The sequence below is a fragment of the Mycobacterium intermedium genome (genome assembly GCF_002086275.1).
Taxonomy (GTDB): Bacteria; Actinomycetota; Actinomycetes; order Mycobacteriales; family Mycobacteriaceae; genus Mycobacterium; species Mycobacterium intermedium.
Window position 1 is genome coordinate 1 of the sequence record NZ_MVHT01000054.1, and the last position, 45,018, is coordinate 45,018.

General features: G+C 64.5%; 47 protein-coding genes and 1 pseudogene. 22 read left to right on the forward strand and 26 right to left on the reverse strand.

Annotated elements, in window-relative coordinates; all coding sequences use genetic code 11:
- The 7 genes from BST27_RS18460 to BST27_RS18495 all read right to left on the reverse strand — a co-directional run.
- Positions 1-1,067, reverse strand: a 1,067-nt coding sequence (locus tag BST27_RS18460; RefSeq protein WP_139805229.1) for an MCE family protein, incomplete at its 3' end; no start/stop codon positions are given.
- Complete coding sequence (locus tag BST27_RS18465) at positions 1,064-2,092, reverse strand: virulence factor Mce family protein (protein WP_069419339.1); 1,029 nt, start codon at positions 2,090-2,092, stop codon at positions 1,064-1,066. The genes BST27_RS18465 and BST27_RS18460, both read right to left, overlap by 4 nt.
- Positions 2,089-3,441, reverse strand: coding sequence for an MCE family protein (locus BST27_RS18470; RefSeq protein ID WP_069419338.1), 1,353 nt, complete (start codon positions 3,439-3,441; stop codon positions 2,089-2,091). The genes BST27_RS18465 and BST27_RS18470 overlap by 4 nt, the downstream gene beginning before the upstream one ends.
- Positions 3,442-3,444: 3 nt before the next feature.
- Positions 3,445-4,260, reverse strand: a complete 816-nt coding sequence (locus tag BST27_RS18475; RefSeq protein ID WP_069419337.1) for an ABC transporter permease — start codon at positions 4,258-4,260, stop codon at positions 3,445-3,447.
- 21 nt (positions 4,261-4,281) lie between these two features.
- Entirely contained in the window at positions 4,282-5,055 is a 774-nt protein-coding gene (locus tag BST27_RS18480; RefSeq protein ID WP_069419336.1) for an MlaE family ABC transporter permease, read from the reverse strand.
- Between the two features lie 250 nt (positions 5,056-5,305).
- The gene (locus BST27_RS18490) at positions 5,306-5,716 is read right to left on the reverse strand and encodes a nuclear transport factor 2 family protein (RefSeq protein ID WP_079219573.1); all 411 of its coding nucleotides are present in this window, start codon (positions 5,714-5,716) and stop codon (positions 5,306-5,308) included.
- Positions 5,713-6,969 (reverse strand): cytochrome P450, encoded by a 1,257-nt coding sequence (locus BST27_RS18495; protein ID WP_069419335.1) that lies wholly within the window; start codon positions 6,967-6,969, stop codon positions 5,713-5,715. Before BST27_RS18495 ends, BST27_RS18490 begins: the two co-directional genes overlap by 4 nt.
- Positions 6,970-7,091: 122 nt before the next feature.
- On the opposite strand from BST27_RS18495, the gene BST27_RS18500 reads away from it, so the two are divergent.
- The 13 genes from BST27_RS18500 to BST27_RS18560 all read left to right on the forward strand — a co-directional run bounded on the left by BST27_RS18500 (position 7,092) and on the right by BST27_RS18560 (position 17,976).
- On the forward strand, positions 7,092-8,264 hold the full coding sequence (locus BST27_RS18500) for a LuxR C-terminal-related transcriptional regulator (RefSeq protein ID WP_232007281.1): 1,173 nt from the start codon (positions 7,092-7,094) through the stop codon (positions 8,262-8,264).
- Between the two features lie 212 nt (positions 8,265-8,476).
- Entirely contained in the window at positions 8,477-8,869 is a 393-nt protein-coding gene (locus BST27_RS18505) for a limonene-1,2-epoxide hydrolase family protein (RefSeq protein WP_069419333.1), read from the forward strand.
- 21 nt (positions 8,870-8,890) lie between these two features.
- Positions 8,891-10,096 (forward strand): TetR/AcrR family transcriptional regulator, encoded by a 1,206-nt coding sequence (locus tag BST27_RS18510; RefSeq protein WP_069419391.1) that lies wholly within the window; start codon positions 8,891-8,893, stop codon positions 10,094-10,096.
- Positions 10,097-10,365: 269 nt separating this feature from the next.
- Positions 10,366-11,778 carry a recombinase family protein gene (locus BST27_RS18515; RefSeq protein ID WP_069419332.1) on the forward strand — a complete coding sequence of 471 codons (1,413 nt, stop codon included), beginning with the start codon at positions 10,366-10,368 and terminating at the stop codon, positions 11,776-11,778.
- Positions 11,775-12,257 (forward strand): hypothetical protein, encoded by a 483-nt coding sequence (locus tag BST27_RS18520; RefSeq protein ID WP_069419331.1) that lies wholly within the window; start codon positions 11,775-11,777, stop codon positions 12,255-12,257. The genes BST27_RS18515 and BST27_RS18520 overlap by 4 nt, the downstream gene beginning before the upstream one ends.
- Before the next feature lie 662 nt (positions 12,258-12,919).
- The gene (locus BST27_RS18530; RefSeq protein WP_069419329.1) at positions 12,920-14,344 is read left to right on the forward strand and encodes a DUF3631 domain-containing protein; all 1,425 of its coding nucleotides are present in this window, start codon (positions 12,920-12,922) and stop codon (positions 14,342-14,344) included.
- Positions 14,341-14,592: a hypothetical protein gene (locus tag BST27_RS31460; RefSeq protein ID WP_139805230.1), complete on the forward strand. Its 252-nt coding sequence runs from the start codon at positions 14,341-14,343 to the stop codon at positions 14,590-14,592. The genes BST27_RS18530 and BST27_RS31460 overlap by 4 nt, the downstream gene beginning before the upstream one ends.
- Positions 14,537-14,812, forward strand: a complete 276-nt coding sequence (locus tag BST27_RS18535) for a hypothetical protein (RefSeq protein ID WP_069419328.1) — start codon at positions 14,537-14,539, stop codon at positions 14,810-14,812. The genes BST27_RS31460 and BST27_RS18535 overlap by 56 nt, the downstream gene beginning before the upstream one ends.
- Positions 14,809-15,096, forward strand: a complete 288-nt coding sequence (locus BST27_RS18540; RefSeq protein ID WP_069419327.1) for a hypothetical protein — start codon at positions 14,809-14,811, stop codon at positions 15,094-15,096. Before BST27_RS18535 ends, BST27_RS18540 begins: the two co-directional genes overlap by 4 nt.
- Positions 15,097-15,414: 318 nt before the next feature.
- Positions 15,415-16,827, forward strand: coding sequence for a phage major capsid protein (locus BST27_RS18545; RefSeq protein WP_069419326.1), 1,413 nt, complete (start codon positions 15,415-15,417; stop codon positions 16,825-16,827).
- 223 nt (positions 16,828-17,050) lie between these two features.
- Positions 17,051-17,437 (forward strand): P27 family phage terminase small subunit, encoded by a 387-nt coding sequence (locus tag BST27_RS18550; RefSeq protein WP_069419390.1) that lies wholly within the window; start codon positions 17,051-17,053, stop codon positions 17,435-17,437.
- Between the two features lie 5 nt (positions 17,438-17,442).
- Positions 17,443-17,658, forward strand: a complete 216-nt coding sequence (locus BST27_RS18555) for a hypothetical protein (protein WP_139805231.1) — start codon at positions 17,443-17,445, stop codon at positions 17,656-17,658.
- Positions 17,659-17,742: 84 nt separating this feature from the next.
- Positions 17,743-17,976 carry a hypothetical protein gene (locus BST27_RS18560; RefSeq protein WP_069419324.1) on the forward strand — a complete coding sequence of 78 codons (234 nt, stop codon included), beginning with the start codon at positions 17,743-17,745 and terminating at the stop codon, positions 17,974-17,976.
- Between the two features lie 317 nt (positions 17,977-18,293).
- Here the strand turns inward: BST27_RS18560 and BST27_RS34835 are convergent.
- From BST27_RS34835 to BST27_RS18615, 11 genes and pseudogenes are all read right to left on the reverse strand, one after another.
- Positions 18,294-18,557 (reverse strand): annotated as a pseudogene (locus BST27_RS34835) (hypothetical protein); the annotation flags it as partial.
- A 13-nt stretch (positions 18,558-18,570) separates the two neighbouring features.
- A complete protein-coding gene (locus tag BST27_RS18570) occupies positions 18,571-18,804 on the reverse strand; it encodes a hypothetical protein (protein ID WP_069419322.1) in 234 nt (77 codons plus the stop codon).
- A 104-nt stretch (positions 18,805-18,908) separates the two neighbouring features.
- Positions 18,909-19,109: a hypothetical protein gene (locus BST27_RS18575; protein WP_069419321.1), complete on the reverse strand. Its 201-nt coding sequence runs from the start codon at positions 19,107-19,109 to the stop codon at positions 18,909-18,911.
- The gene (locus BST27_RS18580) at positions 19,106-19,579 is read right to left on the reverse strand and encodes a hypothetical protein (RefSeq protein ID WP_069419320.1); all 474 of its coding nucleotides are present in this window, start codon (positions 19,577-19,579) and stop codon (positions 19,106-19,108) included. Before BST27_RS18580 ends, BST27_RS18575 begins: the two co-directional genes overlap by 4 nt.
- Before the next feature lie 24 nt (positions 19,580-19,603).
- Entirely contained in the window at positions 19,604-20,929 is a 1,326-nt protein-coding gene (locus BST27_RS18585) for an HNH endonuclease signature motif containing protein (protein ID WP_079219570.1), read from the reverse strand.
- A 43-nt stretch (positions 20,930-20,972) separates the two neighbouring features.
- Complete coding sequence (locus BST27_RS18590; RefSeq protein WP_069419319.1) at positions 20,973-21,752, reverse strand: SDR family oxidoreductase; 780 nt, start codon at positions 21,750-21,752, stop codon at positions 20,973-20,975.
- The gene (locus BST27_RS18595) at positions 21,749-22,816 is read right to left on the reverse strand and encodes a 3,4-dihydroxy-2-butanone-4-phosphate synthase (protein WP_069419318.1); all 1,068 of its coding nucleotides are present in this window, start codon (positions 22,814-22,816) and stop codon (positions 21,749-21,751) included. The genes BST27_RS18590 and BST27_RS18595 overlap by 4 nt, the downstream gene beginning before the upstream one ends.
- Positions 22,813-23,331: a flavin reductase family protein gene (locus BST27_RS18600; RefSeq protein WP_069419317.1), complete on the reverse strand. Its 519-nt coding sequence runs from the start codon at positions 23,329-23,331 to the stop codon at positions 22,813-22,815. The genes BST27_RS18595 and BST27_RS18600 overlap by 4 nt, the downstream gene beginning before the upstream one ends.
- Positions 23,328-24,398 (reverse strand): alpha/beta fold hydrolase, encoded by a 1,071-nt coding sequence (locus tag BST27_RS18605; RefSeq protein WP_069419316.1) that lies wholly within the window; start codon positions 24,396-24,398, stop codon positions 23,328-23,330. Before BST27_RS18605 ends, BST27_RS18600 begins: the two co-directional genes overlap by 4 nt.
- Positions 24,399-24,410: 12 nt before the next feature.
- Entirely contained in the window at positions 24,411-26,915 is a 2,505-nt protein-coding gene (locus tag BST27_RS18610) for an FAD-binding oxidoreductase (RefSeq protein WP_069419315.1), read from the reverse strand.
- A 10-nt stretch (positions 26,916-26,925) separates the two neighbouring features.
- A complete protein-coding gene (locus BST27_RS18615; protein ID WP_069419314.1) occupies positions 26,926-28,035 on the reverse strand; it encodes an LLM class flavin-dependent oxidoreductase in 1,110 nt (369 codons plus the stop codon).
- 215 nt (positions 28,036-28,250) lie between these two features.
- On the opposite strand from BST27_RS18615, the gene BST27_RS18625 reads away from it, so the two are divergent.
- From BST27_RS18625 to BST27_RS18635, 3 genes are read left to right on the forward strand one after another with little or no spacing between them, the layout of a single operon-like run.
- Entirely contained in the window at positions 28,251-29,213 is a 963-nt protein-coding gene (locus BST27_RS18625) for an enoyl-CoA hydratase (RefSeq protein WP_069419313.1), read from the forward strand.
- Positions 29,214-29,227: 14 nt separating this feature from the next.
- Positions 29,228-30,445 carry an acyl-CoA dehydrogenase gene (locus BST27_RS18630; RefSeq protein ID WP_069419389.1) on the forward strand — a complete coding sequence of 406 codons (1,218 nt, stop codon included), beginning with the start codon at positions 29,228-29,230 and terminating at the stop codon, positions 30,443-30,445.
- A 1-nt stretch (position 30,446) separates the two neighbouring features.
- A complete protein-coding gene (locus BST27_RS18635) occupies positions 30,447-31,499 on the forward strand; it encodes an acyl-CoA dehydrogenase family protein (protein WP_069419312.1) in 1,053 nt (350 codons plus the stop codon).
- A 21-nt stretch (positions 31,500-31,520) separates the two neighbouring features.
- Here BST27_RS18635 and tpx read toward each other — a convergent pair whose 3' ends face one another.
- Entirely contained in the window at positions 31,521-32,018 is a 498-nt protein-coding gene (tpx, locus tag BST27_RS18640; RefSeq protein WP_069419311.1) for a thiol peroxidase, read from the reverse strand.
- A gap of 118 nt (positions 32,019-32,136) precedes the next feature.
- Here tpx and BST27_RS18645 point away from each other — a divergent pair, with 118 nt between their 5' ends.
- Entirely contained in the window at positions 32,137-33,096 is a 960-nt protein-coding gene (locus tag BST27_RS18645) for a GlxA family transcriptional regulator (protein WP_069419310.1), read from the forward strand.
- 17 nt (positions 33,097-33,113) lie between these two features.
- Positions 33,114-33,851, forward strand: a complete 738-nt coding sequence (locus tag BST27_RS18650; RefSeq protein WP_069419388.1) for a DJ-1/PfpI family protein — start codon at positions 33,114-33,116, stop codon at positions 33,849-33,851.
- Here BST27_RS18650 and BST27_RS18655 read toward each other — a convergent pair whose 3' ends face one another.
- Positions 33,852-34,328, reverse strand: a complete 477-nt coding sequence (locus BST27_RS18655) for a nuclear transport factor 2 family protein (protein WP_069419309.1) — start codon at positions 34,326-34,328, stop codon at positions 33,852-33,854.
- 19 nt (positions 34,329-34,347) lie between these two features.
- On the opposite strand from BST27_RS18655, the gene BST27_RS18660 reads away from it, so the two are divergent.
- Both BST27_RS18660 and BST27_RS18665 read left to right on the forward strand, forming a co-directional pair.
- Complete coding sequence (locus BST27_RS18660; RefSeq protein WP_069419308.1) at positions 34,348-35,115, forward strand: SDR family oxidoreductase; 768 nt, start codon at positions 34,348-34,350, stop codon at positions 35,113-35,115.
- Positions 35,096-35,530, forward strand: coding sequence for a hypothetical protein (locus BST27_RS18665; RefSeq protein ID WP_139805232.1), 435 nt, complete (start codon positions 35,096-35,098; stop codon positions 35,528-35,530). The genes BST27_RS18660 and BST27_RS18665 overlap by 20 nt, the downstream gene beginning before the upstream one ends.
- Here the strand turns inward: BST27_RS18665 and BST27_RS18670 are convergent.
- Together BST27_RS18670 and BST27_RS18675 are read right to left on the reverse strand one after the other, a co-directional pair.
- Positions 35,524-36,288 (reverse strand): YqjF family protein, encoded by a 765-nt coding sequence (locus BST27_RS18670; RefSeq protein WP_232007277.1) that lies wholly within the window; start codon positions 36,286-36,288, stop codon positions 35,524-35,526. The genes BST27_RS18665 and BST27_RS18670 overlap by 7 nt on opposite strands.
- 202 nt (positions 36,289-36,490) lie before the next feature.
- Positions 36,491-38,317, reverse strand: a complete 1,827-nt coding sequence (locus BST27_RS18675; protein WP_069419306.1) for a fatty acyl-AMP ligase — start codon at positions 38,315-38,317, stop codon at positions 36,491-36,493.
- A gap of 85 nt (positions 38,318-38,402) precedes the next feature.
- On the opposite strand from BST27_RS18675, the gene BST27_RS18680 reads away from it, so the two are divergent.
- Complete coding sequence (locus tag BST27_RS18680; RefSeq protein ID WP_069419386.1) at positions 38,403-38,777, forward strand: hypothetical protein; 375 nt, start codon at positions 38,403-38,405, stop codon at positions 38,775-38,777.
- A gap of 18 nt (positions 38,778-38,795) precedes the next feature.
- Here BST27_RS18680 and lipL read toward each other — a convergent pair whose 3' ends face one another.
- From lipL to BST27_RS18700, 4 genes are read right to left on the reverse strand one after another with little or no spacing between them, the layout of a single operon-like run.
- Positions 38,796-40,067, reverse strand: coding sequence for an esterase/beta-lactamase LipL (gene lipL / locus BST27_RS18685; RefSeq protein ID WP_069419305.1), 1,272 nt, complete (start codon positions 40,065-40,067; stop codon positions 38,796-38,798).
- A 53-nt stretch (positions 40,068-40,120) separates the two neighbouring features.
- Positions 40,121-41,194, reverse strand: a complete 1,074-nt coding sequence (locus BST27_RS18690) for a serine hydrolase domain-containing protein (protein WP_069419385.1) — start codon at positions 41,192-41,194, stop codon at positions 40,121-40,123.
- A 60-nt stretch (positions 41,195-41,254) separates the two neighbouring features.
- Positions 41,255-42,877, reverse strand: coding sequence for a GMC oxidoreductase (locus tag BST27_RS18695; RefSeq protein WP_069419304.1), 1,623 nt, complete (start codon positions 42,875-42,877; stop codon positions 41,255-41,257).
- Positions 42,874-44,031, reverse strand: a complete 1,158-nt coding sequence (locus tag BST27_RS18700; protein WP_232007276.1) for an alkane 1-monooxygenase — start codon at positions 44,029-44,031, stop codon at positions 42,874-42,876. The genes BST27_RS18695 and BST27_RS18700 overlap by 4 nt, the downstream gene beginning before the upstream one ends.
- 401 nt (positions 44,032-44,432) lie before the next feature.
- On the opposite strand from BST27_RS18700, the gene BST27_RS18705 reads away from it, so the two are divergent.
- The coding region (locus BST27_RS18705) for a PE family protein (RefSeq protein WP_139805233.1) at positions 44,433-45,018 on the forward strand (586 nt) is incomplete at its 3' end.

The window sequence follows — 45,018 nt, forward strand, 5'->3', positions numbered from 1 at the left end:
GGCGCGCTGGTCAACACCGCGGCCGCCAACTTGCGCGGGCAAGGTGCCACCATCCGCGACACCGTCATCAAGCTGTCCAAGCCCAGGTCGGAGAAGGCGGCGCTGATGAACGGCTGTACGAACTGACCCGGCAGCAGGTTCACCACGTATGCCTTGAAGAAGGGGCCGGACGACAGCGATTCGCCCAATGACATGACGTATCCGTTGAGCAGCGGGATGGCTTGCTGGATACGCTCTTTGCGGCTTTCGACGATGGCCAGCACACTGTTGAGCTTGTCCAGCGTGGGCCGCAGCTGCTCTCGGTTCTCGGCGACGAAACCCTGCAACTGACGTGAGGCTGCCGAGATGTTATTCCAGATCTGATCCAATGCGGCACTCTGCGTTCGCAATTGCGCCAACAGTGCGTTGGTGTCGCGCACCAGGCTGATGATCTCGTCGGTGCGCTTGGACAACACCCCTGTCGCTTTGGCCGCATTGTCGAGCAGGTGCCGCAGTTGGCTGTCGCGGTCGTCGAGGGTCTGCGCGAGCCGGGCGACGCCTTTCATCGCATTCTGGAAATTCGCCGGCGTATCGGCAAAGGTCTGCGCCAGCGTCCCCAGCGATTCCGACAGCCGGTCGGTGTTCAATCCGCTGATCGTGGTGGCCAAATCACCCAGCGCGTCGGGTAGTTGATACGGCGACGTGGTTCGCTCGAGCGGTATGGGTCCTACCAGCTCGCCCTCTCCCCTGGGCAGGACGTCGAGAAACTTGCTGCCCAACAGGCCCTTGGTCTTGATCGCCACCTCGGTGCGATCGCCCAACCGAATGTCCTTGGCAACGTTGAACCTAACCAGCACCCCGGGCCCGTCGAGTTCGATGCTGGACACCTTTCCGACCGGGTAACCCGAAACCTCGACGGTGTTGTCGGTCCGCAGGCCTCCGGCGTCGGCGAAGTAGGCGGAGACCGTCTTGCCTCGATGCAGGAACGGCAGTTTCTGGTATTGCAACGCGCCTAGCACCGCGGCTCCAACCAGCACGATGCCGACGGCGCCGACGACCAGTCGGTTGCGTTCGGCGAACGATTTCATTTGGGCGCACACCGCCCCGTGGCCTGCCCGGCCACCTTGATATACACCGGCTGGCCCCCCTTGCCGTTGACCTTGAGCACGACATCGCACAGATAGAAGGCGAAGAAGTCGCCGTACATGCCCTGGCGGTAGAGGGCTTGGTACTTATCCGGCAGCGTGTTGAGCAGGTTGTCCAGGTACTCGTGATCGGCAACGGCGATGTCTGCGACCCGGTCGGTCTGTTGAACCACCGTCGACAACGGCGCTCGGGCCTGCGACAGCAGGTCGGCGATGGATCCGGTGGCGGCATTGGTGTATGCCACCGCGTTGGAGATGTCGGCCTTGCGCTCGGCGAGCCCGTGCACGAGTTGCGCCAGGTTGGCCACCGCCTTGTCCAGCCGGTCGCTTTGGCTGCCAAGCGAACCCAGCACGACGTTGAGGTTGTCGACCACCTGTCCGATCAGCTGATCCCGATCGGCCAAGGTGTGGGTCACGGCGGCGGCCTGTTGCAGAAACGACGCGATCGTCGGTCCCTGGCCCTGAAACGCCTGCAGCAGTTGCTCGCTCAGTGCGTTGACCTGATCGGGGTCGAGCGCACGAAACAGCGGTTTGAAGCCGCCGATCAACGCGTCCAGGTCCAACGCCGGCTTGGTGCGCGCCAACGGAATCGTCTGGCCGGGCTTCAGTATGGTGAGGCCGCCCGCGCCTTCTTCCAGCGCCAGGTAGCGGTCACCGAAGAGGTTGTCATACCGGATCACCGCCTGGGTCCCCTGGGTGAGAACCACCGAGTCGTCAGCGGTGAACTCCACCCGGACCGTCGCGTCCCGGTTGATGGTGATCTTCTTGACCTTGCCCACCTCGACGCCGGCGATCCGAACCAGCTTGCCCTCCCTGAGATTGGACACGTTGGTGAATTCGGCGTAGTAGGTGTTGCCTTCGCCGAACCGGACCTCACCGAACACGGCGACCAACATGAAAGCCGTTAGCACGCATACCGTCAGGAAGATGCCGAGGCGCAAGATCACGCCTCGCAGGTTCTCCCTCATGGGTGCTCTCCTATTTGTGCGTCGGGTTCCGCCGGGGTTACCCCGGGCCACAGCGGGATTCCGCCCGGGCCGTAGAGCGGCGCGCCGTACGGCGGACCGCCGGGGTTGGGGCCGATCGCCGGCCCGGGGAGGCACTGACGGATGCTGGGCGGCTGAGGTATGGCCCGGGTCACCGGGAAGTAGTCGGCCCAGCAGGGATGGCCCAGACCCGGGTTCGGCCGAATGTCGAGTCCGGTCCCCCAGCCGGTGTTGGTGACGAGCTGGCGGACCGGAAAGTTCTTGCTGGCATCGGGAAGTGAGCCGCAGCTCGGCTTGCCGCCGGGACCGCCCTTGGCCGCGACGATCGGCAGGTTGTCGGGAAAGACGTAGGGGTCGTTGCCCAACAACAACGCGACATCGAGTTGCAGGGTCCGCCCGTCGGCACCACCCCACGCCGAATAGCCGCCGTTGTCGAGATACCACTTGGCGCCCTGCAGGAAGCAGGTGTATTCGGGAGAGTACTTGTGCAGCAGGTTTGTGGTCGGCTCCAGGATGTTGACAGCCGCGACGAGGTTGTCCCGGCTTTGCGCAAGCAGGGTGGTTCCGGAGCTGGCCAGTCCGATCACGTTGAGGAGCAGGGAATCTAGCTGATCCGCATGCTTCACGACGGTGGTGCTGGTCGTGCTGGTGGCGTTGAGAATCGTCAGGATGTCTTCGGCGGCGGCATCATAGGTGTCGCCGAACGTTTTCAAGGATCGCCAGTTGTGCCGCATGGTGTCGGTGCGGGCGTTGAGGGCCTGCAATACCTGATTGAGGTCGGTGGTGGCCTCGCCGATCCGTTCACCCTGGCCGCGGACGGCGTCGGCCAGGGCGGTCAGCACCGCATTGAGCTTGAGCGGGTCGATCTTGCTCAGTAGATCGACGACGTTTTCAAAGACGGTGTTGATCTCGGTGCTGACGTTCTTGGAGTGCAGGACTGTTCCAGCGGAAAGCCTTGCGGTGCTGGGGTTCTGCGGCATTACCAGATCGACGAACTTCGCGCCGAAGGCGGTGGTGGCGCTGATTCGTGCCTCGACGTTGGCCGGGATGTAGGGGATCTGATCGGGGTCGATCTCCAACTGCAAACGGGCACTGTTCTTACCGTTGCCTATCTGGCCGACCCGGCCGACCTGCACCCCGCGCATCATCACCTTGGCGCCGGGGTCCATGACCAGGCCGGAACGGTCCGCGGTCAGCGTCACCGGCACGAAAGAACGCAGGGTGCCGTTGAACGACACCGCCGTTACCAGCACAACCACGCCGATCACGCCGAACAGGATCAGTGTCCACCACGCGTCGTGCAGACGGTGCCTTCCTGGTCCGCGTCTCATGTCTCAGCTCGCCAGGTGGAAGTTCGGGGACTGGCCGTAGATCGCCAGCGTCATGATGACGATCGCGATCGATGCGACGACCATCGAGGCCCGCACCGCCCGGCCGACGGCCTCGCCGACACCGGCCGGACCACCGTGCGCGGTGTACCCGTAGTAGGTACACACCAGCATGATCATCAGCGCGACGATGACGACTTCCAGTGACGACCAGAGCACATCGGACGGCCGTAGGAATGTGTTGAAGTAGTGGTCGTAAACGCCGGATCCCTGGCCGTAGATGGCGGTGGTTCCGATGCGTGCCGCCAGATACGCCGTCATGAGTCCGACGCAGAACAGCGGCACGGCAACGACGATTCCGGCCAGCACTCGAGTGCTCGCCAGATAACTGACGCTGCGGATGCCGATCACCTCGAGGGCGTCGATTTCTTCGTTGATCCGCATCGCGCCAAGTTGGGCGGTGGCGCCCGCGCCGACGGTCGCCGCCAGCGCGACCATCACCGTGCCCGGCTGAATTTCGCGGGTGTTGAAGAATGCGGAGGCAAAGCCGGTGAGAGCCTCCACTCCGACGGACGCGAATTGGTTGTAGCCCTGCACCGCAACGATTGCGCCGGTGGTCATGGCCAAGAATCCGACGATGACGACCGTTCCCCCGATGACTGCCAGAACCCCGGTGCCCAAACCCATTTGCGCGATCACCCGCAGCAACTCGGTGCGGTAATTCATCACCGCGTCCGGTATGCCGGTCAGGGTGGTGACGTAGAAGCGCATCTGGGCGCCGAGCCGGTTCCATTCGCCGGTAACGGATTTCGTGATCGTCATGACTTCACCTCACGACCCCGCTCACTGCACCATGAACGGCATGCCGACGGCGGTCACGATGATGTTGATCACGAACAACACGATGAAGGCGAACACCACGGTTTCGTTGACGGCCCTGCCGACGCCGGCCGGACCACCACCGACCGACATGCCCTTGTAGCAGGCGATCAGCCCGGCCATCAGGCCGAACAACGTCGCCTTGATCATCGAGATGAAGACGTCGATGGTGTGGGTGAGCGTGGTAAGACCGGTCACCCACGCGCCCGCCGAGACGTGCATGAGGAAGACGGAGCAGAAGAACGCGCCGATCAGTCCGGTCGCCGTGACAATCGAACTCAGGGCCAGTGACACCGTCGTCGCCGCCAGCACCCGGGGAACCGCCAGCGCCTGAATTGGGTTGATACCCATGACCCGTAGTGCGTCCAACTCCTCGCGGATGGTCCGGGCGCCCAGGTCGGCACACATGGCGGTGGCGCCCGCCCCGGCGACCACTAGGACCGTGACGATGGGGGCGCTCTGGTCCACGGTGAAGATGGCGCAGCCCGTGCCGGAGAAGTCCGCGGCGCCGATATCGGTGAGTAGGACATTGAACAGGAACCCGGAAATCACCGCCCACGGGATCGTCATCAAGATGCCGGGCAGCGTCGACACCCGCGCCACAAACCAGCACTGAATCAGGTACTCGCGCCACGCGAAGGGTCGCTTGAACATGCACGCGAAGGTGTCCAGCGACATTGCGAAGAAGTCGCCTATCGCGCGGACGGGCTTGGCGGCTTGATCGACCACCATCACCATGACGTCGTAGACCTCACACGGTCCCCCCGTACTGGTTGATGCGGGCGAGTGACACCCGAGAGGGTACGCGGCGCAAGCCCAACATGTCCATAGACAATACGCCATTTCTTCAGGAACTGATCAGTAAATATCCAAGCTAATGACTGCTTATCGCCAATGATGTATCTTGCTAGTACTGCGGTAGAGCGCGTGCCTTAGCGTGGTGCACCCTGCGTCGGGAGTCATCACGCACAGGCCGGCTGCTTGTGGTTCATCGGGTGAACGCTGCCAAGGCCAGTGCGGAATTCGCGAAGTCGCGGAAGTACAGCCAACGCCCGTCGCGCAGCGAAATGATGTGCGCGAACTCGGATTCCCACTCGTGTCCGGTGGCCAGTCGCCGGAACCTCTGGCGGCCCCAGGTGGCCAGGTCGTCACCCTGCGCGATGAACTTCCATGGCTCCATTTCGAGCACCTCGACCGTCTGCCCGACCGTCGCGAGAAATGTCAACGCCTGCTCGACGCCACGGTAGTCACCGGCATAGGGGATCTGCTCCGTCCCGTAATAGGTGATCCGCACCTCTGGGTCGAGGTGTTTCAACACGGTGTCCACGTCACCGGCCGGCACGGCGGCGTAGATCGCTCTTGTCGCTTCGATATTGCGCGACACCACCGAACTGGTCATGAGAAGTGCAGGGGCAGACGGACATACGCGTGGGTTAGCAGGCTCGCGGTCTGCTTGGTACCGGGGTCGTCAGTCAGCGTGACCGTCTGGTACCGGTCCAGCACCGCGTTGAGCACCGCCATCACCTCGAGGCGGGCCAGCGATGCGCCCAGGCAGAAATGCAGGCCGTGCCCCAACGAGAGCTGCTGGCGAATGTTGGGCCGGTCGATGTCGAGGCGGCCAGGGTTGGAAAACACCGCGGGATCGCGGTTGGCGGCTCCGAAGAACAGCGCTACCCACTCCCCCTGGCGGATCAACTTTCCGTCGATTTCGACGTCGCGGGTGGCGATGCGGAACAGCCGTTGTGGCGGCCCGTCGAGCCGAAGTGTCTCTTCGACAAAGATATTCAGCAGTGTTCGGTCGGCGCGGATCCGGCGCTGGACTTCCGGTTCCCGGGCCAGCGCGTGTAGCAGGTTGCCGATCAAGAACGTCGTGGTTTCGCTTCCGGCGACCACCAACGTCACACAGAATCGGACGATTTCCTCGGGAGTGAGCCGCTGACCGTCGACCTCGGCGCGCAACAGGGCTGAGATGAGATCCTCGGCGTCGTCGACCTCTTCGCTGGTCCCGTCGCCGGCGGTGCGCTCGGCCAGTCGTGCGGTGTGTTCGCCGAGGCGCACGGCGAAAGCCGTCACCATTTCCTCGTTGCTGGCCATGCGCTCTTCGGGCGTCAGTGCAGAGGAGAGCATGAACGCGTTGGCCCACCGGCGGAATCGCACATGGTCGCCGTCCGGCAATCCGAGCAGCCGGACCATGGCCCGGGTGGGGATCTCGGCGGCGAAGTCCATGACTTCGATGTCGCCGTCACCGAGGTCGTCGAGCAGCCGAGGGACGAGGTCGTTGAGCCAGCCCTCGAGGCGCTTGACCCGGCGCGGGGAGAACGCCTGGCTCACCAGTTTCCGTTCCACCTCGTGGGTGGGCGGATCGGTGTTGACCAGCATCAGGCTTGGTGCCGAAGAGGCCTCCTGTAGGGGGTCGCGCGACGAGAAGGTGGTGCTGTCCTTGGCCGCCGCCAGCACTTGGTCGTAGCGGAACAGCGCCCAGGCGGTGACGGGTTCGTCTGCGCCCGGCACCGTTCCGGGCGGCCAATCCCGGTATCCCGCAACGGGAGAGAGCTGTCGAAGTTCGTCGTACAACGGATACGGATTGGCGATGCCGTGGGGGGTGGTCAAGAGTTCGATCGCAGAGGCCGCGGGGAACGTTGTGGATGGCATGTCGATCAGCCTCTTCCTGCAGCGCCGACAAAGCGATCCCCCGTTGGGGGGGACTCCTCCCCCCGTACGAGGGCAATTTCGCTTTTTGGTCGCGCCGCGGCTCTTGTGGGAGGACAGTAAGCATCGTGATCAATTCCGTTTCGCTGGGCACGTTGGCAGAGGGAGATCACCCAGGGTGGGCATCGAGCCCGGCCCGGGAAACGGAGGCGGCACGCCGCTACCGTGCGGCGTTCTCTGACTGCGGGGTGGATCCCACCGACGATCCGTTGGCCGTCGTGGCGGAAGCCATCGATGCCAAGGCCACCGTCGTGCGCGGCGCGCTGGAGGCACAGGGCAACGAGCATGCGCTGCTAGCGCTCGACTCGCTGCTGGACTTGTGCTCGCTGGAACGGGAGCTGATCGAGGACGACGCCAAGCGACGCACCTCGGCGCTGCTGGCCGTGCAGGAAGGCTTGAGCAAGCTGCGCGCCGTTGACGATGTCGCCACGATCGTCGACCGCGCGCCGCGCGAGATGGTTGAATCGTGCGGCTTCGACCGCGCCGTGCTCTTCCGCGTGCATGAGGGCCGGATGGTCATGGAGTCGGCGTATTTCGGCGACGATGTTGAGGGCGCGGAGAAGATGGTGGCGTTCGCGCAGTCGGTTGCTCCGTTGTTGGACCACATGCTGATCGAGACGCAGATGATCCGGCGGCACGCGCCCGCGATCGTGCGCGACGCGCGCAATGATCCGCGGGTCAACCGGCCCATTGTGGACTTCTCGCTGACGCATTCGTATGTGGCGGCGCCGATCATGCCGACCGGCAAGGTGATTGGGTTTCTGCACGCGGACCGGCTGTATTCGGGGCGCATGGTCGACGAAATCGATCGCGACACCGTGTGGGCGTTCGCCGAAGGTTTCGGCTATGCCTACGAACGCACGGTGCTGCTGGAGCGGATGCGCCGTCAGCATGCGGAGGTGCTTCGGGCACTAGCGTCGGCGGACGAAGCGGCCCGCGCCCTACAGGATGCGGATCTTGATCTGCGCAAAATCGAGCCGGTCGAACGGAGTCCCGCGGCACGCTCGTTGGCCGAGGTGCAGACGCGGGTGATGACGATGCTGACGCGGCGCGAGGTCGAGGTGCTGCGGCTGATGGCGGCCGGCCGGACGAATCAGCAAATCGCCGACGAGCTGGTCATTTCCGCGGGCACGGTGAAATCTCATGTCAAGAGGGTTTTGCGCAAGCTGAACGCGACGAACCGTGCCGAGGCTGCGTCGGCGTATGTGCGGTTGGCGAGTGTGCCTGAAACTAGTTGAGGGCCGGGGGTTTTCTCCCGGCCGGGAGGGACGATCTCTGCCACTGTTGCGTCGTGTACAGCGGGGTCACATCGAAGACCGGGCCGAGCATATGTCCATGAACGCTACCGATTACTTGTGGTTGTAAAGTTTGACAAATAGCACGTAATGGTGCATTTATGCTGATTGATGTATCTTGAGACTCCGAAGATAGTTCAGGAGGGGTCTTTCGCATGACCGATACCAAGGAAGCCAGCGAGAAGGTCGTCCGCGATTTCCTCGGGTCGTGGGAGGGGCGCAGTCTGGAAGCCATCTGCAGTGGTTTCGCCGACGACGCGGTCTACCACAACGTGCCGGTAGAGCCGATCAACGGCATCGCGGGCATTCGTGCGGTCTTCCAGGGTTTCCTGGATGCGTTCTCCGACGCCAAGCTCGACATCGTCAGGTTGGCGGCCGAACCGGGGTTGGTGCTCGCCGAGCGCATCGACTACTTCACCATGAACGACGGCCGCAAGGTCGAGCTGCCCGTGACCGGCGTCTTCGAAGTCGAAAACGGCAAGATAACCCGCTTCAGCGACTACTTCGACCTCGCCGACTTCGAGAGTCAAAGCGGACTCAAGCTGTAGGGTTCGAGCTCGATGGAGACCATGGAAACCACCGTTCAATCCGTCCGTCGCCGGCCCAAGGATCGCAAGCAGCAGATTCTCGAGCAGGCTGTGAGGTTGTTCATCGAACGCGGCTTTCACTCGGTCAAGTTGGAGGACATCGCCGAGGCGGCAGGGGTCACCGCACGTGCGTTGTACCGGCACTACGACAACAAGCAGGCGTTGCTCGCCGAGTCGATCCGGACCGGCCAGGAGCAGTATCAGAGTGCGCGTCGCCTCGACGAGGGCCAGGCGGAACCGGCGCCTCGACCATTGAGTCTTGATCTGCCGGACCACATTACGGCGGCCATAGCATCGCGTTCCCTGACGGTGTTGTGGCAGCGCGAGGCCCGTTACCTCAACGAAGCGGACCGTGCGGAAGTCCGGCGGCGTATCAACACCATCGTCGCGGGGATGCGCGCCAACGTCTTGTTGGAAGTGCCTGGTCTGACTCCCCCACAGTCGGAACTGCGGGCGTGGGCGGTGGCCAGCACGCTGACCGGCCTGGGTAGGCACAACCTGACCCTTCCGGCCGAGGAACTCAAAGATGTGCTGTACCAAGCGTGTATGGCCGCCGCGAAGACGCCACCGGTCGCCGAATTGAGCCCGCTCGAAGCGACGCCGGACGACGAAGCCGTGCTCTATTCCCGCTACGAAACTCTGCTGGCCGCGGGCGCACGATTGTTCCGCGCGCAGGGCTACCCGGCTGTCAGTACCAGCGAGATCGGCAAGGGGGCCGGCATAGCGGGTCCCGGCCTCTATCGGTCGTTCCCCTCCAAACAGGCGATCCTCGATGCGCTCATCCGTCGCCTCGATGAGTGGCGAAGCCTCGAGTGCATCCGCGCGGTGCGATCTAATCCCGATGCTGCGCAACGGCTTCAGCAATTGGTACAAGGGCATGTACGGCTGAGCCTGGACGCGCCCGATCTTGTCGCGGTGTCCATTACCGAACTGCCGCATGCTTCGAACGAGGTGCGCGACGCATACCTGCGGAATCAGGCGGATCGGGACACCGTGTGGATCGAGCTGATCGCCGAATTGGTTCCAGAAACCACTGTGGCACAAGGGCGGCTGCTTGTTTCGGCGGCCATCAGCTTTATCGAAGACGTCTCGCGCACCTGGCATCTCACGCGCTTTACCGAAGTCGCGGACGAGATCACCGCGCTCGCACTGGCAATCCTGACCAGCCGGTCCCCAGCCGCTTCTTGATCAAAACGGTGGTGGCTTATTGCGTTCGGCGACGTGGGCGTCGTTGAGGGAGCGCTCGTAGTCGATGCGTGCGGCCCGTTCGACGGCTCGAGTGCGTCGGCGTTGAGGCATCATCACGCCGCGATCGCCGGGATCGCCTGTGGGAATGACTATTTTGGGAAGTTCGGCGGTGGTGGTATTCCAGGACGGGAAGAAGATGCGGCTCCCGGGGTGAGTCGTGTATGTGCGTCCGTTCGGGAAAGTAGGGTTGATGCACTACACTAATCCTCGTGCGCGCAGCCGTCTATACCCGCATATCGTCCGACCCCACGGGCCAGCAACTCGGCGTGACTCGCCAACTTGATGAGTGCAAGGCACTGGCCGAGCGTTTGGGGTGGGATATCCGAGAGACATACAGCGACAACGACATTTCGGCATACAGCGGCAAGCGACGTCCAAGTTTCGAGCGATTGCTAACCGATATGAAGGCCGGGCAGTTCGAAGCGCTGCTGGCCTGGCATCCCGACCGGCTCTACAGGTCAATGCGCGACTTGGAGCGGTTGATCGAGGTTGCCGACGAACGCCGTGTGCGACTGCGTACCGTTGTCGGCGGCGATCTGGACCTGGGCACTAGCGCGGGGCGGATGTTGGGCCGCATCCTGGGCGCGACGGCCCGCCAGGAATCCGAGCACAAGGCCGAGCGGCAGCGCAGCGCCAACGAGCAGCGCGCGGCCGCCGGTGAGTGGGTCAAGTCCGGTCAGCGCCCGTTCGGCTACACCAAGACTGGCGAGCCGCTGGAACCGGAAGCGTCCGCCTACCGACAGGCAGTCGCAGATGTCCTCGCGGGCCGCTCGCTGCGTTCCATCTCAATCGAATGGAACCAACGCGGACTGCTGACCACGCGCGGCTACCAATGGACGAACCTCACGCTGCGCAAGATGCTGACCAACCCGCTGCATGCAGGACTACGTGCCCATCGCGGCAAGGTTGTCGCGCAAGGTAATTGGGAGCCGCTGGTCGACCCCGATACGCACCGCGGGCTACAGGCGTTTCTCTCGGACCCATCTCGGCGGCCTGGCCTGGCCTTCGAGCTTAAGCACATGGGCTCAGGCCGCTACATCTGCGGCAGGTGCGGGGCGAAAATGTACGCATCGTACCCAAAAGGTCGGACCCGGCTGCTCTATGTGTGCCGAGCGAAGTACCACTTGGCCCGCGCTGGCAAACCGCTCGATGAGTACATGGAAACGCTGGTGTTGGGGTACCTATCGGACCCTGAGACGCGGCAACGGCTGACCGTGCAGTTGGAAGGCGAAACCGTGGACGTTGACGGCCTGCACACCCGCCGTGCCGCGCTGCAAGCCCGACTCGATGAATTAGCAGCCATGTTCGCCGCCGGCGACATCGACGGAAGCCAACTAAAGCGCGGCACAGCGGATCTGCGGATGCAATTGGCCGGGGTGGACACGGTCTTAGCCGATTTGGCGCGTAAATCGCCTGCCGCTGACCTGATTACAGCCGGTGACGCCATCCGCGAGCACTGGGATCAGCTGACGCCAGATTTGAAGGGCAAAGTGCTCCAAGAAATTTGCACGGTGACCGTGAAACCGATACCACCTGGTCTGAAGTGGTTCACCGCGCCGGACGGCCCCACGCAAGCCGAATGGGAGCGGTTCGGCTCTTACCTCGACATCGAGTGGAAATGACTACGCACCCCGATATCGTCATCGTCTGCGACCACGGCCGCGAGGGCGACGGCCGCATCGAGCTCGACCGCTGCGACCTAGTCGCACCAATTCTTTGGGCTGACGACGACCAAGGCTGGCTACCGCAGCCCCCGGTGATAGCGAGCTATCTCGACGGCGACGACCGAGTGCGTGGGGCTGTCGGTCAGCCCTACGCACGTGGACAATGGACCCGACTCAAATGGGAGTTCATCTGCCCGAAGTACACGACTGGGGCGATACGTACTTGCACCCGCGAACCGGTGGCCCTTCGACAGGATTCACTACAGACGCTGTGCGAGAGGCTGAGCGACTCTGCATTCGTTGTCGAATTGGCGGAATCTGCTCCGCACACGATAGCCGTGCAAATGGGCATCGCAACACCAGGTTTGAGCGATTCCGCCGTCGTGCTGACGTTGCACCTGTTTTCGCTCCTCGCGCGCAACACGCCGGGCAAATAAGCTAAGCCACCCTAGGCGAACCTGCTACCTTCATTAGCAGCGGGATGGGACTCCCGGTCATTCGCAATGACTGGATTCGAAATTGTCCCTCGCGCAACTCCAAGCAATCCAAGCCAACATCCGTAGCACGCGGTCGTCTATCGGTGCCGATAAGTCCCGCGGCAAAACTGACGACGACCCCACTGTTGCCCGGAAGTACCAAACCCTTGGCGCGCTACAGCTGGAACGCGCTGTGCGCACTGTGCTCGACGGCGCTCACCGGCCGTCTGACGAGCAACTGAGCCGAATCGCCGCGCTGCTGACCGCGGGCGGTGGTAGGTGATGCCACCCAATGAGAGAGGCCGCCCCGGCGGCACCGGGACGGCCAACTCAGCAGCAGATACCAGCATCATAGCCGCCCGAGAAGCTGCGCGGCTGTCTCGACGCGGACGTGCCGAGTTGCCCTGTGGACATCGCGGTGATCCTCACGCGCATTGTTACCGCTGCGATGAACCGGTTACCGACCGCCAGGCCGTTGCCGCTGCTGAAGCCCTCGACACGCTCGACCGGCAGGGACTGCCCGGCTTGGCTAATGCGTCCGTCTGTCGCGGCCTCTGGCGTATCGGTCGCAGGGACTTAGCCATCGCCGTGCACCGGCGCACAACTGGCGAGGGGGTGGCGTAATGGCCGACGACCCCATTGCTCGCGGGCGGGAGTTGGCTGAGTCGGGGAAGTATCGCCCAGCCCAGATAGTCCCCTTCCCCCCGATCCGAAATCTGGCATCTGCTCCTGAGAATCAAACGTCCAACGGAGCCGAGCTGCTCGATGCGATTGAAAAGTGGTTTGGCCGATTCATCAAGGTGACGTTTGACGGTGACCTTGCGTTGCTCGCGCTCTGGACGGTGCATACGCATCTTGCGCGCGAGTTGTACACCACGCCAAGGCTGCAACTGGACTCCACACTGCCTGAGTCGGGAAAAACCACAGTGCTGGACCACTTCTCACGGTTGTGTTACCAGCCGGTGCAGGTTGCGAACCTATCGTCGCCGGCCCTGCTGCCTCGGCTGTTGGAAAAGGGCGTGCGGACGCTATTGCTGGATGAGGTGGACCGCTCATTGCGTCCCGACGGACCGAACGTTCCTGAACTCATTGGAATCATCAATTCCGGGTACCGAGTCGGGGCCACGCGTCCGGTACTCGTACCTGTGAAGGGTGGCGGGTGGAAAGCCGAGGAAATGTCCACCCACGGGCCCGTCGCCATAGCAGGCAACGCGCCGAACCTGCCCGACGATACGCGCTCCCGTTGCATACGCATCCTGTTGATGCCCGACACCGACGGCACGATCGAGGATTCGGACTGGGAGCTCATCGAGGACGACGCCCACCAGTTAAGGGATGCCATAACGCAATTCGCCGACCAGGTTCGCGACCAGGCGAAGGGCCTCGTTGTAGAGCTACCAGCCAAGTGCATCGGCCGCACGAAAGAAAAGTGGCGCCCACTGAAAAGGGTTGCCGTCCTGGCGGGCGGGCGCTGGCCCGGCGTTGCCGACGAGTTGATCGCCCGCGCTTTGGCCGAACAGGACGCCGAGCGGGAAGCGGGTTTGCGGAACCTTCCCCCAGGAATGGTGATTCTGACTGACCTCCATTCCATTTGGCCCGACCACGACGACTTGGTGCCAACCCGCGACCTCGTCGGCAGGCTGATCGCGCACAACCCCGATTACTGGGGGGAGCGCAGCAGCTACGGCAAGGCGCTCACTGAAAGACGGTTCGCAAGCCTTGTGTCCCAAGCGTCCAAGGTGACCTCACAGCGGCCCGGCGGGCGCGGCCCGAGGGGATTCCTACGTTCGCAATTCCAGCCGGTGTGGCGTCGGCTCCGCATTGGTGATACCCCTCCCGGTGAATCCGGTGCATCCGGCGAAACCGGCGAAAGCGGTGCAGATTCATCCCCTTCCGGTAACCGGATGCACCGGGATAACCGGATGCACCGGGTTGAACCGGATACCCCATATCCGGCATGCCGGTACTGCGGCGCAGAGCTAATCCTCGACGACTCCATCAACTCCGGCGCATGCATGGAGTGTCAGCATTCCGGAGGCGGCCAATGACCGCCGCCGAGTTACAGGCCGCATGGCAAGAGCTAGGTGTCGACCTGGCCGACTCCGAGGCCGCGGAGCTGGCCGACCGCATCACCCGCCAGCACATCGCCCCGCTCTACACGGAATGCCTACACATCGCTTCGCTTGTCGCCGCCCGGCGCAAGGCCGAGCAGCAGAACCACCACCAAAAGGAGAACACTGATGACCGACCCCATCGTCGTCCGCGTCCGTCAGGTCGACGGCGACCTGTCGCTTGACTCTCAGGCCCTTGCCCTCGCGTTCGGTGTTGACGTCGCCGCCGTATCGGCATTACCCGTCGTCGACGGCGCATCGCGGATTCCAAGAGAGTGGGCACGACGCGGCAAGCGCCGAGCGAAAGAGGCTGCGGCGCATTTGAACAGTGAGGACTTGCTCGACATCTTGGCCTTCTGGGCACGCCAGGACCATAACGCCGAGTTGCAGGTGGTGTTCGAGTGAGCGCACACACCGACGACTTCGACATGACCCAGTTCCCGCACATCTTCAACGCCGTGCTCGACGTGATGCCGACCCGCGACGCGTGGTTAGCCCGCTTCGCCGAGCAGCCCGGCGGGACAACCGTGCTACCCGGCGACGATGACTGGCTGACGGTTCTGCACCGCGGCGACGTCGTGATGCGGCTACACCTCGACGCCTTCAAGCCCGGCGCGATCTTGAGTGACGCGAAAATCATGATCGGCGGCGAGTGGCAACAGGTGCGACTTGAATGGCGAGACGGCTAGCGCGAATCGCTTCCCGAATGACACCGACGTGATCTACGATGGCGTTCAGAGCACGCCAATCACCAACCGGGGCGCGAAGCGCACGGGCAGGCACAGGGTGTCGGCAAGGTGACCAAGGGGTGCTTGCCGCGCAGCAAGGCACCATATCGACCGGCCGCCAAGCACCCGGCACAATTCAACGAAGCGCAGCACGGCACCCCATGCGCGTAGCCAAGCGCCCTTCGGTTCTCCCCTTTTGTTGGTTGCTGTCCGACGCCCCGTTCTCCGGCGTCGGTTCAGCCCAATTCCCCGAAGACTCTTTCCCCGAAGGACGTTCAAATGAATTTGAGCCATACCCAGGCGCTCGCGGAGCTGCGCGGCATCCATCTGCGGATGGAAGAAATCGGCGCGCAACCCAGCCCGACCCGAGCCGAGACCGCCGAGTTCGACCGGCTGTCCGACCGGTTCGACACCATCACCCGCCACGTGCAGCGACTCGAACGGGCAGGCCGCCTAGCCGCCGGCTGCCTCGACGGCTCGAACGGGCTGCGAATCGAGAGCGGCAGCGCGGGCGACAGCGACGGCCCGGCCACCGGCCGGCAGCGGGACGCCGCGATGCGCATCGTTGAGCGCAGCCAGCGAGACGGGCTGCTGACCGCCGGCGGTGCCGAAGTCGTGGAACGGCTCGTCGGTTCCGGCCCGGCCCCGGCGCGGTCATGGGCCGCGCGCTGGGTCACCGAAACCGGCTCCCAGCACTACCGCGAAGCATTCGCCAAGATGGTGTTGGATCCGCAGCGCGGACACTTGCAATGGACTGCCGCCGAGAGCGAAGCATGGCGACGGGTGACCGCGCTACAGCAAGAGCAGCGGGCGATGAACCTGACCGACTCCACCGGAGGGTTCCTCGTACCGTACGAGTTGGACAGCACCGTGTTGCTCAGTTCGGACGGCAGCAACAACCCGCTGATGGCCATATCCCGTGTGATTCAGACGGTTTCCGATGTCTGGCACGGCGTCACCTCTGAAGGTGTTGTGGCCGAGTGGCTTCCCGAGGCATCGGAGGCCGCCGACGCCAGCCCGACACTGGCACAGCCCGCCATCCCATCACACAAGGCATCGGTGTTCGTCCCGTTCTCCGTTGAACTGGAAGGGGATGCGACCACGCTCATGCAGGAACTGGGCCGACTGTTGCAAGACGGCGCAGACCAGCTCCTGGCCACGGCGTTCACCACCGGAAGCGGAACGGGTCAGCCAACCGGCATCATCTCCGCACTGGTCGACGGTGGGACATCGGTGGTCACCGGTGACGGCTCCGAGGCCTTGGCCGCCAGCGACATCTACAAGTTGCAGAACGCGTTGCCGCCGCGCTTCCAGCCCCGCGCATCGTGGAACGCGAACCTGGCCATCCTGAACACAATTCGGCAATTCGAGTCCGGGAATGGCGCAAGATTGCACCCCGAGCTGAGCCTGAACCCGCCGATGCTGCTGGGCCGCAACGTCTACGAGAACAGCAACATGGACGGCACCATCAACGCCGCAGCCACCGAGGACAACTACCTGCTGCTTTACGGTGACTTCTCCCAGTTCGCCATCACGCTGCGCACGGGCTCGTCACTTGAGCTGATACCGCATTTGGTCGGAGCTAACCGCAGGCCGAATGGCGAACGGGGTGCCTGGCTGTGGACCAGGGTAGGTTCAGATGTGTTGATAGACAACGCGTTCAGAGTCTTGCGGGTGTCAACCTCGGCCTGAGTCTTCCTGGTCGTGGTGGCTGTGCGTCCGTTCTCCGCCCGCGGCCACCAACGCCAGGAACCCGCGCGGCGGGCCGAGCCAACGCCCCCGAAGCTCGGCCCCCGCGCGGGACCAACACACCGGGGGGCGGGGTCGGATCGAGCGGGACCGGCCGCCGCCTAGACCGCCGCGGGTGGTCTTTTTTCGCCAACGGATGCGCAAACCATTTTTTGAGGAGGCCCCGATGAGCATCGGCCCCAGGCCCCCGGCGGGGCTACAGATCCGCGGAAAAGCGTTGTGGCGCGACGTGGTGAGCACCTATGTGTTGGACCCGGCCGAGCTCGCGCTTCTGGTCGAGCTGTGCTGCACGGTGGACGAGATTGACCGGCTGACCTGCGCGCTTTCGGCTCAGGAGATGGTTGTGACCGGCTCTACCGGCCAGCCGAAGGCCAACCCGCTGCTGGCCGAGCTACGCGAGCACCGCAAGGTGTCCGAGCGCCTGGCGGCCGCGTTGGCGTTGCCGATACCGGGTGAGTCGGCGGGTCGAAGGCGCTCGCGGCAGGCGAAATCGGCGGCTCAAACACGGTGGAATCGGGCCAAAAGTGGCCCGAAATTGGTCGACAACAGGTGATTTTGATGGCGAGATTGCGCTCTGCTGAGTCTGCGGGTCCGTTCTGGCCGCCGGATCGGTCGTGGCCCGAGCGCCTGCGGGTGTTCCGGCGCGAAGACTGGCCGGCGTCCTGTGACGAGCTGGCGCTGGCGGATTGGGTGTCGGCTCAGGTGGCGTTTCTGCCGACGACGAAAGCGCGACTGGCCGCGATACGGGCGATGACGCCGAGCAAGCCGGGCTAGAACTCAGACGAGCCGGGGATGGGACGCATACGCCGGGCGGTCTCAAAGGGTCGCATTTCAAATCGCACCCTTTCCTCGGCGAACGTGGACGCTACCCGCGCCGAGCTGGACGGCTGCGGCGCTCTGGCCGCCCGTCCGGGCTTGTCGGCGGCCGCGCTGGTCTTGGCGTCGGGGCTGGACAACCCGGCGTATATGGCGCATTGGCCGGCGCTGGGGCATCGGCTGTCAGCGATTCTGGACACGCTGCGCAAGGGGCAGCCCCGGCAGCCGCGGAAACTGGTCGCTGTGCAGGCTATGACGCCGAAGAAACCGGGCTAGTACTTATCGGCCTCGGTCAGCGGAACCGCCTTAACGACGTCTCCGTCCACCGGCGCCTTCCACTCCAAGACACCAACAACGCCACCATCCTTCATCTCGCCCAGAAGCGCGAAGTTTGCTCCTGTCCCGGCCCCTATCAGCTTGTGCACCTCACCGCGCCAGATACATAAATCTGTCCCCTGTTGGTTCCCCCGGAACGCTTCTCTGACGATCATCAGGAACTCCCCGAGGCCTGGGTCGCTTCGGAAGATCGCATCACCTACGTGAATTGATCCAGCGGGGACTCTTTTCTGCCCCGTGCCGGGGCTAAGAGGGCCGTCAGTGACCGGCTCCCGTCTGCCAAATCGCTGATAGGCAGCTTGCCGACTGACGCCAAGAGCCGCCCCGATCGCATCCCAAGTGTCGCCGGCGGCTCTCGCGGCCGCTACCGCGGCTTGAAGTTCGGCTTGTGCTGCGCGGAGCGCATCGTTGGCCGCGATGATCCGCCGGATGTGGGTGGCGTCCCGCGCGTCAGCCGGGTTCGGCTCGATCGAATCAAGCCAATCCTCAACGGTCTGCTCGGTCTTCGCGTCGTGTGCCATGTTCATCACCCCCTCATTGCAAGTATCGGTAGAACTTGGGTCGCAGGTAGTCGGCGTGGATGATTCGCTGCGGCGGATCGCTCGGGATGACCAGCTCAAGCGGCGCTCCGCTGCGACTTGGGCCGACCACCAGTAGCTGAAGCTCGCCGTTGTACTCCAACTCGACATAACGCAAAGCGTTACGCCAGGCGTGGAGCATGTCGGCGTCCGCAATGTCGTGCTTACGAGCGCTGGCCCTTATCTCCACTGATGTAAAGGATATCTTTACGAGAAGGCGGTGTCGAGACCAACGAACTTCGGCCCGCCACCCAGGACGGCAGCGGGCCGATAGTTGCGTAACTTGGTCGGATCCTAAATCGTGCCTTTTCCGACGACGTAGGGCCGGAAACCCGGCCGGGGCTCTGGACCCTGCCGCTGCTCGTATGCGGCGTCGAATAGCGCGATCATCGCGGCGAGAAGATTCGGCGACCAGGTGCGCACCGGGTGCGCTTCAACACGGCTCAGCAGTTGGTTGCGCAGCCCGTCGAGGCTGTGTTCGCTTGCGGCGCTCATCTCTCGGCCCACCCGTCGATCTCGTCGGCGGCCTCGATGATCAGCGCGGCCAACTGCCGTGCCTCAGCGGATCCCATGCCCTCGGCCGAGTCCGTCGTGACGAACCTTTCGATGCGGCCGTCGGAATACTGGGTGCCGTCGATGATTACCCGTACATCGCCCATCGTGCGGACCGTGCCCACAAAGAACCGTGACCAGGTGCCGTCGCCCTCGTCCTGCCAGGGCCGGTGATCGCCGCCGTCCGGCGGTGCCACATCGGCCAGCATCACCGCAGCCGTATTGGAGCCAAGGAACTCTCGCGCCACATGCAGCAGGGTCCGCTGATGTTCCTCGGGCGTCTTCACGCTGCCGTCGACACGCGGGGGCAACTCGGGGTGGCGTTCCCATTCCTCGATGTATGCGACCTGCTGTGGGGTGAGCGCGTCGGCGAGGTCGCGCCAGGTGGTCGCGTTGTCGGGTGTATGGGACATGGCAATACCTCTCGATTAGATGGGTTATATCAACCCTGCCTGCCTATTCGGAGCGGTCCAGATCACCGTGCCATCGGGCCGTTGCATTTCATTCCAGCCCGTCCAAAAGGTCTTTAAAAGGTGGTGTTTTCGGCACCCACACTTCAGGTTCGATGGATGCGTCGGCCCGATCGGCCAGGGGACCGTATGGTCGACATCGCAACGAGCGGCCGGCACATCGCAGCCGGGAAATCGGCACGTCAAATCTCTGACCCGGACAAACTCCGCCAGCTTGGCCGAAGGTCGGTAGTGCGGCTCGGCGACGAAGTCGCCCGCGGGGCGCACTCGGCTCACTTTCGCGCCGCCGCGGATCAACTCGGCCAGCAATGGAGCCGGCACCAAACCGCCGCTGGTGATCAACGCCGGCGGTGAACGCCGTGCCGGCACATCGGGATCCGGATCCGGGGCCAACGCCTCGGCGAGGGTCATCTCCGGGGTGATCGGCCGCGACGGTGGTCCCTCACCCGACATGTGCGGATCCGGTACCGCCTCGAGCGCGGACTCCTCGGCCACGACATGAATGACCACCGCGCCGGCCCGTCGGTCCTCGCCGCCGCTGGCCGGGCACTCAGTGCTACCGCAATCACACGCCAGGTGATCAGCGCCGGCGGCCAGCGCACCCAGCGCATCGGCACGGCGCTGGGCCAGGGTGCGCGAATCGCCATCGCACACACCATTTGCCATGTTGTTCAGCCGTTCATCCAGGGCCGTCGCATCGGCAGCATAGAGCCGTCCCCACAGCGCGGTGGTGTCGGCGTCGTCATCCTGTTCACCGATGCAGAGATCACGGCTGCGGGCGCGAGCGCGGGTGTGTCGCAACGCGCCAGGGTCATGCTTGTCGATCGAGCCGTCGATTGCTTGTTCGAGTTTGGCCACCGACAATGGTCCCCAGGTGGTGGCGTTCTTGGCGATGTCAGCATCGATACGTTTCAAGGCCTCGAGGTCACGGACCAGGAAGGTCCGACAGGCGATGGCATTCATCAACCGCTCGCTGATCTGGCCGGCCAAGAATAGTGCGGCCACTTTGGGCAGTCGTTTCAGGGACAGACTGAGATGCATCTGTCCGGAGGCTCGGCGGTGGGTCAGTGCGAGGGCGGCGGCCACTTCTGCCGCCGCGCAGTCCCATTCGTCGCAAGCCCAATTGGCGTGCTCTTCGCTGGCGGTTCGCCGGCGAGTCAGCTCGGCAACCGCGGACAACCGCCGGGCGGCCGCTGCTGCCTCGGCGCGGGCACAGTCCTCGATCGCTGCGACCAGCGCCGAGTCGTCGAACTGGCCCAACTCGGCAGGGTCAGGCAGCGAGCTATCGAACATATGTGCGATTATGCCACGCCGGTACGACAAGCGCCGAGCGCTCTCACCACAACGCGGCGATGGTTCCCCCGTCGGCAATCTGCGTGCTGCCGTTGATCATTGACGCGTCGTCGGACAACAGGAAAGCCACGATGCCGGCCATCTCCTCGGGTGCGGCCATACGGCCCTGCAGGCGGGTGATCAACTGACGGGCACCGCCCGCACCGAGAGTTTCATCGAACATCGTCATCGCGGTCTGCTGCATGGGTGTGTCGACGAACGCGGGTAGCAGCGCGTTGGAGCGCACGCAATAGGGGCGCAGTTCCGCCGCGGTGACCCGGCTCAGGTGGCTGATTCCAGCCTTGGACATCCCGTATGCGGAGCTGCCCGCAACCCCGATATGGCCGGCCAGTGATGACATGTTGACGATCGCTCCCCCGCCGCGCTCGATCATCCTGGGGGCCGCATGCTTCGTGCACAACCATGCTCCGCGCAGGTTGATCGCGATGATGCGATCGAAGTCTTCGACCGTCGTGTCGGTCAGCGAAGCGAAATGAACCACACCGGCGTTGGCGACGAGCTTGTCCACCCCGCCGAACTCGGCTACGCAGGCTTCCACCATCCCGATCACCTGAGCCTCGTCGCTGACATCGACCCGATGACCGACGGCGCCGGAACCGATCTTCAGCGCGGCCGCATCGGCAGCGGCGCCGTCGACGTCAGCGCAAAGAACGTTGCATCCCTCGGCGACGAGTCGCTCGGCCACGGCGAAGCCGATGCCGGCACCGGCCCCGGTCACGATCGCGGCCTTTCCGGCGAGATCGGAATGCGCGGAACGCGTCATCCTGCCGCCGCCAAGGTCGAAATACCTTGCTCGCGAATGCCGCCGAACATCACCAGACCAAATCCCGGCGCGTCTTCAGACAGCTTGATCGCATACACCCCGAGGTCGCGCAGGATCCACGCCACGGTCTCGGACATCGGGTCGGTGGCGGCATCGCTGGACGTCAACAGGCCGCAGGCGCGCGGTGGACCGGACGGGCGCAGATAGACCACCACGCCGCTGCCCTGGGCCGACATCCTGGCCAATGCGCCGTTGAGCTCGCCGCCGCATCGGCATGCCTTGGAGCCGAACACATCCCCCGTGAGGCACTCCACGTGAACATGCAGCGGCACCGGTACTCCGGCATCGACCGTGCCTACGATCGCGACCAAATGTTCGCCGCCGGCGTGCACATCGCGGAAGCCGATGACCCGTGAGTCACCGGCCCAGGTCGGCAGGATGGCCTCGGCCAACCGAACCACCTGCGGCTCGGTCCGGCGCCGGTATGCCACCAGCTCGGTGATCGAGACCACGGCTAGTCCGTGTTCGACGGCGAACTCGACGAGTTCGGTCCCGCGGGCAATCTGCGCGGGATTACGCCGAGAAACAACCTCAGCGAGTGCAGCGGCCGGCCCCCGTCCGGCCATGCGCGCCAAGTCGATAGCCGCTTCCGCCGGCGACGGGCACCCCAGCACACCCTCGGGGTTGGCGCGCACCGGGAGCACATGCCCCGGCCGGTGAAAGTCCGTAGCGACGGACTCGGACGATGCGAGCGCAGCGATGGTGTGGGCTCGGTCGCGTGCCGAGATCCCGGTGCCGGTGCCGCGGACGTCGACCGAGACGCACTGCGCGGTGTCGTGGTGACTGATGGGGGGAAGGTTCAGCCGCTCGCATTCCGAAACCGGCAGCGCGGCACGGACATAACCCGAGGTGTGACGGACGATGAAGGTCATCAGCCGGGCGGTAGCGGCTTCGGCCGCGCAGACCAGATAACCGTCCCCCTCGGTTCCGTTGCTCAGCACGACGGGTTGACCGGTAGCGACAGCCGTGATCGCCCGGCGAACCCGCACGTCCGTCGTTTTCATCTGGGCTCTCCGGCGTCGGTGAGCCGACGGAATCGGCTGTTGTGGAATACGAGTGGCGGAATGTCCGGACTTGCCTCCAGGGCACAGATCTCGAGCAGTGCTATCAGGTGATCGCCCGCGGGCACCTCGGCGTGCAGCCGGCATTGCAACCAGGCGCTGGCGTCGTGGATGACGACGCCGCCGCCCGACAGTTCCGTCCAGGACACGCCGGCGAACCGGTCGCCACCCTTGCGCGACAAGCTCATGCAGGCATGGTGGTGTCCTTCGGCGAGCACGCTGAGGCCGAGTCGCGGGCTGAGTCGCAATTGCGGCCAGGTCGTCGAACTGTTCTGAATGCAGACGGATACCAACGGCGGGTCAAGCGAGACTGGTATGAACGAACTCGCCGCCATCCCAACCGGCCCGCTGTCGGCGATTGCGCAGATCGCGATCACCCCGGACGGGAAACAACCAAACGCCCTTCGTAACTGGGCCTCATCAAGGTGGCCAAGGCGGTTGTCGACCAACGAAGTCACTTGCGCAGCCCGCCAAGGAATTCGAGCAACACCGCATTGGTTTCCTCGGGCGCCTCCTGCTGAATCCAGTGCCCCACGTCGGCAACCATGTGGGTGCCGCGGTAGTCCGTCATGACCTCGTCCGCGCGCTCGACGGCTTCGGCGCCCCAGGTGGTACCGACGTCGTACTGGCCGCCGATGAACAGCGCCGGCGGAGTGAGCGGCTTGCCTTCCTGGTCGGCCAGATCGTGCCAGTCGTTGTCGATGTTGTGGTAGAAGCTCAACGGACCGCCGAACCCGGAACGCTCGAATTCGTTTGTGTAGAAGTCCAGGTCGTCATCGGTGAACCAGGATGGCATTGTCTCGGGATAGACGAACGCGTCCTTGAGTCGTGCGCCTTCGGCCATGCATAGTGGGCCTGCGCGGATCACGTCGATGGGGTCCATGGCGGTCAGATCGACGCCCGCATCGACCGCAGCCTTGGTCGCCGCCATCATCCCCTCACCCGCGACCGTATACGTCAGACCTAGCAGCCAGCCGCGAACGTCTTCTTCGATCTCGGCGATGATGCCGTCCTGCGCGGAGAAGTAGTCCTGATACCAGACCCGGCCCTCGCCGGCGAGTATCAGGTGGTAGTCGTTGGGCCGGTGCTCGCCGAACGGGCAACCCGGCAAGCCGATTACGCCGCGGCCGGCGAACGGAACGCTGATGCCGACCACGCCGGCGCAACGCTCCGGGTGCAGCCAGGCGAACGTCCACGCCACCGGCGCACCCCAGTCGTGGCCGACAACGAAGGCCTTGTCCGCGCCGTAGGCATCCAGGACGCCAACCACGTCACCCACCAATTCCTTGATCCGGTAGGCGGTTTGGACGCGGTACTTCGATGACCGACCGTAGCCGCGTTGGTCGATGGCCACCACCCGGTAACCGGCCTCGGCCAGCGCGGGAATCTGGTTGCGCCACGAATACCAGGACTCCGGAAAACCGTGTAACAGCACCACCAACGGCGCCTCGGGTCCCGAAGGGCCGTCCTCGACCGCATGGATGCGGGTGCCCCGGCAGTTCAGCATTCGATGAGTCTGTGACATCTTCGGTTTCTCCTAAGCGTCGACAAGTTGATTCGCCGGCGGGACGGGGACGGTGCGATTCTCGTAGTTGCGGGCGATCAATGTCTTCTCACCGGACATCCTGGTGCGCGCCCACTTCCCCAGGACGCGGCTGGCGATGCCGGGTTTCATCAGCGCCAGAGGCGGTTTGACCAGATGGACCACGGCGAGGAACTCGCGATAGGCGTCCAGGTCGTCGTGCACCAATTCCAGTAGCCGGTCCATGTACCAGGTGAGCACCCGGAAGTAGAAGGGCCGTTTCTTGTCGACGTCCTTCATCCAGTCGAAGCGCAGGTTCTGCTCGCGGATGACGAACCAGGCGGTGTCGGCCATCTTCGAGATCGAGCGGTAGTACCGGCGCGGCAGATCCGGGTGCCCGGGACCGTACTTGGCGAGCAACAGCTGCATCTCGCGAACCTCTTTGAGGGCCAGGCTCATTCCCAGGCCTGACACGGGATCGGCACTGGTGTAGGCGTCGCCCACGGCCAGGAGTGCACGCGGCAGGTTGCGCTTCTTCTCATAGTGCAGGCGAAGCATGTTGGGATAGCGGAAGTTGTAGATCGGCGACGCCGGCTCCAGTCCGTCGATGTTCTCCCCGATGACCGGTGACGGCATCAGGTTGGCGAACTCGCGGAACTCCTTTGCCGTTCGGGGGGGCGAATAACAGTTGTAGGCGACCAACGAGGTGGACAGGATGGTGCGCGAACTGTCGGTGTAGTACTGCGCGGCGTAGGTGTCTTCGAAGGGACGGTAGGCGTAGCAGATCACCATCACCTTGTCCTGCCATTGCCGCTCCGGCGGAACCCGGTGTTGCATGGTCGAGTAGAAGCAGTTGATGATGTCCTGTTCGACCTCGGGAGCTCCGACCCCGATGCGTTCTAAGAACTCAGGAACGCGGGTGTTCTTGCCCGAAGCGTCGACGACGAACTCGGCGGGAATCACTTCTGGTTCGCCGCCGCCGCGGTCGACGGCGACGCCGACGACGGTGTTGTTGTTGCGGTCGAAGATCAGGTCGGTGACCTCGGACTCGTAGCGGAAATCGATGCGTTCTTCGTCATCCAACCGACGGCGCACACACCACTCCAGCAATGGCCTTCCCGCGCAGACGATCTCGATATCGCTGGTGCCGGGCTTCTTCCAGCTCCCGCCCAACCGGATCCGGTACTGGGCCGCCATGTCGACCTTGAAGGCGCCCTCGCGCACCATGTCGTCGACGATGCCGGGGAAGAAGCGCTCCAACTCGATCTGCCCCGCGGTGAGCAGGTGATGCAGGTGCCAGCCCTGCGCCGCGCCCGGCCGGCCCTCTCGCCGGCGATGCGGGTCGTCCTTCTCGAGCACGATGACGCGTTCGAACGTTTCACTGCAGACCTTGGCCGCGGCGATGCCCGCGATGCTGCCTCCGATGACCACGGCGGTGCCGCGCCCGCGCCGGCGCACCTCGGCGATTTCGGGTTCGGTGTACTCCTTGTGGACGGGCTTGGTCCGCCGCGTCGCGCCGCTGGCGACGAACTTCTCGTAGTACAGTCCGGCCCGATGGAAGCCGTTGTTTTCCAACCAGGTTCGGGTGGCTTCGACCATGGCGGCGGGTCCGCACAGGTAGACGTCGGCGTCACCGCCGGCAAGCATTCGTTCGTCGAGTAGATCGGTGACCAGACCCGTCCGGCCATCCCAGTCCGGCGCCGGATTTGCGACGATGACGTGGACCTCCAGCTGGGAAATCCGACGTCGCAGTGCCGAGAGTTCGTCGAGCTTGCAGAGGTCTTCGGGAGAGGTCACTCCGTAGAGCAGATAGACGGGTTGGGCGGCGTCGGCATCCAGGCTTTCGGCCATCGCCAAGATCGCAGACAGCCCCGTCCCGCCCGCGACCAGGATGATCGGCCGTACCACGGGACGCAGATAGAAGTTGCCCTTGCTGCATCGCAGCGCGATGTGGTCACCGGGCTTCGCGTGGCTGCGGAGGTAGTTCGACATCACCCCGTCGGGCAGCAGTCGAACAATGAACTCCAACTCGGAGCGTCCGTCGGCGGGGTGCGCGTAGGAGTAGTTGCGCCAAGTGGTGGTGCCGGGAACCTGCAACTGGGCGAACTGGCCGGCCTTGTAGTTCAGGGTGCCCGCCATACCTGAGACATCGATCCGCAGCAGCGCCGTGGTGGGCGACACCAGGTCGACTCCGGTCACCACGCCGTCTCCGGTGACCAACAATGCGGCATTGTCGTCGGCCGGATACTGAAGTTCGATCCGGCAGTCGGTATCGGCGAATGTCTGACAGGTGAGGATTTTTCGCGCCGCGCGCTCCACGTCGGACAGGCCCTCGGTGCGGCCCATCGTGTACTTCCCTGCGGTGCAGGTGGCCACGCAGGTACCGCATATGCCGCTTTGACATTCGTTGACGATGGCGACGCCGTGCTCCTCGGCGGCGTCCAGGACCGTCTGGTCCGGCCGCACCGGCATCGTTTTGTGCGTGCCGTCCGAGTAGCCGACAGTGACTTGACGATCCATTTCGCTGCCCCTAAACGGCCACAGTGACGGGCTTCTTGGCGATACGGGCATTGAGTCTGGGCATGACCTCCTCGGCCAACAACCGCAGTGACTCCTTCCACGGTCCAGGGTTGTCGGAGTAGTCGAACCCGAGGACTAGCAGATGGCCGAAACCGCCGACCTGATCGTAGGTCGCCTCGAGCTTGTCGACCACCGTGTCCACCGAGCCCACCACGAAGGTGTTCTCTGCGAGGTATTCCGCCGTCACGTCCTCGTCGGGCACCGTCGGATTGTGCTTGTAGAACTTCGTCATGCCGAACATCCGGAACGTCGGCAGCACGTATTCACGCATCGCGCGGCCCATCGTTCCGTCGACGGCATAGCGGAATGCCTGTTCGTCGGTCTCGGCTACGAATACCTCACGTACCAACCGCCAGTCGTTGCGATCCGGCGTGCGGCCGCTCCGTTCAGCGCCTTCCAGCACCGCATCCCAGTGCGTGGCAACATATTCGGCGTTGAGGTCCAAACTCATTGGGATATAGCCGCGTTCGCCGGCCAGCTTCAGCGTGTCCGAGCCAGCGCTGAAGCCGGTGACGCCGATGGGTGGGTGGGGCTTCTGGAAGGGCTTGATGTGGCGCTTCATCAGGCCTTCGAACATCGGCGCAATTCCGTTGGCGTTCCAGTACTTCCCGCGATGCTCCCAGGGCTCGTCCTCGGTCCAGATGCGCAGCATGATCTCGAGCGCTTCCCGGGTCATGTCCCGATGCTCGCCGTTCTTGCCGTCCACGTCATAGAGCGCCCAGTCCCCCGGAATGCCACTGGCACCCACGCCGAGCATGAAACGTCCCTGGGCGAGGTGGTCGAAATAGGCCACCCGATGGGCCAATTCGACCGGGTGGTGGTAGGGCAACAAGTGGGCGCCCGGCGCGAGCTTGATGTTTTTCGTGCGGAGCAGCGCCTGCGCCAACAGCAGGTCAGGAGCGCAGATCGGTTCCCAGGGCACGGTGAAGTGCTCGCCCACCCATGCTTCCACGTAACCGAGCTGGTCGGCCAGTTCGATCATGTCCAGGTCCCACTGAGTCGCGTCGTAGAGGGTGCGCTCCGGCGGATGCGCCGGCATGAGGAATATTCCGATCTCCATCGTTCACCCTTCGTGGTTGGGCCCGCGGCGTCTTCGGTAGGTACATGACAGTACTAGCAAGATACTTTACTGCACACAAGACCCTTTTTGCATGGGTTTTTGCGTGAATATTCGTGAACAAGTCGCGTATCGGCTATGGACATGTTGGTCATCTGCCGCGTAATCTCGCACAGGTCACTTGTTCTGCGCGCAGTGAGCACCGACAAGGAGCTGCCATGAACGTCGCCCTGCCGACTCCAAACGGGAGTCCGCTCGATCGCCGGTCGGACGGGGAGCGCTCCTTACCGCACTTCGACTTCATCGAATACGAGACGATCGACGACGGCCGCATCGCGGCGATCACCCTCAACAGACCCAAGCAACGCAACGCCCAGACCCGCGGAATGCTGGTGGAACTTGGCACGGCGTTCGAGCTCGCCGAGGCCGACGACGTGGTCCGCGTCGTCATCCTGCGGGCGGCGGGCCCCGCCTTCTCGGCCGGCCATGACCTCGGGTCCGCCGACGACGTCCGGGAGCGTTCGCCGGGCCCCGGGCAGCACCCCACCTACCAGTGCAACGGGGGGACCTACGGCGGGGTGGAGTCTCGCAACCGCCAGGAGTGGCACTACTACTTCGAGAACACGAAGAGGTGGCGCGAGCTGCGCAAGATCACCATCGCCCAGGTGCACGGGACGGTCCTGTCGGCCGGTCTGATGCTGGCCTGGTGCTGTGATCTGATCGTCGCCAGTGAGGACGCCGTCTTCGCCGACGTCGTCGGAACACGGCTCGGCATGTGCGGGGTCGAGTACTTCGGCCACCCCTGGGAGTTCGGTCCGCGCAAATCCAAGGAACTGCTGCTCACCGGCGACTGCATCGGCGCCGACGAGGCACACGCGCTGGGCATGGTGAGCAAAGTGTTTCCGCTTGGCGAACTATCAACCAGCACAATTGAATTCGCACGTCGCATCGCCAAGGTGCCGACCATGGCCGCCCTGCTGATCAAGGAATCGGTGAATCAGACCGTCGACGCGATGGGCTTCAACACCGCGTTGGACGGTTGCTTCAAGATTCACCAGCTCAACCACGCGCATTGGGGCGAGGTCACCGGCGGGGAGCTGTCGTACGGAACGGTCGAGTACGGACTCGACGACTGGCGCGCCGCCCCGGAGATCCTGCCCGCGCACAAGCATCGGCCCTGACCTGGGTGCTCGGCGTGGATATCAGCTACCCACCCGAAGCGGAGGCATTCCGCGACAGGATCCGCGCGTTTCTGGCCGAGCACCTGCCGCCCGGCTGGTCGGGTCCCGGAGCACTGGCACCAGGCGACCGGGAAGCGTTCGCGGCACAGTGGCGGGAATCCTTGGCCGCGGCCGGTTTGGTCGCCGTGTCGTGGCCGAAGGAATACGGCGGCGGTGGTCTTTCCGCTATCGAGCAGGTGGTACTGGCCGAGGAGTTCGCCCGGGCCGGCGCGCCGGAGCGGGCGGAGAACGACCTGTTGGGTATCGATTTGTTGGGCAACGCCTTGATCGCGCTCGGTACCGAGGAGCAGAAGCGGCATTTCCTGCCGCGCATCCTCAGCGGTGAAGACCGCTGGTGCCAAGGCTTTTCCGAACCCGAGGCGGGTTCGGATCTGGCATCCGTGCGTACCCGGGCCGTCCGGGACGGGGACGAGTGGGTGATCAACGGTCAGAAGATCTGGACATCGGCGGGTGCCACGGCGAACTGGATCTTCCTGCTGGTGCGAACCGATCCGAGCGTGCCGAAGCATCAGGGCCTGTCGTTCCTGTTGGTGCCCATGGACCAGCCCGGAGTGGCGGTGCGGCCGATCGTCAACGCCGCCGGACACTCGCTGTTCTGCGAGGTGTTCCTGACCGATGCGCGGACCAGGGCCGACAACATCGTCGGCAGGGCTGGCGACGGCTGGTCCACCGCGATGACGGTGCTCGGCTTCGAACGTGCCTCACAGCTCACCACCGCGGCCATCGATTTCGGCCGCGACCTGGAGCGGCTGTGCGAACTGGCCCGCGAGCGCGGGTTGACCACCGACCCACTCATTCGAGATCGGTTGGCGTGGTGCTATTCCCGTGTCCAGATCATGCGATATCGGGGCTACCGCGGCCTCACCTTGTCCCTGAACGGACAGCTGCCCGGTGCCGAGGCGGCGATCACCAAGGTCATCTGGAGCGAGTACTTCCGCCGCTATACCGAGCTCGCGGCCGAAATCCTGGGCCTTGAGGCGCTCTGCCCGTCGGGACCGGGAAACGGCGAAGCGCGGCTGGCTCCGGAGGCGGGCACCCCGAACTCCCCCGCGTGCTGGATGGACGAATTGCTCTACGCGCGCGCCGCGACGATCTATGCCGGCAGCTCACAGATACAGCGCAACGTCATCGGCGAACGGCTGCTGGGGTTGCCCAAGGAAGCGAGGAACTGACTTGGACTTCGGTTACAGCACCGAGCAAGAGGCTTTTCGAGCTTCACTGCGCGGATTGCTGCGTAGGGCCGGCGGCCGCGACCGGGAGGTCTGGCAGCGGCTGTGTAACGAGCTCGAGTTGCCCGGACTGCACGTACCACCGGAGTACGGCGGAGTGGGGGCGACCCTTGTCGAAACCGCCGTCGCGTTCGAGGAACTCGGCCGGGTGCTGACGCCAGTTCCGTTCGCGGCCACGATGTTTGCGATTGAAGCGCTCCTGCGCACGGGCGATGAGGACCAGTGCAAGACACTGCTGGCCGGCCTGCTGAGCGGGGAGCAGATTGGCACACTTGCGTGGTGTGGCGGTGACTTCTCGGCAACGACGGTGCGTGCCGAACAGCGCGATGGCCGCACGGTTCTGACCGGCAACTGCAACCCTGTCTTGCACGGCCAGGTTGCCGACGTCTTCGTGGTGCCCGCTGCCACGGAGGGCGCGGTGCGCCTGCATGTGGTGGCGGCCGATGCGGCGGGGGTCACGGTGACGCCGTTGAACTCGTTCGACGCCACCCGCCCCGTCGCCGCGCTGCAGTTGGCGCAAGCTCCGGCCGATGTCTTGGCCGCGGGTTCCGCCGACGACATCGAGCGTGTCCTCGACGTGGCCCGGCTGCTGCTGGCCGCCGAGATGCTCGGCGGAGCGGAAGCGTGTCTGGAAATGGCCGTGAGATATGCCTGCAGCCGAAGGCAATTCGACCGCCCGATCGGTTCGTTTCAGGCGGTCAAACACGCCTGCGCCGACATGCTGATCGAGGTGGACGCGACCCGGGCCACCGTCATGTACGCCACCATGAGCGCCGCGGACGACCGCGAACTCGCGGTCGCCGCGCCGCTGGCGAAGGCTCAGGCGGCGGACACCTTCGCGTTATGCGCAGGCAACGCCATTCAGGTGCACGGTGGTATCGCGTTCACCTGGGAGCACGAGCTGCATCGCTACTTCCGCCGTGCCAAGACTGCCGAGGCGATGTTCGGCAGTACCGCCCAGCACCGCGCCCTGCTGGCCGATCGCGTCGGCCTCTGAGACCTGCTGGCGCTCAGGACGTCAGGCGTTCAGCGCGGCCAGGGCGGCGTCGTAGTCCGGCTCTTGTGCGATCTCCGGCACGAGCTCGGTGTAGGCGACGTTCCCGTCGGCGCCGATCACCACGATCGCCCGCGACAACAGGCCGGCCATCGGTCCGTCGGCGATGGTCACCCCATAGTCCTCGCCGAAGCTGTCCCGGAACGCCGACGCGGTGGTCACGTTTTCAATGCCCTCGGCACCGCAAAAGCGCTTCTGGGCGAACGGCAGATCCTTCGAGACACACACCACGGTGCCGCCACTGGCGGCGGCGCGTTCATTGAAGGTACGCACGCTCGTCGCACACACGGGTGTGTCGACGGACGGGAAGATGTTCAGCAGCAAGGACTTACCCTGAAACTGATCGCTGCTCACCGACCCGAGATCCGCTCCGGTCAGGGTGAAACTCGGGGCCGGAGAGCCGACCTCGGGTAGCTCGCCGACGGTATTGATCGGGTTCCCACGCAGGGTTATCTGTGCCATGGGCACAGTCTGCCAAGACCGCTGAGGCGGCGATGACCCGGGCCATGGCGCCGCTGTGTCCTAATCTGTGGGGTACACGTCATAGACGCCACGATCTGCGGTGGCCATGATGGGACGTATGCCCCGCAAAGTGGTCATCGTCGGCTTCCCTGGCGTGCAGTCACTCGACGTGGTGGGCCCCTATGACGTGTTCACCGGCGCATCGATGCTGACGAACAGCGGATACGACGTGGTGGTGGGCTCCCTGGACGGTCAGCCCATCACGACCCCAACCGGCCTGGCGTTCGTGTCGACGCCGTTGCCCGATCCGAGTGACGTCGCCGACGGCATTGACACCGTCATCGTGCCGGGCGGCGCCGGGGTCGACGCCGCGCGGACCGATGCGGAGCTCCTGGCCTGGATCAAGGCCGTCGCCGACACCGCGCGGCGCGTCGTGACGGTCTGCACGGGTGCCTTCCTGGCGGCGGAGGCGGGCCTGCTGGACGGCTGCCGGGTGACCACACACTGGGCTTTCGCCGATCGGTTGGCTCGTGAGTTTCCGGGGGTCGACGTCAACCCAGACCCGATCTTCATGCGGAGTTCCGAGAAGGTCTGGACCGCCGCGGGCGTTACCTCGGGCATCGATCTCGCGCTGTCATTGATCGAAGACGACCACGGCACCGAAGTCGCGCAAACGGTTGCCCGCTGGCTCGTCCTGTACTTGCGTCGCCCCGGCGGCCAGACGCAGTTCGCCGCGCCGGTGTGGATGCCCCGGGCCAAGCGCCCGTCGATCCGGGAGGTTCAGGAAGCGATCGAGGCGCAACCGGGTGGTTCGCACAGCATCGAGGAACTGGCCCAGCGGGCGGCGATGAGTCCGCGGCACTTCACCCGGGTGTTCACCGAAGAGGTCGGTGAGGCTCCGGGGCAATACGTCGAGCGCATCCGCACCGAGGCCGCGCGTCGGCAGTTGGAGGAAACCGACGACACCGTGGTGGCGATCGCCGCTCGGTGTGGTTTTGGCACCGCAGAAACCATGCGGCGCAATTTCATTCGCCGGATCGGTATCTCGCCGGACCAGTACCGCAAAGCTTTTGCTTGACAACTGAGGAGATGACGATGACCCAGATCGCGTTTGTGGCATACCCCGGATTTACCGCGTTGGACATGATCGGTCCGTATGAGGTGTTGCGGAATCTGCCGCAGACCGAGGTCCGGTTCGTTTGGCATGAGGTCGGGCCGGTCACCGCCGACTCCGGCGTTCTGGTCATCGGTGCCACGCACTCACTGGACGAAACTCCTTCGCCTGACTTGATTGTCGTGCCGGGTGGGCCGGGGACGCCGGTGGCCGCGCGGGATGAGAAGTTGCTGGAATGGTTGCGTCAGGCCCACCAGACCGCCACCTGGACGGCTTCGGTGTGTTCGGGCTCGGTGATTCTGGCCGCCGCCGGTCTGCTGCAGGGCCGGCGCGCGACGTCGCACTGGATCAGCCTTCCCGCGCTGAAGGCGTTCGGCGTCACGCCCGTCGGTGACGAGCGAATTGTGCACCAGGACAACGTCATCACCAGCGCGGGCGTTTCTGCGGGGATCGACCTTGGGTTGTGGTTGGCCGGCCGGCTGGGTGGTGAAGGCCGCGCCAAGGCCATTCAGCTGATGCTCGAGTACGACCCACAGCCACCGTTCGACTGTGGCCACATGTCGAAGGCTTCAGCGACCACCAAAGCGGCGGCGACCGCGTTGCTTTCCAAGGACAATGCGACGCCGGCCGCGCTCAAGGCAGGGACGTTGCTGGCGTGGGAACGGGCGCTGAACGCGGTGCGGTCTCGTCGGCGCAGGCGGGTCTTGGAGCGCGTCTGATCACGCCTTGGGTTCCAGAAACTTCGTCGAGGCCAGTCGGCCGCCGGCTTCCAGCCAGGCGCTGACGACACCCGGCGCGTCGCGGTTGGGGTTGTAGATGTCTTCTTCGCTGGAGAACAGGCCGTCTCCGGCGTAGACCAGCCTGGTCCAGTTCGGGAACCAGAACGGCTCTTGGTGGGGGTCGGTCGGGTGGTCGAGCAAGTTCTTGATCATCATCACGACGGCGTCATTGTCTTCGTCGTAGGCGATCCATTCGGACGGAAATCGCATGTGCGGGAACGGGGCCATCACCGCAACGATCCACTCACGGACCGCCTCGCGCCCGTGGAACACCCCGTAGTGGTGTTCGGTGTAGACGACATCTTCGGTGAACAGATCTGCAAAGGGACTCCAGTCGCCGGAGGCTGAGCACCCCTCGGCGACGGCGGTGTAGTGCCTGACGGCTTGCTCGATCTCTGCCTTGGTGAACTTGCCCATAACGGACACACTAGAACGCGTGAGCGTATTGGAGTTGTTCGACTTGCATGGCAAAACGGCACTGATCACCGGAGCGTCGACCGGGATCGGCAAGCGGGTGGCGCTGGCGTACGCGGAGGCTGGGGCGCAAGTAGCCATTGCGGCAAGGCATTTCGATGTCTTGCAAAAGGTCGCCGAGGAGATCGTCGCGGCCGGCGGCACCGCCCTGCCCATCGCTTGCGACGTGACTCAACCGGAGCAGGTGAGCGGCATGGTGGACAAGGTCGTCGCCGAGTTGGGTGGGATCGACATCGCCGTCGCCAACGCCGGCATCCTCGAACTCGCACCGCTGTTGGACATGTCGCCCGAGGATTTTCAACGCATTCAGGACACCAACGTCACCGGCGTCTTCCTAACCGCCCAAGCGGCGGCCAGGGCGATGGTCGAGCAGGGTCGGGGTGGATCCATCATCACCACGGCCTCCATGTCGGGACACATCATCAACATCTCTCAACCGATGGGCCACTACTGCGCGTCCAAGGCCGCGGTGATTCAGCTGACCAAGGCGTTGGCCGTGGAGATGGCTCCGCACAATATCCGGGTGAACAGCGTCAGCCCGGGCTACATCCTCACCGAGTTGGTCGAGCCGCTGTCGGACCTTCATGCGCTGTGGAAACCCAAGATTCCGCTCGGCCGCATCGGCCGCCCCGAAGAACTCACCGGCCTATACCTCTATTTGGCGAGCGAGGCGTCCAGCTACATGACAGGCTCCGACATTGTGATCGACGGTGGATACACCCTCCCCTGAGCCGGGCGAGGCCCGGTTCGATTGCGCGGTGTGCGGTGGGCCAGCGGGCCGCGTCAAGTTCCTCACTTCGGCCGATGCGGTCTCCGAGGATGGTGCGCCGTCTTTGCAGGCTTTGGCTGAGCTCGATGTGATGTATCGGCCGATGCGGCAGGCCGCGCTCCTGGTGGAGACCTTCTTCGGAGTCGCCACCAATCCCGTCTCCAGCGAACGCATGGAATGGGTGAGCTACGCGATTGCCGACCGGGACGCCGCGGCGCTTTACCGAATGGGCTACGCGTACGCGCCATTTCATTGTCCAGAGTGTGCGGCGTGTTACTGCGGCGAGCATTGGGATTGGCGGGAATTCGACGACGGCCCGTTCAGCGGCGTCGAAGGTCATTGCCCCGACGGGCACTTTCACGTGCTCGCCTACTGAACTACGCTGGGTCGCCCGAACTGGGTGCGGACTCCGGGCGAGAAGAGGGCACGCAGCCGGTCGCCGGCCGGCCGCACCCCGGCCGCCTGGACCAGTTCGTCGTGCAGTTCGACGATTTCGGCGGCCCGCAGCGGCCATTCGTCGTGCACGTTGGGGAGCCACCACGTCCGGCCCGCCCTGCGGGTGTGGGCGCCCCAGCGTGCGGTGAGCCAAACCTCAAGCGGGGTCGGTTCGATCGCGTCGCCGACGGCGACCGTCACCCGATTGTGCAGTCCGCGCTGGGGCCAGCGTCGCACGCTGTGATACGTGATTTTGTTGCCGGAGCGTGTTATTCGCATTTTCGCCCAGGTGTAGGGAACGCCCAGCCCGATCCGGGTTACCGGCACCACCGCCAGGCGAGTGGTCTCCAGCGACCGGAACAGCACCCCATGCCGGCCGGCGTCGTCGATCGAGTACAGCCGCACGTTGGTTTCATGGAATGACCCGAGATACGGAAGCGGCAGTGCCGCACCGAGTTTGGTGGTCATGGTGAACGGCACCAGTCCCACGTAGGTCAGCCCGTCGGCGAAGACGTCGGGACGGGTCCCCGGCGGGTACAAATGCGCGATGCTGTCCGGCGCTACCGGCCAGTGGATGAAGGTCAGGTCGCGCCAGAACTGGTCGAAGGTGACCGGACGAACCAACGGTGGCGGTGTGATCGGGTAACCCGCCAACTCGGGGATCTGGTGGGGTTCGTCAGGAGACGGCGTGGCAGTCACCGGACCATGGTGACAGTCGGCCGCCGAACGTGGGCGCGATGTCCCGAATTTCGACGATTTTGGTGCACAGGCCACACGTTCGGCGGGCTTACGCGCCGACTGTGGACTCGGCGACCGCGCCGAGCGTGTGGCGCATGGCCCGCATCTCGATGTTGTCGGTGCACAGGCCACACGTTCGGCGCGCACGAGACCTGGCCCGCGGCTAATGCACCCCGAGAGTGCCGCTCAGGTATTCCGCGCGGCAGGCCACTCGGGCCAGCTTGCCGCTGGTGGTGCGTGGGATGCCGCCGGCGGGCAGGAAACGGACGTCGGCGACGGGCAGCCCATGCCGACTCGACACTGCCGCGCGGATCGTGTCGACAGCGGGTGCGGGATCGGCGCGGCTGGTACCCGTGGCCCGTTCGGCGATGACCACCAGGCCCTCCGGCACCGCGAACGCCGTCACGTATCCACGTCGAACCATCGGCGATGCCTCCGCGACGGTGGCCTCGATGTCTTGCGGGTAGTGGTTCTTGCCGTCGATGGTGATGAGGTCGGCGATCCGGCCAGTGACATACAGCTCGCCGTCGAGATATACGGCGAGATCGCCGGTCCGCAGCCAGTTCCCGTCGATCTTGGCGCCATTGACGTGGCTGCCCTCGGGCAGCGTCGAGGTCAGTTTTGCGCCAAACGTCAGCTGCGTCTCGTCGGGCCGTCCCCAGTAACCTCTTCCGACGTTGTCGCCCTGCAACCAGGGTTCGCCCACCCGGCCGTCCGGCAACTCGGCACCGGTCTCGGGATCCACGATCACCGCGGAAAGACTGCGGGCTACCTGGCCACATGACACCTGCCCAACGGCATTCGGGTGATCGGCCGCAACCTGCACCGCCTCCCCCGCGCCCAGTCGCTCCCGGTCCAGATAGATGACCGACGTCTCGGCGTCAGGGGCAATGGTGGCGATCATCAGCGTCGCCTCGGCGATTCCGTACGACGGCTTGAATGCGGTGCGCGGCAATCCATACGGAGCGAACGCCTTGTTGAACATGTTGACCGCGTTGATGCTGACCGGTTCGGAGCCGATGATCAGCACCACGTTGTTCAGGTTGATGTCGTCACCGGCGGCAGGCAGTCCACGCTGAGCCGCCCACTCGTAGGCGAAATTCGGAGCCGCGGTGACGACGCGTCCGGTCCGGCATTCGTCGGACAACGCCTGGATCCACCGCTGCGGCCGACGCACAAACGCGGTGGGTGACATCAGCGTGGTGTGGCCGCCGTAGACCGTCGGAAAGCCGATCATCGACAGGCCCATGTCGTGGTAGAGGGGTAACCAACTGACGCCGTGGGTGTTTCGGTTCATCAGGTCGATCGACAGGATCATCTGCGCCAGATTCGTGGCGACCGCTCGGTGGGTGATCTCCACGCCGATAGGGGGTCGCGTTGCCCCGGAGGTGTACTGCAGGTACGCAACGGCGTCGACGTCCAGGTGGACTGGAGTGAACAGGTCTTCGGCCGAATCTGGGATCTCGTCGATGACGAGGACACGCGGCGTCGGCAGGCCGGTGAGAGTACCCAGGAAGTTTTCGATGGCGGCTTTGGCGGATGTAGTGGTGAGTACGGCGGTCGGTCGCGAGTCGCGCAGCGCCGTTTCGAGACGTTCGGCGTGGCCGGGAAGTTCCGGGGCGAACAGCGGCACCGCGACCGTGCCTGCCTTGATCGCGGCGTAGTGGCCGACAACCCAGTCGATGCTCTGCGGCGCCAGGATCGCAACGCGATCTCCCGGGCCGGCGATCTGCTGCACGTGCGCTGTGACGGCGCGCAGGCGGACGCCGAACTGGGCCCAGGTGACGTCGAGAGCACGTGCGTCGCCAGCGCCGGTGTGGTCCAGGAAGCGGTAGGCGACCTCGTTCCCGACGTGCCTGATGTTGCGGTCGATCAGCGAGATCAGCGTGGTCTCCGGGGGCAACACGATGTTGCCGTCGACGTCTAAACAATCCTCGATGCGTAGCAGGCCGTCATACACCACCGACCTCGACTGGGCACCGCCTTCCATAACCGCAGTCTATAAATGACCGGTCCCCCGTCGGCGCAAGCGTGGTGTGGTGCGAGCCACGCTGGCGGTCTACCCAGGAGCAAACGTGAACGCAGGCGAGCATCCGGTTACGACCCGCGAGGCCGCACTGGCCCGGGTGTTCGCCTACCGGCAACGTGGTCGTAGCAGGCCCGTGCCGGTTCGCGCGTTGGTCGTCGTCCTCGGCGGTGCGTTACTGGCCGCGTCCATCCCGCTGATCGTGCTGCTGCCCGAAATAGGCGTCCCAATGGTCCTAGTCGCGTTTCGTCTGCTGGCGGTCGAGGCGGATTGGGCGGCACGTGCGTACGCATGGACCGACTGGCGCTTCAGCCAATTGCTGGCTTGGTTTCATCGCCAAACGCGGGCGGCCCGGTGGGCGATCATGGCGGTGCTGGTGCTGCTCGTGGCCGCGCTGGTGTGGGTGCTGATCTACGAGCTGTAACGAAGTGTGTGGTACGCCCTACGACGCGGGCTCCTGCTGGGCAGGTTCGTAGTAGGAGGAACCCTGATGCGGCACCTCCAGCGGCCCTTCCCGGCGAGCGGTCGCGATTGCGCTGCTCAGCAGCGGAGCGAGCCCGGCGAACGAACCCATGTCCAGCAACATCAGCGTCAGCAGCCGATTGTGCACGTACGCGATCGAGCTGCCGGTGTCCGGATCGGCCCAGCCGAGAGTGCCGCCGAGACCGATGTGACCGTACCCGGGCAGCAGTCCCGGCACCGGTGACGACTGGTAGCCCTGGTGGTAGGTGAACGGGATCCCCAGGTTCAGGTCGGGGGTGAGGTCGGGTTCTCCCTTCAGCTCGCGCACCAGATCCGACGACAGCAGCCGCGTTCCCTCGATGGAGCCGTCGTTGGCGATGGCGCCGTACAGTTTGGCCAGGCCGCGTGCGGTCACGACGCCGTTCACGGCCGGAACCTCGCCGTCGAGGAACGGCATATCCCCCTGCAGCATCGACATGATGCCGGGGAAATACATGGATGCCAACAGGCCGGTGGAAGTCAACCCGATCACTTTTGGTGCCACGAAGTCCAGCAGCGGGGTTGGGATATTCGCTTGCGGCATAAGCGTTTGCGCCGCCGTGGTGGGCGCGTCACCCGGCGGGCGCCCCAAGTGCAGGCCGTCGGTGTCCAGCGGCTGTGCGAGCTCTTCGCGGAACAGCTGCCGCATGCCTTTGCCGGTGACCGCCCGGGCCAACCCCGACAGCAGCCAGCCGTACGTGATGGCGTGGTAGGCGGTCTTCCCGTGCGAACTGTCCAGCGGCAGCTGGGCCAACCGTTCTTCCATCTGAAGGTGGTCCAGCACATTGTTCTTCCGCACTCCCTTGAGGTGCGATAGCCCACTGCGGTGCCGCAACACGTCGCTGATGGTGATCTTGGATTTGCCGCTGGCGCCGAATTCAGGCCAATAGTCGGCGACAGGTGCGTCGTAGGACAGCAACCCCCGATCCACCAGTCGATGGATTACGGTCGCGGCCAGTCCTTTGGTCGCGGAAAAAACCATGGCACCGGTGTCTGCGGTCCAGGGCACCTTGCCGCGTCGGTCCGCATAACCGGTCCAGACGTCGACGACCTGCACGCCGTCGATGTAGACCGACAGCGCGCCACCGCCCAACTTGCGGGTGGGGAACAACGCGACGAGCGCGCGGACCACATTCGCGAAGCGTGAATCGCAGGCACCCTGCGCGCCGGACGGCAGGCCGTTATCGGGAGTGAGGACAGACGCTTTCGCCATACCGTGCATGATTGCAGGCCGGGGTGCGCCCAGCCTAGAAGAACCCGCAATTTCTACATCCAAAGGCGCCCGATCGCCTCGGTCATGGCTTCGGGATCCTGTTTGTCGGCGTTGCAGCTGACGGCCACCGAGGTGCGCCGGTCGCCGCTGACTCGAAAGTCGCTGACGAAGCCGGCCCAGGAGCCGTCGTGCTCGAGCATGCCGTTGGCGAGCACGAAGATCCCCGCGCCATAGCGGTCGCTGCCACCGGGTTCGGTTTCGACCGCGCCCGCGAGCTGCGCGTCGAGCAGCTGCGGTCCGCCCACATTGCCGGTCCGGTAGTTGTCGCCCCAGCGCACCAGCTGCGAGGGGGTGGTTTGGATGCCACCGTCACCGACCTGTTCCCACGCGGAATTGGCCAGCTCATACTCGCGTTCGCTGCCGCCTGTCGTATATGACATGGCCTTGTTGGGAATTCGTCCGACGGGGTCCAGCACCATGCCCAGGCCGAGCGGCTGGAAGATCTGTGCCGCCAAATAGTCCGCCAGCGGCTGGGCGGCAACCCGGTGGACGATCTCGCCGAGCAGCAGGTAGTTGGAGTTCGAGTACTCGTAGCGTGACCCGGGCTTGAAGGCCAGCTCCGGTACGTCTGCCACAGCTTGTAGCGCTTGTGTTTGGGTGGTTGCGTCGCCGAGCTGGAAGCCCTTCTCTTGCAGCAAGCCGGTGTAATCGGGAATGCCGCTGGTTTGGTGCATCAGCTGCCCCACACTGACTCTGGTGGCCCACGGGGGCAGATCGGACACATATTGGGACACCGCGTCGTCCAGCGTCAGCTTCCCCGCCTGAACCATCAGCAGTATCGCGGTGGCAGTGAATTGCTTGGACACCGAGGCGATGTCGAACACCGTGTCGCTGGTGATCTTCTCGCCGGTACCCAGATTTTGGACGCCGCGAACCCCCGTCCACACGACCTTGCCCTCGACACCTACCGCGGCCGAACATCCCGGTTCATCGGCTTTGATCGCGTCGTCGAGAACGGCTTGGCTGCTGCGGGCTTTCTCGGTAGCGGTTGCGGTCGTGGTTGGGGTGGTGGCGACTGTTGATGAGGGGTGGCCGCCACAGGCAACGAGCACCGCCGAGACCGCCATAATGGTGAGCTTGCCCAAGCGCGGCACGGCTGGCAGCGTAGCCGGTCACCCGGCGAAACCTTAGCGGCGTCCTTGCAGAATTGCCTCGATGTTTCGTTCGGCGAGCGCGGTAACGGTCATAAACGGGTTGCAGCCAAGATAGCCGGGGAGCAACGACGCGTCATTTACGTAGAGGTTGTCATAATTATCGACGCGCCCGAAGTTGTCGGTGGCGATACCCCGCACGACGCCCCCCAACGGATGGACCGTGTAGGGCTCGAACACATTTCCGTTGAAGATGTCGCTGCGGTAATCAACGTCGTTGGCGTGGACTATTTTGTCGAAAACCGCTTGCGCTCTTTGGGTTAAGTGGTCGCTATAGGCTTGCGGCCAGTCGATGGTGATCGCGTCGGAGTGGCGATCGTAGGTTATGGTCGCACGGTCGCCAGTCTTGACCATGGCGTAGTAACCCAGCGTGAAAGTCTCCACCGGCAGTGGAATCGAGAACACGCTGGCGTAGATCGGGTTGTCCGGGTCGTCACGGCCGTCGATGTTGATCATGCCGAGCAGAGACTGCTCGGTGCCGGTCGGATCGCTTTCCTTGACCGTGTGGGTGACCATGACGTCGCCGTTGTTGCCGTATCCGTGCCCGATCTCTGCGCTCAGGTTGGGCAGCGTCCCGGTCTCGCGGGCCCGCAGCAGCAGCTTGTTGGTGCCCAGGACTCCCGCGCTGAGGAACAATTGCTTGCACCCGAATTCGTGGCGCGCGATCTCCTTGCCCCACCGGTCGATTTCGCGGGCGGACACGACGTACTCACCGGAGCGCTCGCGCCGGATCTCCGTTACTTCCGTGAGAGCCTGCAGGGTGACTTTTTGGGTGGCCAACGCGGCCGCGATGTAGGTCTGGTCGACGCTGCCGAAGCGGCCGTAGTTGTTTCCGTACTGCTGCTCAAGGTTCAACGCGGAGCGTGGAACCTCGTGCGCTTCTTCCTTTCTCAGGTAATCAAAGGAGTACGCGCTGCCGTTGTAGTCGACGTCATATCCGGCCGCTGCCGCATATTGTCGGCCCACCCGCGCATACTGGAATACCGGTGTTTGCTCGAACCATTCCATGTCGCGGTAGTTGATGCGAAGGGCATTGGCGGCTCGCTGGATGTAGGTGCGTACGAACTCGGACGGGTCGATGTCGGGGAAGGCGGCGCGAAGTTGGGCCGGGGTCGGAATGGCGGCAATGGCGGCGTTGATCATCGACCCGCCGCCGACCGCGATACCGCGGAACACGGTGTGTGCCCCCAGGGCGACCTTGTCGCATATCCCGGCCTGGACCGGCTGGGGCGAGGGCACGCGCTCGGCTACCGCATCGATCGAAACCCCCTCATAGGAAGGGACCAGACTCGGTGGGTGTGGGGTGAACCAGCCCGCACGTGTGTCGGGCGGCAACATCCTCGAGAATCGTTTGTTGTCGTTGTCGGGGGTGTCCCACAGCCTGCCCTTCTCGATGATCAGCGTCTGCACACCGGCCTGACCGAGCCGCAGCGCTGACACCCCTCCGCCGTAGCCACTACCGATCACGATGGCTTGGTAGTGGCGGCGAAGCGCCGCGGGGTTCCGGTTGGATCCGCACCCGACAATGCCCGCGCCGACGGTGCCCGCCGCGGCCGCGAGGCCCGCGCGCAACAGCTGTCTGCGCGAAATGGGTGTCATTGCACCAGCGGCTCCGGCGGATACCGTGCCAACAACTGCTTGCGATGCCGGGGGCAAACCGCCGCCAACCGGACGTCACCGCCGTAGTGCTCGACCACTCGTCGGTCCATCAGACGCCGCCACCAGGGCGGGATCCAGGCGGTCACGATCATGCCGGCGTACCCGGAAGGCAGCAGCGGCGCTTCGTGGGCATGGTGGAGTGCCTGATATCTGCGCAGCGGGTTGGCGTGGTGGTCCGAATGCCGTTGCAGGTGATACAGAAAGACACTCGAGACGATCGTGTCGCTGTTCCAGCTGTGGGCGCGCGACACGGGCTCGTAGCGGACGTCGGACACCCGCTGGCGCCGCAGCCCGTAGTGCTCCAGGTAGTTGACGGTCTCCAGCAGGCAAATTCCGACTGCCGCCTGGCCGATCAGCCACGGCAGCACGACTACGCCAAACCAGCATGCGAGCACAGCAAACAGCGCGACGCTGAGCAGCCAGGCGTTCAGAATGTTATTGCCCAGCGAGTACGGGCGCTGATTCTTGCGCGCCAACCGTCGCGCTTCGAGGGCCCACGCCGACCGGAGGCCACCCACTACCGAGCGTGGGATGAAGCGGTAGACGCTCTCCCCCAAGCGCGCGCTGGCCGGGTCCTCCGGCGTGGCGACCCGGACGTGGTGTCCACGGTTGTGCTCGACGTGGAAATGGCCGTAGCAGGTCTGGGCCAGCGCTATCTTGCTCAGCCTTCGGTGGTTCGCCGTGCTTTTGTGTCCCAGGTCGTGTGCGGCGTTGATGGCACACCCGCCGACTATTCCGACGGTCACCATCAATCCCACCTTGTCGACGATGGTCATGGTGAGCCAACCGCCGCCGGCCCAGAGCCAGCATGCGAACAGCAGAGAGAGATATTGCGCTGGCAGATACAAATAGGTGGCCCACCGGTAGATGGGGTCTTGCTCCAACTGAGCCAGTGCGCTGTCGGGCGGGTTGCTGCTATCCCCTCCGACAGCGTGGTCGAGCAAGGGAACGAACCCGAATGCCAGCACCGTGCCGATCCACCAGAAAGCCTCGTAGCCGATAAACCACACGCACAGCCACGAAAGTCCCACCAGACCGGGAACTACCGCACCCAACAGCCACAGGTATTTCTTGCTGTCCCGCCAAACTGGCACCGTTGCGTTCGCCTGCGAATATCCGTGTTGAGCGTATGGCGCAATCGACTCGGTTGACCCCAAAACGACGCCTTTCTGCCGCAACGAACGCAGGGATAACGCGGCGATACTAGAACATCACAGCGAATAAAGCAGAGGCATGTGACGAAACCGTGCTGTAAGTACAGCGAAAGTAAGCGCCAGACGGTGGATATCAAACCCGCATATGCCTGTGTCCTGCAGGGGAAGTCCACATACTTTACACAACAGACTCATCGAGGGGGAGCTTTCATCACCTTGTCGAGAGTTTCGGCATTAATAGTGCGGCGCATAACGGTTTTGTTACGAGTTTCCGGTACCGGTGCGGTGCGGGCTATAACATCTGGACATTCTCTCGCCGATTTGGAAAGCGGGTTGCATGCATGTCCTTTCTGGTTACGGCTCCGGAAGCGCTCGTTGCGGCGGCCACAGACTTGGCCGGTATCGGTTCGGCGGTGAACACGGCCAACGGCGCGGCGGCGGCGCAGACGTCGGCGTTGGTAGCCGCGGGCGCTGACGAGGTGTCGGCGGCTATCGCAGCGTTCTTCTCCGCCCATGGTCAGGCCTATCAGGTGATCGGCACACAAGCAGCAAACTTTCACAACCAGTTCGTGCAGGCCCTGACCGCTGGTGCGCAGGCGTACGCCAGCGCTGAGGCAGCGAATACTCCGGCTCTCACCGACAACCCGGTGCAGTTTGTGCAGCAGGAAGTCCTTCGGCTGATCAACACACCCAGCCTGCTCCTGACCGGGCGCCCCATCATCGGCAACGGTGCCAACGGCGCCCCGGGCACCGGACAGGACGGGGCTCCCGGTGGATGGCTGATCGGCAACGGCGGGAATGGTGGGTCCGGTGCCCGGGGACAAAACGGCGGCGCCGGCGGAGCGGCCGGGCTTATTGGCACCGGGGGCGCGGGCGGGGCCGGCGGGCTCTCCGAAGGGGGTAATGCGGGCAACGGTGCCAGTTTGG

Excerpts from the sequence above, each read along its gene's own strand:
- BST27_RS18645 (WP_069419310.1), top strand. The coding sequence starts at position 32,137 with ATGCCCCGCAAAGTGGTCATCGTCGGCTTCCCTGGCGTGCAGTCACTC.
- BST27_RS18650 (WP_069419388.1), top strand. The coding sequence starts at position 33,114 with ATGACCCAGATCGCGTTTGTGGCATACCCCGGATTTACCGCGTTGGAC.
- BST27_RS18470 (WP_069419338.1), bottom strand. The coding sequence starts at position 3,441 with ATGAGACGCGGACCAGGAAGGCACCGTCTGCACGACGCGTGGTGGACA.
- BST27_RS18495 (WP_069419335.1), bottom strand. The coding sequence starts at position 6,969 with ATGCCATCCACAACGTTCCCCGCGGCCTCTGCGATCGAACTCTTGACC.
- BST27_RS18550 (WP_069419390.1), top strand. The coding sequence starts at position 17,051 with ATGAGCATCGGCCCCAGGCCCCCGGCGGGGCTACAGATCCGCGGAAAA.
- BST27_RS18695 (WP_069419304.1), bottom strand. The coding sequence starts at position 42,877 with ATGACACCCATTTCGCGCAGACAGCTGTTGCGCGCGGGCCTCGCGGCC.
- BST27_RS18510 (WP_069419391.1), top strand. The coding sequence starts at position 8,891 with ATGGAAACCACCGTTCAATCCGTCCGTCGCCGGCCCAAGGATCGCAAG.
- BST27_RS18555 (WP_139805231.1), top strand. The coding sequence starts at position 17,443 with ATGGCGAGATTGCGCTCTGCTGAGTCTGCGGGTCCGTTCTGGCCGCCG.
- BST27_RS18610 (WP_069419315.1), bottom strand. The coding sequence starts at position 26,915 with ATGGATCGTCAAGTCACTGTCGGCTACTCGGACGGCACGCACAAAACG.
- BST27_RS18480 (WP_069419336.1), bottom strand. The coding sequence starts at position 5,055 with ATGGTGATGGTGGTCGATCAAGCCGCCAAGCCCGTCCGCGCGATAGGC.
- BST27_RS18530 (WP_069419329.1), top strand. The coding sequence starts at position 12,920 with ATGGCCGACGACCCCATTGCTCGCGGGCGGGAGTTGGCTGAGTCGGGG.
- BST27_RS18475 (WP_069419337.1), bottom strand. The coding sequence starts at position 4,260 with ATGACGATCACGAAATCCGTTACCGGCGAATGGAACCGGCTCGGCGCC.
- BST27_RS18580 (WP_069419320.1), bottom strand. The coding sequence starts at position 19,579 with ATGTCCCATACACCCGACAACGCGACCACCTGGCGCGACCTCGCCGAC.
- BST27_RS18690 (WP_069419385.1), bottom strand. The coding sequence starts at position 41,194 with ATGGCGGTCTCGGCGGTGCTCGTTGCCTGTGGCGGCCACCCCTCATCA.
- BST27_RS18520 (WP_069419331.1), top strand. The coding sequence starts at position 11,775 with ATGACTACGCACCCCGATATCGTCATCGTCTGCGACCACGGCCGCGAG.
- BST27_RS18590 (WP_069419319.1), bottom strand. The coding sequence starts at position 21,752 with ATGACGCGTTCCGCGCATTCCGATCTCGCCGGAAAGGCCGCGATCGTG.
- BST27_RS18535 (WP_069419328.1), top strand. The coding sequence starts at position 14,537 with ATGACCGACCCCATCGTCGTCCGCGTCCGTCAGGTCGACGGCGACCTG.
- BST27_RS18655 (WP_069419309.1), bottom strand. The coding sequence starts at position 34,328 with ATGGGCAAGTTCACCAAGGCAGAGATCGAGCAAGCCGTCAGGCACTAC.
- BST27_RS18605 (WP_069419316.1), bottom strand. The coding sequence starts at position 24,398 with ATGTCACAGACTCATCGAATGCTGAACTGCCGGGGCACCCGCATCCAT.
- BST27_RS18545 (WP_069419326.1), top strand. The coding sequence starts at position 15,415 with ATGAATTTGAGCCATACCCAGGCGCTCGCGGAGCTGCGCGGCATCCAT.
- BST27_RS18505 (WP_069419333.1), top strand. The coding sequence starts at position 8,477 with ATGACCGATACCAAGGAAGCCAGCGAGAAGGTCGTCCGCGATTTCCTC.
- BST27_RS18585 (WP_079219570.1), bottom strand. The coding sequence starts at position 20,929 with ATGTTCGATAGCTCGCTGCCTGACCCTGCCGAGTTGGGCCAGTTCGAC.
- BST27_RS31460 (WP_139805230.1), top strand. The coding sequence starts at position 14,341 with ATGACCGCCGCCGAGTTACAGGCCGCATGGCAAGAGCTAGGTGTCGAC.
- tpx (WP_069419311.1), bottom strand. The coding sequence starts at position 32,018 with ATGGCACAGATAACCCTGCGTGGGAACCCGATCAATACCGTCGGCGAG.
- BST27_RS18575 (WP_069419321.1), bottom strand. The coding sequence starts at position 19,109 with ATGAGCGCCGCAAGCGAACACAGCCTCGACGGGCTGCGCAACCAACTG.
- BST27_RS18465 (WP_069419339.1), bottom strand. The coding sequence starts at position 2,092 with ATGAGGGAGAACCTGCGAGGCGTGATCTTGCGCCTCGGCATCTTCCTG.
- BST27_RS18490 (WP_079219573.1), bottom strand. The coding sequence starts at position 5,716 with ATGACCAGTTCGGTGGTGTCGCGCAATATCGAAGCGACAAGAGCGATC.
- BST27_RS18595 (WP_069419318.1), bottom strand. The coding sequence starts at position 22,816 with ATGAAAACGACGGACGTGCGGGTTCGCCGGGCGATCACGGCTGTCGCT.
- lipL (WP_069419305.1), bottom strand. The coding sequence starts at position 40,067 with ATGGCGAAAGCGTCTGTCCTCACTCCCGATAACGGCCTGCCGTCCGGC.
- BST27_RS18615 (WP_069419314.1), bottom strand. The coding sequence starts at position 28,035 with ATGGAGATCGGAATATTCCTCATGCCGGCGCATCCGCCGGAGCGCACC.
- BST27_RS18675 (WP_069419306.1), bottom strand. The coding sequence starts at position 38,317 with ATGGAAGGCGGTGCCCAGTCGAGGTCGGTGGTGTATGACGGCCTGCTA.
- BST27_RS18625 (WP_069419313.1), top strand. The coding sequence starts at position 28,251 with ATGAACGTCGCCCTGCCGACTCCAAACGGGAGTCCGCTCGATCGCCGG.